Origin of the sequence: Rickettsia endosymbiont of Ixodes pacificus, assembly GCF_000965155.1 — a bacterium.
GTDB lineage: Bacteria > Pseudomonadota > Alphaproteobacteria > Rickettsiales > Rickettsiaceae > Rickettsia > Rickettsia tamurae.
This window is the reverse complement of sequence record NZ_LAOP01000001.1, coordinates 288,061-345,731: the sequence shown is the minus strand read 5'-3', so window position 1 is coordinate 345,731 and position 57,671 is coordinate 288,061. Positions and strand designations below refer to the sequence as shown.

Sequence of the window (57,671 nt, the reverse complement as noted above, 5' to 3'; positions counted from 1 at the left end):
TAAAGTTGACATCAAAAATTTTAACTCTTTAATAAATTCTTTATCTAATAAATTAATTACTGATTTTGAAAATAACTACTTAGATTCAGCTTTTCAAAAACTAGAAAATATCACTAATAATATTTTAAACGATTTAAACGAATTCGGTGCTGAAAAACTCGGTATAATATTTAAAAATGATAATGTTTTTTCTAATCCTTTATTTTTATATAATCGAATAGCTAATCTTAATAATAATGATTGTTTGGTACCTATAATAGATTTATCCGATGCACTAGGTAGAAGTATTTATACAATTAGCGGCGATAAAATGGTAGTTACGGATCATGAGAAAAATAATAAATTCGCTTCTTTACTATCTATAAAAGAATATCAAGAAACTCCTTCTAATACACTGGATAAATTTTTACAGTTACCGATTGAATTAATAATAACTGAAATATTTTACTTTGTTAGCAAAAAACAAGTAACATCCAAATTGCGTGGTCAAGATTATATTCTAAAAATTACTAACGACTCAATTTTACTTAATCACAAAGGGATTAATAAGCTTGATGCAGCTAATTTAGATTTTCAATTTTGTAATCAGCAAATTTCAATTGCCGTTATAGAAGAAGATGAAAATAAACTAGATGCAGCCGTAACTAAAGCATCAACCGAACTTTTTAAACTTGGTATTATTCATGTAAAAGAAGATCTTAATATTGAGCAAATATTTTGGTCGCAATTACCTGCTAACTTTGCCTTTATACGTAGAATGTCACCATTATCCGTAGAACATATTGCTTCTCTTACCGCTCTTCATAATACTACACTCGGTAATCAATATAATCCTTGGGGTAAGGCTATAACTTTACTACGAACCGAGAAAGGTACTCCATATTTCATGAATTTTCATGATAAAACGAATAAAGGTAATACTTGCATCTTTGGTACGGGGAAAACCGGCAAAACCGTATTATTGAACTTTTTAATATCAGAATCGACTAAATACGATCCAACAATAATTTATATCTCTAATAATAATGATTCTAAAATTTTTATCGAGGCAATAGAAGGCAAATGGTTAGAACCGGACAAACAAATTATCAATCCATTTTTAGTAGATGATACAGAAAAATCACAAGCCTTCATTTTAGAATTTTTAAAATTAATCAGTGGTCATTATATTTCACCTCTTAGTGAAATAGAGATATCCTTTCTAGAGAAATTAAAAAATAAAATTTTATCAATTGAAAAAGAAAAACGTATTTTTTCCAATATTTTAAAATTAGAAGATTTTAAGGAGGAAGGAGGAATACAAATACTTGATAAACTTAAAGTTTTTACCGAAGAACAATTATATTATGGATTATTTGATGGACCGTCTCTTAACATTGAAGAAGGGAAAGTTATAGGGTTTAATTTATATAAACTTTCTGATGAGCCGTTTTCTAAACAATTTTACCCGACGGAGAGAAAATTTTTAGAACAATTTAATAATAATTTAAAGAAGCACCAAAGTATTAGTGCAGCAGTAATTTATGCTTTTACTTATCATTTAAGCCTAGTTGGCAGAAAACCTAAAATATTTGCTGCCGATAATTTTGATAAACTTTACAGACCTGAGGTTTATTATGATAATATAAATTTAATCTATAATAATTTATCTCAAAATAACGGTATTTTCGTCAGTAATTTCAATTTTATTTATCTTAAGTCATATCCAAAATATACTATAAAACCTTGGCTTGATTTAATTAATACTAAAATTATTTTACCGTCTGACGTTAAAATAGAAGATTTAGATAAAATTTTAGGTTTAAGCGAGCCGGAAACACGAAAATTATCACAGCTAATACTTTCTGCAAGAATGTTCTTAATTAGTAAGGATAATGAATCGATAGCTTCTGAATTAAGTATTGCCGCTTTAATAGGAATTGTCCGTATTTTATCAAGCAGACAAGAGGAAATGGATATTTATAAAAAAATACTTGAACAACACCAAGGTCCTCCGGATAATTGGGTTAATTACCTATATAATGAGTTAAATACGAACTAATATTTCACTCTGTCATCCCGTGATTTATTCACGGGATCCAAAAAAACTAAAAAGGACTGGATCCCGCTACAAGCTCGCAGGATGACAATAATTTATTATGAACTATAAAAACAACGAGCATAAAGAATACTCAAAGTGTTAAAAAAATATTTACTATTTTTCTTATTTTCATTTTTCTCATTTAATGTATATGCATCTATTTGGGGTGATATAGTCGATTGTCTTAACGATCCATGTAATTGCGGTCAAAGTGAAAGAACGGAAATTTGGAATAAGGGCAGCAAAAATGAAGTAAAAAGAGGACCTTTTAAACCAGACACATTGTGTCCTCCTTGGAATAAAAGCGACGGTCGCGATAATGATACTTGTTTATTAAAATTTGATTACCCAGGTACATTTATCGGTTTTTTACTCAATAGATGTGCGGAAGAAGCCCCTGATAGTAGTTACTTTACTCCAAAAATTCGTATTAGAGTTCAAAGCTGTAATGCCGCAGCTTGTTGGCACCAAAACTCTACTTTAAATTGGGATGGAGAATGTGTATTATGGCCTACAGGTTACGGTCTACCTCTAACTAGAGTTTGTGCTAGAATTGCCGTACCGGATATGCCTCCGCCTCCCGGAATAAATACTACACCTTCCCCTGCAGATCCAGGTTATACCGATGGAGTACATCTCAATAAAGTCGGTTACACGCAAAGTGATAATAAGATAATCGGTGTAGACGGAAAAATAGTTACTTTAAAATCTCCTAAACTTTGTGCTTATAGCGATCCTGGACTTGTTAACCTTGTTTCAGATTCCGGTGTACATCTTGATCCGATGGACTGGAATCCTAATCGTCAACCTCTTCATCAAACTAATGAACTTAGCCCTATTGCAAAAGTATTAAAATTTTTAGTTGAAATGGTAAAAGGAGCAAGTTTACCAAGTTTATTAGGGCAGCTTCTTGGTATGATAGATCAAGATTCAGAATTTATAAAAGTACTTCAATCAATACTTAATGCAATAGGAAAGATTTTTAATTTTTTTCCAGATTTAATAATAAAAATTATTGAAGCACTTGGGTCATTAAACGGTTCTGTAGATAGCTATTCTTTTGGTTGTGTACAATTACCTTTAGGACCTTTTCCACCGCCATATTGTCCAAATTTAGATTATATTAGCATTAATGCTAGTGCTAATAATGTATGTAGCATAAAAGATGCAAGCGGCAAGTTTGACCAATCTTCTACTAGTCCGGCTTGTGTAGTGCCGTCTAATATTAATGTTAAAAACAATATTGTTAATAATACCATACGTGTTAGCTTTAGCAATCTTGTTCCACTTTGCACGAGTTCTCCCTCTAACCTCAAAACTTGTGTAGAACCACGTAATATAGATTTTTCTTCAGCAAAAATTACTCATACTAATACGGCTTTTAAAGATTTAATCAAATCGTGTAAGAATACTTCAGGCGGCACTCCATGTATTAATACAGAAATTCCTACGCCATGTAGTGTTACGGCTAACGGTTGTAATGAGGGATTTAGAATAGTATATTCGCAGAAAATTGGAAATGTAGAAACACCTAGCGATTACTACATAAGCGATATACCGGACTGTCCAAGTTCTAATTCAACTACCTGCCAAAAAGTATGGGGAGTTAATATCGGCGAATTTAAGGATGTAAGCGTAAAATTTCCTGAGGTACAAAAACAAGATACAACTAGCTTAATGCCTATAAAGACAGATGTCACCTTAAGAGACAATAACGGTAAAGATAGAAAGCTTTATGTCTCTATTAGTAATACTGAAGACGATAAGCAAAATCCTAATAATATTTGCTTATTTGAGTCCGGTAATTTAATAGATTGCGTACCGAGAGCAAATCATTCTTACAGCTTAGCTGCTTATGAATGTGCAAAACAATATGCCGGAATTACCTGTACTAATAATAGCAATCTCAACGATGCTTATTATAAACCGCAATTCATTGCTTCATTACAAGTAAGAGAAGGCAACAATATCATAGATGAAACAAGCACTCTTGTAACGCCGTTAGCATACGCCGGACCTCCACCTCCCAACCCCACTGACACAGAAAGCATAGTAATGCTTGCCGGTTATAAGTATAGTTCTTCCGTTGCGTTTATACCTAAAGATCCACCAAAAGATCCGAAGGAAGATAAATATATTGCTATGCCGTTTTCAGGAGAAAATGCTCTAAATCAGTTGACTATTCACGGTAAATATAAAGACGATAAAGAACCTTATGATAGTAATGGAAATCCTGACTCAAGTGCGGTATATTTAAAATATTTAGAATATATAAACGGTAAATATATCCAAGGTGGAACACATGCTTGCTTGATGCCGAAAAATTTCCAACATTGTAATCCTATGCCGCTTCCTACTTTACCTGATGGATCACCTATTCCCGGTTACAATAATGACTCGACAAATTGTGTACTTGCTAAACTAAACAACAACGATACTATAAATTGTAAGGATTTTAAAAATAAATATAGCGTTAAATATCCAAATCTTGGCTTATGTAAAAAAGATACAGATCTAACGAGCTGTACTCTAGAAGAAACAGTGTCAGGTCCAGGAAGAGGTATTACAATTTATACTTGCAATATAAATAAGATCCCGAGTAAATGCTATACCAATAACGATAAGGCTAATACTCCAATATGTGTTTTAAGTAGGGATTATACAGATAGAATTAAGCCGGAACCTAACATAGGACCAATATTAGTACCGGTAGATCCTTCAAAATATTATACAGTGACATATACAAAAGGAGATGAAAACACTCGTCCTGAGCCGACATATAAAGCTGAGACTGAGGATGTAAGAGATAAAACTTGGCAAGAGCTGAATCTTTGTGCTCCTATATTAGTACCTACTTGTGCTAAAATTCCTAGCACAGCGGGAGCTCCTTCCGGTAACAATCACGGTAATGCAGAATGGCCTGAAAGCGATATAGGAGAACTTGCAAAAGGAAAATGTCCAACGAATTGGATAGTTATTGATCCTAGTAAACCTTTAGAACGCCATTGTTTGTCATATTCTGATAGAAAGGTTGTCGAGTTTGAACCTTTAGGTCAAGATGTCGGCTGTAGAGAATCTACAGGATTACCTATAAAAGTTGGTTATAACGACTTTCCATCAAGCCAATTACCTGAGACCCCTTATAATCCGGTAACTAAAATAGGTGACTATATCTTAAACAAAAAACCGGTACCACAGGAGAGCATTATGGCATTTCCAAAGGATGGGGCATTTATAGATGCAACAAATGAACCGGGCAATACAATATTGCATACTGTAGAATTCAAAGTAACTTTAGATGCAATAATGGACGATATTGAGTATTTTGAAGTAAAAGATTTATGGTATGATGATTGCACATTAATATATGTCAACGGCACAAAGCTACTTAGCCTCCCTACTAACGTTGATTCTCTAGATGAGAAAAGGTACTGTAACAATGGAAATGACCAAGGTCAAGCATTACAAGCTAAGAATTTACCGATTGATATAAAGCGTTATTTAAAACAAGGAGAAAATACTATAAAATTCCAGCTAAGAGTTATGTTTGGCGGGGGGTTATATTTCCACATGCAATATAAAATGAAGAGATAAATAAATGAGTTGGATTATTTTTTATACGGTAATCGCTGCTTTACTGATTCTCGATTTGGGAATAATACACAAAAAAAATACCGTAATGAGCTTTAAAGAAAGCGTACTTTTTAGTCTTTTCTATTTTGTAATGGCTTGTTTATTCTGTATCTATGTTTACTATAATACGGGGGTAGATCATGCTCGTGAATATTATACTTGCTTTCTCATTGAGAAAGCTATGTCACTTGATAATATTTTTGTTATCTCTATTATTTTTCAATTTTTTAAAATTCCCGGGAAATATCAACATCGTGTTTTATTTTTCGGTATAATAGGCGTAATAATATTCAGAGCCATAATGATTTACGGCGGTATTATTCTTATAAATAAATTTGCCTGGTTATTATATATTTTTGCCGTAATACTTATTGCTACCGGTATAAAAACTTTTTATGTATCACATAAAACTTTTGATATACAGAATTCTTATATTTACAAGTCAATAGTAAAAAATCTAAATATTACTCCTAATCTTGAAGAGGATAAATTTGTTGTTAAACGTAATAACAAACTATATTTTACCCCCCTTTTTATATCTCTAGTACTGATAGAAGCAATAGATTTAGTCTTTGCTATAGATAGTATACCGGCAATATTCGCAATTACTAATGATGTTTATATAATTTATACTTCAAATATTTTTGCTATTTTAGGGCTTAGAGCGTTATTCTTTTGTTTAGCAGAAATTGTAGAACGTTTCAGTTATATAAAATATTCTTTGGCTTTAATTTTAATATTTATCGGCTTTAAAATATTTATTCATCATTATATAGCGATTCCGGCATATGTTTCGCTCACTGTAACTATTACTTTATTACTATTTGGTATAATTGCTTCCATAATTAGGAAAAATATGATTGACCATTAATAAAGGGGGTATATAATATTTTTTTATTTTTTAAGAAATTATAATGACTAAATTACTAAAATTATTTTTTATTACTATCATCATTTTTAATAACATTGCTTTTGCAAAAGAAACAGGGTTCTATATAGGAGCAGAAGGCGGAATAGTTGAACCGGTCGTTAGTAAATTCCGACATAAACACTCAAATACCGAAATAATTTTAAAAAAATCAAGTATGTATAGTGGGGAAATAGGCTATATAATATATCCACAGATAGCTATTGAATTCTCAGCAACTTATCAACCTAAATATCGTCTGCATTACGTATTACCTCAGCAAAATTTAAGTAATGGTCTCACTATTCCTAAAACTCCAGGTAATACTACCGTATTATCAAATATATATGCTAAATCTTATTTATGGTTTAGAAAAAATAAAAACTTTCACACCTTTTGTAATACTTGGAGGTGGAATAGCACAAATAAAAGTTACCTCTTCTAGGTGGAGTGTTATAAATAGCGATTTAAAGTAAGAAGAACCCATAAAAATTGTGTTGCTTGGCAAGCAGGTCTTGGGATTTCACAAGATGTAACTTCAAATTTAAGTATTGATGCAACTGCAAAATTACAAACGGCATATAAAGTAAGAATTAATTATGATACGCTTGATATGAAAACGGGGCAATTTGTGCCGGCAAATCCTATCAAAAAACTATAGCCATTGGAGAATTTGGCGTAGGATTTACTTATAGATTGCCATTAGATTGCCATTTTAATAATTCTGTGAAATATTTATATGAAAGCTGCAATGTCATCCCGCGGGATGACACGAATAATCCAACTATATAAGGAAAAAATATGTCCCCAAAAGCTACTAACTCTTCTTCTACCCCTAACGGTCATGATAAGACGGCAAAAAAATCACATTCCATACAATCAGTTCTTAACGGTGTGGTTTCAGATCATAACACTTATGATGAAGTACCATATGAGAGCTACCCGTATGCCACTACCCACCCCTATCACTTAAGTACACTTGCAACTCTTTTCAATGTAAATGCTCCTGAAGTCGAGAATGCAAAAATATTAGAGCTTGGTTGTGCAGCAGGCGGTAATTTAATACCACACGCAGTTCTTTATCCAAAAGCTCATTTTGTTGGGGTTGATTTGTCTAAGGTACAAATTGACGAAGCAAATAAAAATGTCAAAGAACTTGGACTGAAAAATATAGAATTTCATCATTGTTCGATAACCGATATTGATGATTCTTTCGGTAAGTTTGATTATATAATTTGCCATGGTGTAATTTCTTGGGTGCCAAAAACCGTTAGAGATAAAATTTTTGAAGTTTGTAATAAAAATCTTAGCCCAAACGGAATAGCATATATTAGCTATAATACGCTACCGGGTTGGAATATGGTCCGTACTATTAGAGATATGATGATGTATCATTCTAGCTCATTTGCAAATGTACGGGATAGAATAGCTCAATCTAGATTGTTACTAGAATTTGTTAAGGATAGCTTAGAGAATTCTAAAACTCCTTATGCAGAAGTATTAAAAACCGAGGCAGAGCTGCTTGCTAAACAAACCGATCATTATTTACGTCATGATCATCTAGAAGAAGAAAATGCTCAATTCTACTTCCATGAATTTATGAATGAAGCAAGAAAGCACAATTTACAATATTTAGCCGATTGTAATCTTTCGACTATGTATCTTGGTAATATGCCACCAAAAGTAGTAGAGCAGTTAAAAGCGGTGAACGATATAGTTAGAACTGAACAATATATGGATTTCATTACGAATCGTCGTTTTAGAACCACTTTGTTATGTCATAGTGATGTGAAAATTAATAGAAATATTAACAATGATGATATAACGAAATTTAATATGATCTTTAATATAGCGCCTGAAAAACCACTCAAAGAAGTAGATCTTAATAATGCTTCAGAATCCTTAAAATTCTTCTTAAACGGTAATAAAGACTCTAACTTAACAACTAGTTCGCCTTATATGAAAGCTATTTTATACACTTTCAGCGAGAATCTAAATAATCCGTTAAGCTTTGAGAAAATAACCGCTGAAGCTAATAAAAAGCTACATAATACTAAATTAAACGAAATTAAAGCTGAGCTTTTAAATAATGCAATGAAGCTAGTATTACAAGGTTATATTAGTATTACAAATCAGAAGCATCGAAATAACCCTGAGCTTGATAAGCCTAAAACAACAAAAATGGTAATACATCAAGCAACCCATACACCTTCTATGTGGGTTACAAATTTAAAACATGAACCGATCGGCGTTAATTTCTTTGAGAAGTTTGCACTTAGATATATGGACGGTAAACATGATAAAAAAGCAATCATTGAGGCTGTACTTGGTCATGTAGAAAAAGGCGAGCTAACTTTAAGTAAAGAAGGTCAAAAGGTAGAAAACAAAGAAGAAATACGCAAAGAACTAGAAAGCTTATTTACTCCGATGATCGAGAAATTTTCTTCTAATGCTTTGTTGGTTTGATGTTTGAATATAGGCATTTACTATGTCATTCCTGCGAAAGCAGGAATCCAGTAAAACCTATAAAAACAAGTTTTTATAGGTTTACTTTGTCAAATATGTTTATATTAAGGTTATTTTTCTGGATTCCCGCTTTCGCGGGGATGATATCGAAATCATGCAAAAAACATGTCGGAAGAGGCAAAAATGAATAATAAAAATACTAATCAAACCGAAAAAAGTATATTAATTGGAATGCAAGAGGCTGTTTTTATACGCTAAAGGAAAATTAAAAGCAAATAAACATGATATAAAATTATCTAATATAGACGTGCATGAAGCAAGAGATAAGTTAAAATTAACACAACAACAATTTGCTACAACATTTGGAGTTAGTGTTGCAACTTTAAGAAACTGGGAACAAGGCAGAAGATTACCTACCGGAGCTGCAAAATTACTTCTTAAGATTATTGAGAAAGAACCTAATGTTGTAAAACGAGTTTTACGAGGATAAAATAGAGATAAGACACAACCTATATAAACACCATGCCTATATTTTTTTATTTATTTGCAACATTAATAACTATCAGTGGCTTATGCGTTGTCTTAAGCAAAAATTCCGTATATTCGGTATTATGGTTAATTTTTGCATTTATCAACGGTGCAGGGCTTATGATTTTGCTTGGAGCAGAATTTTTAGCTATGATGCTGATAGTGATTTATGTTGGAGCTGTAGCAGTATTATTCTTATTTGTGATAATGATGCTAGATATGCATTTTAATAAGACAATAACACAGTTAAAAGAAAATCTTGCTTTAAGTATTTTTATAGCTCTAATAATGTTTGCTGATTTAGTAACAATTATTTTACTTGGCACCAAAAATATTAATTTCAGCTCCGATATATCATTTGCCATAACAAATAATATCTCAAATACTAAAGCAATAGGAGGCGTACTCTACACAGACTTTATGCTACCGTTTCAAATGGCGGGCCTTATCTTATTTGTCGCTATGATTGCATGTATTACGTTAACGCTAAAGAAGCGTGAGGGAGTAAAACGTCAAGATATATCAAAACAACTACGTCACAATAAAGAAAATACCGTATTAATGACAAAGCCTATTCTAAATAAAGGTGTTGAGAATATTAAATATGAATGAATATATTTCGCTTAATCATTATTTAATCTTAAGCAGCTTAGTTTTTACTATCGGAATGTTTGGATTATTTATGCATCGCAAAAATATTATCAATATATTAATGTCTATTGAGTTAATGCTGCTTGCAGTTAACATAAATTTTGTTGCATTTTCCGTATATATGCAAGAATTATCGGGACAAATTTTTAGTATTATAATCTTAACCGTAGCAGCTGCCGAAACCTCAATCGGGCTTGCAATATTACTAATATATTTCCGTAATAAAGGCTCAATTGAAATTACCGACATTAATCAGATGAGGGGATAATGATGTATCAAAATATTTCCATAATGATCATCATGTTACCGCTTGCCTCTGCAATAATAAACGAGTTATTCGTAAGGATAATAGACAAAAAATTAGCTCAAGTAATTGCAACCGGCTTTTTATCTTTATCTGCCTTATTCTCATTAATAATATTTTGTGATGCGGGCTTAGACGGAAATATAATCCATATTAAATTATTACCATGGATTGAGGTTGGAAATTTTAAAGTAAATTGGTCGATTTATATCGATCAGCTAACTAGCATAATGTTTATAGCCGTAACATGGGTATCTAGCGTCGTGCATATTTACTCGCTTGGCTATATGGCCGAAGATAAGGGGATTATACGCTTCTTGTCTTTTCTTTCTTTATTCACTTTTTTTATGTTAATGCTAGTATCTAGCGATAATTTCTTACAGTTATTTTTCGGTTGGGAGGGCGTCGGCGTTTGCTCATATTTACTAATTGGTTTTTGGTATTCAAAAGAATCCGCCAATAAAGCAGCGATTAAAGCTTTTATAACAAATAGAGCCAGCGATTTTGCTTTTATCTTAGGCGTAATAACGATTATTGTTTATTGTGATTCGGCAAATTACAAAGATGTATTTTCATCTGCAGAATTATTATCTAATACAAAAATATGGTTACAGTTTTCTATTCTAGATATTATTTGCTTCTTATTATTCATCGGCTGTATGGGTAAATCTGCACAGATTGGTTTACATGTATGGCTTCCTGATGCGATGGAAGGACCGACTCCGGTATCCGCACTTATTCACGCAGCAACCATGGTAACGGCAGGAGTATTCTTAGTAGCACGCTGCTCGTATTTGTTTGAATATAGCCCTTTAATTCTACAATTTATTACGATTATCGGCGGTGTTACTTGTCTTTTTGCTGCAAGCATTGCTATTATGCAAAGCGATATCAAGAAGATTATTGCTTACTCTACCTGTAGCCAGCTTGGTTATATGTTTATGGCTTGCGGGGTATCTGCCTATAATAGCGGGATATTTCACTTAGTAACTCATGCCTTTTTTAAAGCCTTATTATTCTTATCAGCCGGCAGCGTAATACATGCCGTTCACGAGCAGGATATTTTTAAAATGGGTGATTTAAGAAATAAAATGCCGGTAACTTACGGAAATTTCTTAATCGGCTCACTTGCACTAATAGGGATTTATCCTTTAGCAGGGTTTTACTCTAAAGACTCGATTTTAGAAGTGGCTTATAGTAGCGGCTCATTTATGTTCATTTTTGGGATAGCAGCAGCAATACTTACCGCTATTTATTCAATGAAGATTATTATGTTGGTATTTCATGGCAAAACTAAGCTAGAAAAAGATGTTTTTGAGCATGCTCACGAACCGGCTAAAGTAATGAATAATCCACTTATATTACTTGTCGCTGGGAGCTTTTTTAGCGGTATGATCGGCTATTATTTACTCTCTATGGACAAACCAAACGGTTATTTCCATGAAAGCCTATTTAATTTACATATTTATAAATTACTAATTAGCCACCCGCCTTTATATATAAAATTACTACCTATGGCAGTCGGTATAGTGGGAATTGTTATTGGGATTTACTTATATAAGTCAAGTACTGTCATTCCGTGGCTTGACCACGGAATCCAAAAAAAATGGATCCCGCAGTCAAGCTGCGGGATGACACCCCTTGGATTAATTTCCAACATTCTAAGAAATAAATATTACTTCGACGAGGTATATAATTTCTTAATTGTGAAGCCTATTAACTGTTTAGCTTCTTTATTTTATCTTGGCGATCAGAAAATAATCGATCGTTTTGGACCGAACGGTTTTTCACGAGTCGTTAATTGCTTTAGCGTTCTTACCGGCAAAACACAAACAGGATATGTTTTTAATTATGCTTTGTATATAGTATCATTTATTGTTGTAACAATTAGTTATTTTGTTTGGAAAGGTTTTTAGTGTCATACCATGGCTTGACCACGGTATCCCAGAAAAAAATTAAAAAAGGACTGGATCCCGCGATCAAGTCACGGGATGACAGCGGTGGAATTGATCCACGCAACAATGCCTCGTGGGAATGACATATACTAATAAAAAAACTCATAAAATCTTAAAAGAATGTTAGAATTACCTATTATATCTATCAATATTTTTCTGCCGCTAATAAGCGTGCTATATATTTTGCTGTTTATTAGTCAAAGTAAAAAGGTAGATAAACCGATATATGTAATGTATGTTGCAGTGCTTAGTTCTGTTTTAACATTCATCTCAACTATTTATATTTTAATAGAGTTTGACTCCTCAAACCCCGCTTATCAATTTGTTGAACGCTACGCTTGGCTTGATAAAATCGGGCTTGAATTTCATGTTGGCGTTGACGGTATATCAATATTTTTCGTAGCTCTAACTTCCTTTCTTACTCTTATTTGTATAATCGGAAGCTTATTTACCGTTAAAAAATATATTAAAGAATATTTAGTATGTTTTTTATTAATGGAATCTTTTTGTATAGGGGCATTTACCTCTGTAAATTTATTATTATTCTATCTCTTTTTTGAAGCAATATTAGTGCCGATGTATATCATTATAGGCGTTTGGGGTGGTGAGAATAGAATATATGCAGCTCTTAAATTCTTCTTATATACTTTCTTTGGTTCAGTATTTTTTCTACTTTCATTAATTTATATTTACAGCAAAATTCATAGTTTTGATTTAACCTATATTTCTGAACTTACCTATAACATCCCGTTATTTGCTCAGCAAATTTTATGGTGGGCTATCTTTATTGCTTTTGCCGTTAAAATTCCTATGATTCCGTTTCATACTTGGCTACCCGATGCACACGTACAAGCTCCAACTAGCGGCTCGATTATTCTTGCCGGTATTTTGCTAAAACTCGGTGGTTACGGTTTTTTAAGAGTATTACTACCGCTATTTCCGAGTGTATCACAAGAATTTGCAATTTACGTAATTTACCTTAGCGTTATTGCTATAATATATGCGTCCCTTGTTGCTTTTGCTCAAAAAGATATGAAAAAGATGATAGCCTATTCATCAATTGCACATATGGGATATGTTACGATAGGTATTTTTAGCTTTACTGAAGCCGGAGTTAGCGGAGCAATATTTCAGATGCTTAGCCATGGCGTGATTTCTTCATGCTTATTCTTAATAGTCGGTACTTTATATGAAAGATTGCATACTAAAGAAATAGCTAAATATGGTGGTGTAGCAAGTAAAATGCCTGTACTTGCCACATTTTTTATGATTGCTATGCTCGGCTCTGTTGGGCTACCCGGAACTAGCGGATTTATCGGTGAATTTTTAAGCCTACTTGGGATTTATAAGGTGAACGTAATAGCAACCTTTATAGCAGCTCTCGGCATAATACTTGGGGCGGTTTATATGCTGAAATTATATAAAGAAGTAATGCTCGGTGAGATTATCAATAAAGAAATTATGCATTTCAGAGATTTATATAAATATGAAATAATCTCAATAACTCCTTTAATACTACTAATTATTTACTTTGGTCTAATGCCGAGTTCTATTTTAAACGTATTTCGTTTATCGGTGGAGAATTTGCTAGTAAAATTTTAATTGCTTACAAAAAATATAAATGCTACTCTAATTATAGAACTTAAAAGTGAGGTCTATATGAAAAAAAGAATAGATAAAGAAGCTAAAAAAGTAAATCATGAATTAGACAACGCAACTAAAAAGCTAGGTCAAGAAGCTATAAGGTAACAGGCATAGATATAAGTCATGTGGTAAATCCTGATGCATCAGATCATAAAAAAGCTTTAAGAGGTGCTCGTGACAAACTTGGAATTGGTCATAATAATCAATAAGATAATACAGAATTAACTGGGACCACACCAGAAGAGCATCATGAAAATTAAATTTATTGAAAAGCAACAGATATCATACCGTGGTCCCGCCACGGTATCTAGTAAAATTATTAGTATTTTAAATTGCTTTTATGGATACCGTGGCGGGACCACGGTATGACAAGGGCATGCTATCACTTCATCAATTACAATTTAACTTGGCACAAAGAAATTTATTTGATCTAAATATTACTTTTCTTCCTTCTTCTATCACCTATATAAAAGGAGCTAACGGTTGCGGTAAAAGCTCACTGCTACGAATGATAGCGGGAATTATGCAACCTAGTAGCGGTAATATCTACTATAGAAACTGTAATATTAACAATATCGCTAAACCCTATTGTACTTATATCGGTCATAATTTAGGTCTAAAACTCGAAATGACTGTTTTTGAGAATCTAAAATTTTGGTCGGAAATTTATAATTCCGCTGAAACCCTATACGCTGCTATTCATTACTTCAAATTACACGATTTATTAGATGAAAAATGCTATAGTCTGTCTAGCGGGATGCAGAAAATCGTAGCTGTAGCAAGGCTTATTGCTTGCCAATCTGACTTATGGCTACTTGATGAAGTTGAAACTAATTTAAGCAAAGAAAATAGGGATTTACTAAATAATTTAATTGTTATGAAAGCAAATAGCGGTGGTATTGTTCTTCTATCCTCTCATCTAGAAAGCTCTATAAAATCTGCACAGACATTACAACTTGATTAATTATTATTGTTTTGCGTATTTTTATAAATCTTCCAATGTATAGCTAGACCATAGTAAATAGGTACAGTTAAATAAACTTTAGTACGTGTTCTACAGCCATACTGATATCTTGAATTGCCCCGTAACTTTTCTTATTTCGTTCTTAATCTTAAACCAATAATGTTCTATAGGATTTAAGTCTGGGCTATATGTAGGTAAGAATAAAATTCTGCACCCAACCGACTCGATTAATTCTCTTATTATATTATTCTTATGGAAGTTGATATTATCCATAATTACTGTTTGTCCAGGATGTAATTCTTTAGTTAATATAGTCTCTACATAGGTTGTAAATATTTCTTTAATTGTAAACCTTCAGATTTGATCTGACATATTAAGATTGAAATTAGACGAGTTTGTGGGTATGTAGATAACTAAGGAGTTATCTATCATATCCACGAACTAAATATAAAACTCAATTAATAGGAACAATATGTCAAATTATGATCAAAAAATAATCAAACCTAAATTAGGATTATTAGAACTTGCAAAACAACTAGGTAGTGTTAGTACTGCGTGTAAAGTAATGGGCTATTCAAGAGATAGCTTTTACCGTTTCAAGGAACTATATGAGATGGGCGGAGAAGCGGCTCTTGTGGATATGAGTCGTAAGAAACCTATAGTAAAGAATCGTGTATCAGAACATATAGAACAAGCAGTAATAAATCTTGCTATAGAGAATCCTGCTCTTGGTCAGCTTCGTGCGAGCCAAGCACTAATAAAGCAAGGTATTATAGTGTCATCCAGTGGTGTACGTTCTATCTGGCTACGCAACGATCTTGAAACTCTAAAGAAACGACTCAAAGCTTTAGAAGCTAAATCTGCACAGGACGGTATCTTACTGACAGAAGAGCAGATATCTGCTTTAAAAAAAGCAAAACAAATTAAAGAGGCTCATGGAGAAATTGATACTCAGCATCCCGGTTATCTTGGTGCACAAGACACCTATTATGTCGGTAATATGAAAGGAGTAGGTAGAATATACCAACAAACCTTTATTGACACTTATTCTAGAGTGGCTATTTGCAAACTCTATACTGATAAATCTGCAATAACATCCGCTGATATTTTAAATGATAAGGTAATACCTTTCTTTAATAATCATGATGTACCACTACTGAGAATCCTTACAGATAGAGGAACGGAATATTGTGGTAAGGTAGAACATCATGCTTTTGAGTTATATTTGGCTATAGAAAATATTGATCATACTAAAACTAAGGCACGTTCTCCTCAAACTAATGGAATATGCGAAAGATTACATAGAACTTTAAAAGATGAATTTTATGATATAGCTTTCCGTAAAAAGATTTATAGCTCATTAGAGGATTTACAGATTGACTTAGATCAATATTTAAACAAATATAACAATACTAGACCGCATTCTGGAAAGTTCTGTTATGGAAAAACTCCTATGCAAACTTTCAAGGATAGCATTAAAATTGCTCAAGATAAGTCTATTAATTCTTACTTATCTGACAGCACTTTTGCTGCTTAATCAATCTCTACCTGTCAGATCAAGTGTACGGGCTGTTGAAAAAATCAACAAGGTTGCAAATACTTTAATATTTTTTTATCTTTAATAGCAGTAGATAAAAAAACCAAAAAATAATTTTAAGTATCCGTTTAAAATTTTGTACTATCGCAATCATCAGTATTTGAATCTGTGTTTTCTGTACACTTCTAAATTTTGCTCCTCGTAAACCATGATTCTCCTTAGCTTCACCAAATAGACCTTCTATTTTCCACTTTCTCTCAATTAGTTTTTTCTTAAAATCAATTCTATTCTGTCTGACCTTTACCTCATCTATTTCATCCTGATAAGGATTACGATAAATAAATCGTCCTCTATTACTATAATTATCAGAAATACAACCTGATTTTAGAGAGCAATTTTTACAATGCCCTCCTGTAATACGATAACGTTTTATTTGTTTTTTATCTAATTTATCATACGGATAAAGATAATGTCCCTGTGGACACTTATATCTATCCTGTTCTCTATCATATTGAAATTCCCCCCTACTTATTTTTCCTTCACCAAGATTATCTACATGTAAAGGTATATAAGTTGTAATTCCAAGTAATTTAAAATATCCATAGGTTGGACCTCTACCATAACCTTTGTCTGCTATCCATTCTTTTACTCTAAAAGAAAAATTATTTAATATATTCCAAACTCTACTTGGAAGTACAATACACTCATGTTGTGATCCTGTACTTACATAACAATCTATTATAATACGTGAATCTGAATCAATTGAGTAGTGGGTCTTATAACATAGCTTTTTATAACCATTAGTTCTTGATACAAGACTACAATCAGGATCTGTCCTACTGACATGAGTTTGATTAGATATTTTCCTTACTTTTTTCCCTTCTCGGAAATCATGATAACGACGTTCATATTTTTTTAATTCTCTCTTTTGTGAATCACCTTGATCTTTTCTTAATATTAGGCTATTCATAGAGGCATTAGATTCAACTAAAGAGGCATCTGAAATAATTGTTTCTCCTTTTATAATATCTAGTTCATACCATTGCTTAATCAAGCTTATAAATATTTCTTGAAATAGTTCTACCCCAAATCTATCTCTTATCCTACTTAATGATGAATGATCCGGTACTTTATCCTCTAAACTTAAACCACAAAACCACCTATATGCTATATTTAACTGAATTTCTTTACATAATCGTCTATTTGACTTTATACCATATAAGTAACTTATTATTTGCATCCTAAAAAATAATACAGGATCAATTGATGGACGTCCGTAATTAGCACAATAACGATTCTTAGTTATTTCATAGATAAAAGAAAACTCTAATTCTTTAGCTTCATGAATCCTCACTAATAAATGATCATTAGGTATCATGTGCCTTAAGCTAAGGCTATTACATCTCACACTTTGATCAAGCTTATAACCCTGCATCTTTACACCTTCATTTAAGCATAAAAATACAGCTTATTCCTTAGATTAACTCTTTTCTACTTCTTTTTATAACTTTTTCAACAGCCCGTGTAGAGTTTTACAGTTTAATTGACTTTGTGGAAGTTCTATATAGAATCATAACCGAAATAGCGTTTTGCTATTTCGGTGTGTCGAAACCTCTGTCAAAAGTGAGAGTATTTTTCACAAAACCAATGCAATCCTTGGCTTCACGGTCTATATAGTGAATGCATTGAATTAGGTGACATTTCTATTTCATCTTTTAATTTTTAAATAACATATCTCATGGTTGGCATTAGCGATATTCGCTATATCCTTAAAAAAATAAAATATTTCTTATAAATATCATCTAATTCAATACATTTCACTATAACAAATTTTTTTACTTTGTAAGTTTATGTATTAAATAATTCTCTGTTGAGATTACTTTTTTATCGGTTTTATTTTCCAAGGCCGTTTTAGCGTTTTTAGCTATACTTCCTCCTATTTTACCTGCAACCTTATTTTCTTCCATGCCTGTTGCATTATTAGTTTCCGCTACCTGACGAGTAGATAATTCAGCAAGAGCAGTAAAAATTAATTCTGCTTCGTTCATGTGATCACTTAAATTTTGATTTGTTAAGCCCTTTATATTTTTGTGTTCTTTAACAGTTATACCAGCCCATTCTTGATGAATAATATTAGTTAATATAGCAAATTCATTCTCTTTTGTTACTTCATGATTTTTCCAGTAATCAGTTAATTTATTTCGTGTTTCCTGCCCCATCATACGTTGTTGAATCCATTTCTCGCTACGACCGTGCCGTTTCCAATTATCCCTTGCTCTATCAATTGACTTTTCCGGATCAGAAATTTCTTGAATCCTCTCATAACCGACTTTAGCAAGCCATTGTTAAACGGTTCTGCTTTTGGAGACGGAATCGAAGTAATGACTCTGTATTTGCACAATCTGTTAATCTCATTTTGCCGTCAGGAGCTTTCAATTTCAAACCGTGACAATTTGTCACGACTTCACTTTCTTCCTGATTTAATCTTTGCTTAAGTTTACACCAATAAGCACTAGAATCGGCACTATCAGTCAATGCTCCTACTACATCAACTACTGAAAACCACCATTCGTTATTATGCAAAACTCCTCTAATGGTTTTATCTTTAAAAATTACTAACTTATTTAAGTTCATCGCTATTATTCATAATGTTCCATATTATTTTTTATGAATTATAGATATTCTAAATAAATTTTACAACTTACATTAGAAATAAAAAAATCTTTTAGATAAATAAACTATTGGTTTAAAATAAAATAAGTTATAGATTGACTTTTAAAGGAAGTTAGGTATAAACTTTAACTGAAATAGTAAAACACTATTTCGGGGTGTAGCAACCTCTACCAAAAGTGAGAACATCTCTCACATAACTGATGTAATCCTCAACCTTATGGTCGGGGAGATAACAGAGTTACAGAAAGACCTTTGAAAAAGAGAGATATCAACGCAATAGAGAAACGCTTAGCAGAACTAGAAGCAATATTTGGTATTGCTAAAGTATAGATGAGCAGGCATTGCTTTCATTTATGTCATTCCTGCTTTCCTTTCACGGAAAAACATTGCCCACATGGATCGGTTTTAACGTCATTGCGAGGAATTTACGTAAGTAATTGACGAAGCAATCTTAGGAGAGTTTGTTATTATTTCATGAGATTGCCACGCAGCTTACCGTTGCTCGCAATGACTATATATCTTTAACAATCCCTTTTCAAATAAAACGAGTATACTAGTCAAATGGTTTCACTATAACCATAATCACTGCAACAATCATGCAGATAGCCGGAATCTCATTAACTATGCGGTAAAATTTTTCTGAATGGACATTCTTACCATTTGCAAAATCTTTTCGCCATCTTGCAAGTAAACCGTGAAATATCACTAAAATTAATACTGCAAACATTTTAACGTAAAACCAAGTATCAAGAGCAACAAACCCGTAAATATGAGCATTTATTAAACCAAAAATAAATGTGCTAATCATTGCCGGATTCATAATGAATCTGAGTAATTTTAGCTCCATTACTTGTAAAGTACTATCTAGCTCACTACCTATTTTAGCTTTGGTATGGTAAACATATATTCTAGGTAAGTAAAGAAGTACTGCCATCCAACATATAGCAGATATCAGATGGACTGACTTAAACCATAGATAGTAACTTGCCATTCTTTTCCTTATTAATTTGTTAATTTACATAAACATTTAGTAAATTCATTTGGACATATTCTTGTATTAGAGCTACTCGTAACTAAATTAGTATCAACCTTACTAATAAATCGTAGCAATATATTTGTCAAACTATTAATAAAAATTTTATTTGTTCCAAGTGTCGGAATTCGGGTATATTGAATTTTATATTTATCTGCGATTAATTTATATTCAATATCAAGTTCTACTAGTGTTTCAACATGCTCGGATACAAAGGATATAGGTACGATAATTATGTCTTTTTTTAACTTTCCTGCTAGCTCTATTTCGTCTTCCGTATTCGGTTTTAACCACTCCATAGGTCCTACTCTACTTTGATAAGTTATCTTATAATCTAGATCTTTTATATTTAATTCTTTAACTATTGCTTTTACTGTTTCTTTTATTTGAAAACTATAAGGATCACCTGCTTTTATTATTTTTTCAGGTAACCCGTGAGCAGAAAATAATATACGAAAATTTTTATCGTATAGTTTTTCCTTAATCAATAAAACATGGGTTTTTATAAAATCTTCTTCTAGAGGATAACAGCAAATTGTTTTAATTGGAATATCAACATCAAGGTTTTGTAAAAAATTTTTAACCGAAGATCCTGTCGTAGTACTTGAAAATTGAGGATATAGAGGCAATAATATTATTTCGCTTGGGTTATATTTTTTTATTTGACCTATTACTTCTTTAGCAAACGGTGCTGAATATCTCATATTTATAAAAATAGCGAAATCTTCTTTTATGAGTTGCTTTAGCTTTTCGGTTAGTGCTAATTTCTGCTCCTCTGTTTCCTGAAGTAAAGAAGATTTACCACCAATTAAAGAATAAATTTTTTGAGATTTTCTCTCTCTAATAATAGAAATTATTTTAGCGATAATATAACGCAAAGGATTTGGCAGATTAATTATAACTTTGTCATAGAATAGATTAAATAAAAAAGGTTTTACGGATTCAAGATCTTTTGGACCTCCTAAATTAAAAAGTACTATTGCTATTCTTTTCTTCATATAACCTAACATATTCTGTCAAAAATTCTATATTTTCCGGAGGTGTCTCAGGCAAAATACCATGTCCTAAATTAAAGATAAAATTCTTTCCTTTCATTACCTGAAGAATTTTATAAGCTTTTTCTTTAATAATTTCTTTATTAGTTAATAATACAACTGGATCTAAATTACCTTGTACTATTACTTTATCACTCCACTCTTTCATTTTTTCAAGAGGAATCATTTGATCTACGGCTAAAATATCTATCGGTACTTCTTTTATAAATTTTTCGTACAATAATCCCGCTCCTTTAGGAAAAGCAATTACAGGAGTTTTTGGAAAAACTTCTTTTACTTTTAGTATAATCTTTTTTGTCGGCTCTATTACAAATTCAGTAAACTCCTCTTCTGCAAGTACTCCTGACCATGAATCAAAAAGCTTTAAAACATCTGCTCCCGATCTTGCTTGATTCATAAGATGATCAGCTGTTTTTTCCGTAATAAAATTTAATAATTCTTTAGCAAGTATTTTATTTTCATATATAAATTTTTTGCTCGTTTTAAAATCTTGTTTCCCTTTTCCCTCTAGCATGTAACTCATCACTGTCCAAGGGCTACCTGCAAACCCTATTAAAGAAGTGGTGGAGGGCAATTCTTTTTTTACTTTTTTTATTATTTCATAAATCTTTTCTAATTTATTATTCGGATTGCTTTGCAGATATTTAAAATCTTCTTGTGATTTGAATTGCTTTAATATAGGTCCTACATTTTCTTTAAAATCTACTTCCCATCCAAGAGCATGAGGTAAAACTAATATGTCAGAAAAAATAATAGCTGCATCAAATCCATAACGTTTTATCGGTTGTAAGGTTACTTCCGTTGCTTTGTTAACATCATAACAAAAATCTAGAAAATTTTTTGTTGTTTCTCTTACTTTTTTATATTCCGGCAAATATCTACCTGCTTGACGCATAAACCAAATAGGTATTTTATTACTATTTCCTTTTAACGGATTTAAAATTTGCTTCATGCTATTACTAAAAATATTAAATTAATAGATATATTTATTGTTTGTTGTTTATGTAAACAGAATTATGTAGATTAAATGTTTTAAACAGAGTTATCAACAAAATTTTCATTAAAATATTCTTAAAAATATCGGTATTTTTAATTATAATTCACATAAGTTTGTAATGAATTTATACAAGTGGATAATTAAGCGTAAAATTCATTTATAGCTTAGAAAAGACTATTTTTTCAAAGAAAAATGATATTTATTCACAATTTTATCCACAAACTATTTATTTAAAAGAAAATACACTAGATTTACTTGATTTAATAAGGATTTGAGGAAATTTTTAATAGATTTTAATAGGAAAAATAACAAGTTATTAAAAAAATTATCCACAATTACATGTGTAAAGTATGACAAAGCTAATTATTCACTTGGTTTCAGACTCTTCCGTGCAAACTGCAAAATATGCAGCAAATTCTGCTCTTGCACAATTTACTTCCGTAAAACCAAAATTATATCATTGGCCAATGATTAGAAATTTGGAATTGCTAAATGAAGTATTAAGTAAAATAGAATCTAGACACGGGATAGTATTATACACGATTGCCGATCAAGAACTCCGAAAAGCTTTAACGAAATTTTGTTATGAATTAAAAATTCCATGTATTTCTGTAATAGGTAAAATTATTAAAGAAATGTCTGTTTTTTCAGGTATTGAAATAGAAAAAGAACAGAATTACAATTATAAATTCGATAAAACTTATTTTGATACACTTAATGCCATAGATTATGCCATAAGACATGATGACGGACAAATGCTTAATGAGTTGTCGGGGGCTGATATAATATTAATAGGTCCTTCTAGAACTTCTAAGACACCAACTTCCGTATTTTTAGCGTATAACGGTCTAAAAGCTGCCAATATTCCTTATGTTTATAATTGTCCCTTTCCTGATTTTATAGAAAAAGATATAGATCAATTAGTAGTAGGACTCGTCATTAATCCAAATAGATTAATTGAGATAAGGGAAGCTAGGTTAAATTTATTGCAAATTAACGAAAATAAAAGCTATACAGATTTTAATATAGTACAAAAAGAATGCTTAGAGGTTAGAAAAATTTGTGATCAAAGAAATTGGCCGGTAATTGACGTGTCGACTAGATCAATAGAGGAAACAGCAGCTTTAATAATGCGGATATATTATAATAGAAAAAATAAATATAATAAATAAAAAGATTTTCATTATTTACAAGTAGAAGCCTGTACTTTATAATTTTATTTTATACTCAGTGAATTTCAAAAATTGGCGTTGTCGTCTAGCAAGTTCTGCGGTACTCACTTATTAAGTATACGCTCCGTTCCTCGCCTTGCAGACCGATTACTCTTTTTAAAATTGACCTTCGTATAACCACTCTTCATTTACCGATAGTAATAACAAGGAGAAATTATGGCAAGTAATGTAACGGATAGCTCTTTTAAAAAGGAAGTATTAGAATCGGATTTACCGGTACTGGTTGATTTTTGGGCAGAATGGTGTGGACCATGCAAAATGTTAACACCGATAATAGATGAAATCAGTAAAGAATTAAAAGGCAAAGTAAAAGTACTTAAAATGAATATTGATGAAAATCCTAACACTCCTTCAGAATACGGTATTCGTAGTATTCCAACGATAATGTTATTTAAAAACGGTGAACAAAAAGATACTAAAATAGGTTTGCAACAAAAAAATTCTCTTTTAAATTGGATTAATAAATCTATTTAATATTTATTTTATGTCACTTAACCATTCAAAAGTATTTATAGAGATAACCGATGGTTATGTAGAAGGCATAGATACTCATAAAAGAGCTCAAGATTTAAAGCATTTCTTCTTGAAAAAAGGAGTCTCTCTTTCTCCAAATATACCTATATTAAATAATATTAATTTTTCTTGTTATGAGGGAGAAAAAATAGCTTTTATAGGAAGTAACGGTTCGGGAAAAAGTTCGCTTCTAAAGCTAATTGCCGGAATATATCCGTTAAAATCCGGTACCGTCAAAATTCATGGAGATATTGCGGCAATTATAGATATGGGAGTCGGTTTTGAACAGGAGCAGACAGGTCGTGAAAATATAAAAATGTTAATGCTATATAACAATATGTTAGATAAATATAGCAAAAAAATTGAGCAAGAAATCATAGATTTTTCAGAATTAGGTAGTAAAATCGACTTACCGATAAAAAATTATAGTTCAGGAATGTTATCACGCCTTGCTTTTTCCGTATCAATATTTCAAAATCCACAGATTCTATTACTTGATGAAGTTTTTGCGGCAGGCGATAGCTATTTTATAGAAAAATCTCTTAATTTAATGAAAAATAAATTTAAGAATACTCCTATTTCGATAATAGTAAGTCATCAAGAAGAAATTATAAAAGATAATTGCGATAGATGTGTTTTATTAAAAGACGGCAATATTATAGGTGATGGGATTCCATCAGAAATGTTTAAAATCTATAACCAACAACAAGGAAATTCATAAATGATAAAGTATTTTTTTTCTAAAAAATACTGGCGGGCAATAGCATTACTAGTTAAAGCTTCTATAATTAGGCAAAATAAAGATTCTTTTTTGGGTTCTTTATGGAGTTTAATTCAGCCTTTTATTCACATAATGGTAATTTCATATTTTTTCGGTTTTTTATTAAGACAGCCAAGAGAATTTATGGTAATGAACTTAGTCGGCGGTATTCCTTTATGGAGTTTTATAGTAAGCAGCCTAACGATTTGTTCGAGTTCTTTGGTAACACGTGATCAAATAATAAAAAAAGTTAGAATTTCTAAGACTTTTTTTCCTGTTGCGGACAGTTTAGGGCAATTATATACTTTAATTTGCTCATTTTCGGCAATGTATTTTGCTTTTATTTTATTATTTCCAGAAAAATTTTCTTGGCAAATAATATTTATGCCGATATTAATTTTGCCCTTAATAATATGTGTGATTAGCGGTTCTATCGCAGTAGCATTTTTAACGCCGTATATTCGAGATATTCCACAAATATTAAATGTTATTCTCGGAGTTATTTATTGGAGTATACCGATAGTTTATCCATATTCGCTAATTCCGGAGTCTAAAAAGATATATTTTGAATTTAATCCGTTCTTTTTAGTTATAAGACCCGTACAAGTGTTGGTGATTGACGGAACATTACCGGATATGATGCTGATAGTTAAGTCTATTATAGTTGCATTTATTACTGTTTGTATCAGTTATTTAATTTACAGACAATTTTCTAAAAGAGTTATTTATTACTTATGAAACTTGGTTTTAATCTAGATTTTAATGAATTAGATTTAACCGGACTTAAAAAATTAGATCAAATATTTTTAGATTATCTCTTTAAAGCCGATAAATTTCTGCATAAAGGTTTAATATTATTTAGATCAACTCCTTTCTCTATTATTCCACAAGATTATTCCGAATTTTTATTAAAAATCTCCCCTCATTTAGACGATTTTTTAGCAGAGTTATTTTGTATTTCAAAAGAAGTAACTATATCAAGATTAAAGCATAAAGATTTTGATATTATTTATGAATGTAAAAGAAAATTTGTTCAGCGTGTTGCCGTAAAAAAATATCCACCGGAAAAAATAAAAGATATTGATTTTGAAGAGGTGTATTTAAAGCTAACTAATTTAATAGGTACGAATTTTACCTCTAGAGAATTTGCCAAACAAATAATTATATGGCAACAGGCAGAAGAAAGTTTTGCCACAGAATTAGACATAGCAGCACAATATGTAGCGTGTAGAGTTTATGGTTATTGCCATTCAGTGTCATCTCGTGGCTTGACCACGGGATCCAGTAAATCGACAAATGTTGATGTTAAAAGTTGTTTTTTGGATCCCGTGGTCAAGCCACGAGATGACATCTTGTTTACAATCCCCCAAAAACTAGATAAAGAAAACCTAATAGACGATAAAAAAATATTAAAATATCAAAAAAATGAGAGAGTAGATTTTGACTATACAGATTCTTTTTTAAATCTAGATGAAGCTCTAAACCACTCTCATTATTGTATTTATTGCCATAAGCAGGATAAGGATTCCTGTTCTAGGGGGGTGAGTGTCATCCCGTGGCTTGATCGCGGGATCCAAAAAAAACAAATGGATCCCGCGATCAAGCCACGGGATGACACTCAAAACGGCTGCCCCTTAAAGCAGAAGATTTCCGAGATGAACTATGTTAAGGCACAAGGTTTTAACCTAAGTGCTCTTGCTATTATTGTTATTGATAATCCGATGGTTGCGGCAACGGGTCATAGGATTTGTAATGATTGCTCAAAAGCTTGTATTTACCAAAAGCAAGATCCCGTAAATATCCCGTTAATAGAATCAAATATTTTAGAAGAAACGCTTAAATTACCTTACGGTTTAGAGATATATCTACTTCTTACTCGTTGGAATCCGCTTAATATTTATGCACCTCTACCAAAAGAACCTACTAATTATAATATTTTAGTTACCGGTCTTGGTCCTGCAGGTTTTAGTCTTAGCTATTATTTATTACGGTCAGGTCACAATGTTACGGCTATTGACGGTTTAAAAATTACTCCTTTGCCTTTTGACGTTCATAAGCCTATAAAATTTTGGCATGAATATAAAAATTTGTTATCGGAAAGAATGCCAAGAGGATTTGGAGGGGTAGCAGAATACGGTATAACTGTTCGCTGGAATAAAAACAATCTTGATATATTACGGCTAATATTAGAGAGAAATAATAATTTTAAATATTATGACGGGGTAGCTTTAGATTTTAATATAACGAAAGAACAGGCTTTCGATTTGGGTTTTGACCATATGGCTTTTTGCATTGGAGCAGGTCAGCCGAAAGTTTTGGATATAGAAAATTTTGAAGCTAAAGGCGTAAAAACGGCTTCCGATTTCTTAATGACTTTACAAAGCGGAGGGGCATTTTTAAAAAATTCTAATACTAATATGGTAATTAGAATGCCGATTGCGGTAATAGGCGGCGGTCTTACTTCTTTAGATGCAGCAACGGAAAGTCTATATTACTATAAAAAGCAAGTAGAGAAATTTGCCGAAGATTATATAGAAAAAGATTTAACGGAGGAAGATAAAGAAATAGCTGAAGAATTTATTGCTCATGCAAAATTGTTTAAAGAAGCTAAAAATAATGAAGAATTAAGAAAGGTTTTTAATAAGCTTGGGGGTGCTACTGTATACTATCGTGGAAGATTGCAAGATTCGCCGGCGTATAAATTAAATCACGAGGAGCTAATATATGCATTAGCATTTGGTGTTGATTTTAAAGAAAATATGCAGCCTTTAAGGATTAACACCGATAAGTACGGTCATGTAGAATCTGTGGAATTCAGTGTCATCCCGTGGTTTGACCACGGAATCCAGAAAAAATATCAGAATAATGTTATAGATCCCGTGGTCAAGCCACGGGATGACACTATAGTAATCAAAGCCAAAACCGTAATTATGGCAATCGGTATAGAAAATAACACTCAATTTGATGAGGATAAATATAGTTATTTCGGTGATTGTAATCCTAAATATTCAGGAAGTGTAGTGAAAGCTCTTGCTAGTACCAAAGAAGGGTACGAGGCTATTAACAAAAGACTTATAAATAATGACCCTGGCTTTAAAGGTATTTATAAAGATTTTTGTACGCAGCTTGATTATTTATTAGTCAGCAGAATTCATAAAATAAATATCTTAGATGATAAAGCTTTTGAATTGGTAATTCATTCGCCGCTTGCTGCTAAAAATTTTAAGTTCGGACAGTTCTTTCGCTTACAAAATTATTCTGAATATGCTGCTAAGTTAATAGAGCCGGTAGCCTTAAGTCCTACAAATATCGATGTAGAAAAAGGTTTAATTAGCTTCATAGTTTTTGAAGTCGGTAAATCTACTAGCTTATGTAAAACATTATCCGAAAATGAGAAAGTGGTTTTAATGGGACCGACAGGCTTGCCGATGGAAATACCTAAAAATAAAAAAATAGTTATTGTTGATTCCGAAGCCGGTAATGTAGGTTTATTAAAAGTTCTAAAAGAAAATAATAATGAAGTTATATTTGTTACCTATCCTGATATAAAAAACCGTAAATTAACTTATGTGGATAGAGTAATAATTAATGCTTCTCCTGAAATAATAGAAGAATTGCAAAGTCTAAAAAATGAAATATTCGGTGAAAATACGGAGCTAATAGTTAGTGTTAATTCATCGATGCAATGTATGATGAAGGGGATTTGTGGACAATGTATCCAAAAAGTTAAAGGAAAGAAAAAATATATTTTTGCATGTAGCCAGCAAAATCAAAATGCAGAAATAGTTGATTTTAAGAGCTTGAAAACTCGTTTACGCCAAAATTCTTTACAAGAAAAAATACTCCGTCATTGCGAGTGACTGTAGGTGTTGTTGCATGGATAGAAAAACGAGTTCGATGTCATCCCTGCGTAGGCGGGGATCCAGCAAAATAACTTCAGTATTGATATAGAAGTTACATATTTGATAAAATAAACATATAAAAAAACTTGTTTTTTTATATGTTTTACTGGATCCCCGCCTACGCGGGAATGACATAAAACGATCCATGCAACAAGACCGTGAATTTAAGGAGCGTGGTAATCTAGAAAAAGTAATAGAAAAATTCTGATTTACAGAATTTTTTTCTTCCTTGCTTCGTCAATTACTTAAGTAATTTTCTCGCAGTGACGGAAACCCCAATCCACGCAACAATGCTTTCGCAGGAATGACAAGTAAGAACCTATCACATCACTTCTCAAAACGACAAAATGCTCTACTACTATCTTGATTAAGAAAATCGATAATTTGTATTACTATAGAATTATTGTTATATTTCTCGGCAACTTGTTTTATACGCTCAGCAAAATTACCTTCGCCTGAGAAGATTTCTTCGATAGCTTTTAAAGCACTTAAAGACTCTGCTTTATTGAACCCTTTTCTATTCATACCGATTAGGTTTAAGCCCTCAAGCACCGCACGTTTACTACTTACAAGTCCGAACGGTATTACGTCTGCTCCGACCGGTGATAGCCCGCCGATCATTGAATATTCACCGATTCTAGCATATTGATGTACGGCAGACAGTCCGCCGATTATTGCGTAATCACCTACCTCGATATGACCTGCTAGGCTTACATAATTAGCAAATACTACATTATTGTCGATTTTACAGTCATGACCGATATGAACGCCGACCATAAATAAATTATTATTTCCTACTCTTGTCACCATTCCGCCGCCTTGGCTTCCTGCTTGCACTGTAACATATTCTCTTATAGTATTGTTAGAGCCGATTATCGTGCTTGATCTCTCATTAGCATATTTTAAGATTTGCGGAGGTTGACCGATTGATGCAAAAGGATAGATTACTGTATTTTCGCCGATCTCGGTAATCCCCTCAATAACTACGTGGGATTTTAGATCGACATTGTCATGAAGCACTACTTCAGCACCTATAATACAGTATGGACCGATTTTTATGTTTTTACCGAGCTTTGCACCTTCGGCAATTATAGCTGTAGTATGGATATTAGAATTTGACACTATGTCCCTATTTATCTTTAATCATTGCGGTAAATTTACTTTCTGCGGCTATTTCGCCTTCGACCGTAACCGTACTTGAAAATTTCCATACGTTAGCTCTTTGCTGATCAATAACAGCGTGGATATGCATAATATCCCCTGGCTGAACAATTCTACGAAATTTTGCATTTTCGATAGCCATTAAAAACACTTCTTTATTCTTAGTAGAACCTAAAGATTTAGCAACTAATATAGCAGCTAATTGTGCCATAGCCTCAACCATTAGAACGCCGGGCATAACGGGTCTTGCCGGAAAATGTCCTGTAAATTGCGGCTCGTTAACGGTAACGTTTTTAATACCTGTTATTGATTTGTTAGGATCGATTTTAAGTACTCTATCTACTAATAAAAATGGATAGCGATGAGGTATCAAATCCATGATTTCGGTAATATCTATGATCATTTATTTAGGTCTCTTCTTTAATGTAAATTTTCCGTCGTTGCGAGGAAATTATGAAATAATTGACGAAGCAATCTAGTAAAAAGTGCTAAAATCGGCACTTTTTGCTAATTTTTCTGGATTGCTACGCAACAATACCTGCTCGCAATGACGACTCAGTATCCATGCAGGAATGACATTGTGATCCACACAACAAAGCCCTTTTCAATAGCAAACTACTTTTTTAATTTGCTATTATAGGTCTTTAGTAATTGTTTCATAATAATAGATTGTCTATGCCAGTCCATGATAGGAACTGCAGGGCTACCGCCGACGATTTTACCTGCCTCTATATTTTGTGTTACACCGCCTTGTGCTGCTACCTGTGTCCCGTCGCCTATATTTAGATGTCCGGCGATTCCTACTTGCCCTCCAAGAGCACAATATTTACCGATCGTGCTACTTCCTGCTATACCTGCTTGTGCTACGATAATAGAACCTTTACCTATTTTTACTCCATGTCCTATTTGTACTAAATTATCTATGCGGCATAAATCTTCTATAATAGTATCTTGAAGCGAACCTCTATCAATAGTAGTGTTGCTACCAATTTCAACATTATTGCCGATTTTAACTATTCCTATATGAAATATTTTATGATGTACGCCTTTTTCGGTAGAAAAGCCAAACCCGTCTTGTCCTATTTTTGCTCCTGCAAGTATTACGATGTCGTCACCTATAATTGCATAATTTATTGAAACATGTTGTTCTATTCTAGCGTTTCTGCCGATATTTACGCCTCTACCTATAAAACTTCCGGCTTCTATAATACTATTATCACCTATAATAACCTCGTCTTCAATAACTACATTGTGACCTATATAACAATTCTTTCCGATAGTCGCCGAATCTGCAACAATAGCGGATTTCATTATTTTAGCAGGGTATGATTTAATAGGAGCATAAAAAAAATCAATCAATTTGCCGTAAGCAAAATATGAATTCTCGGCATGTATTAAAAGAGTATTTGGATTTGCTTCTCCCGTAAAATTTTTCGGCACTATACAAGCAGCAGCTTTGGTAGTTTTTAAAAATTCGGAGTATTTAGGATTGCTTAAAAAGCTAATATCATTTGGTGATGCTTCCTGCAGAATTTTAATATCATGAATAGCTATATCTTCATGAATCTTAGGAGGTTCTATAATATTGTGTAAAAAATCTATAATTGCCGTTAGTTTTCGTGGTCCTAAATTTTTATAAAAATTACTACTTACCATATGAAACTTTAAGCAAATTAATCATTAGCGAAAGTATATAAGTGATAGTTTTATTATGCAACAAAATTTACAGGTAGTATAAAAGGTATTGCTAAGTAAAGAATGATATCGTCATTGTGAGCAGGCATTATTGTGTGGATCAATTCTATCACTGTCATCCCGCGACTTGATCACGGGATCCAGTTAAAAATACTAATAATATTAGTATTTTTAGTTGTTTTCTGGATACCGTGGTCAAGCCAAGGTATGACCTAGAACGCATTTTTCGATCTACGCAACAATGCTGAGCTAGAATGACAAACCAGTCATGCAATAATGAAAAAATTTCTGAAATCAATAATCATATTGACTTGTTTAGAGTTTTGCTTAGAATCATCTTGGAACAGCTAAGGTTGTTCTGGAGTATAGAAACCTCCATCAACAGGCGGTAAAACCACCGTTAAATTGGTTTATTCCTCGATATTTTACGGTCGGGGAGGTAGTAGTCATGTTCAGGGCTTAGAGTATAACTTTAAGCCTAAAAACTACTCAGCTGTTCTTGTTGACGGTGTTTCTAACTCCCTGATCACCAATCGGGCTTTAACTTAGCTTCTTGGTGATCAAACTTGAATCATTTAAGTTTAATCAGGAGAACTAAGCCGTTATGAACACTAAAACAGTAGAAGAAAAATAGCCATTATTGAGCCGTATCTAGATTTTATTATTAAAGACAAAGACTTATTACGTGAAATTTATCCAAATGGCATAAATAGGGAATTAAGAATAGAACTTATTTTAGCTGAAAAACCTTATACATCATATTCTTACTACAAATTAATCAGAAATTTATTCAAATTGCCATACCGAAAAATTATACTTATAATCGATAAACAACTTTTAAAAGCATCGCTTGGTTTATTTCGTTCAATTATTCTCGGCACTTTATTATATCTAAACTTAGTTAAAATTTTTATTTATGACAAGAATGATTTTGTATTGAATATACGAGCTTTAAAAAGTAACGAAAATTACTTTTTGTTATATAAAATTAATTACTTTAAAAAACTGATTAACTTAGAGTAATTAAATAAGCAGAAAGAAGAAGAATTGAAATAGTGGAGGCAAGTAGACTATTTGCTCCACTAAGCGACAGTATATTAAGTAATACTTTTTTGTGTAACAAAATTTACAGATAGCATAAAAATTTAAAGGGTTGGGACAAATTGTTCCCCTTCTATGTAAAATATAAAATATTATATTTAATTTAAGGGCTTTAGCAATAAACTTTGCTCCTTCATCACCTATGTTGCACCAAGAAATTTTAAATTTAGTAGTACCATCTCTTAAGCCGTTAGCTTTAGCTTGGTTTTTAAATCCTCTTTTTTCTAGAAATTCTATTAATTCTTTCATATCTATATCCTTATTAAATCTTATAAGTTTTAATATTTTGTTAAAAAAATAACTAAAATATGGATAAACTGTAATAAGTAGTTTTAAGAATGCAATAGAAATTTAATTAGAAGTGTAAATAAATGAATTGAGATTGATTTAAAGAAGAATCACTAGAAAGATTCAACATTATCTAACTTTTTTTGGACAGCAAAAAGTCCTTAATTTATAATGTGTTCGCTGTTTGAGGTGTATATAAATTGGAATAGAAATAAAGAATGGTGGCCACGGTTGGAATTGAACCAACGACACAAGGATTTTCAGTCCTTTGCTCTACCGACTGAGCTACATGGCCGTATATACTCGTTTAATTTGAAAAATTGGCTATGTCGTTCTACAAGTACTGCGGTACTCACGTATAAGCGCTGCGTTCCTCGTCTTGTGAACTCCTTGCTCTTTTCCAAATTAAACTTCGTCTACTTACTCCTCATTTATTCAGAGTATGCCTAAATCGTCATTGCGAGCGACTGAAAGGAGCGTGGCAATCCAGAAAAGATAATAAAAAAAATTCTATAAATTAGAATTTTTTAACTGGATTGCTTCGTCGAAATTTGCAGTTTCTCCTCGCAATGACTGGAAAACCAAATACAACAATAAGCTTATAATAGATTAATCGGCTTTTGTCTATTCTTAATTAGTAATATTAGACAAAAATACTTAATTATGATATTATGAGCGTTTATTTTTATAACGGTTTTTATGATCAAAATCGGCACTATTGAGCTTTCTTCAAATATTATACTAGCTCCAATGTCGGGTGTTACGGATTTGGAATTTAGAAGATTGGTGAAAAGATTCGGTGCAGGGCTTGTAGTTTCTGAAATGGTAGCAAGTAGAGCAATGATTGTGGAATCTAGGCAGTCACTACAAAAAAGTGCTATTATGCGTGATGATGCAACAAGTGCTTGTATACAGCTAGCGGGCTGTGAGCCGAATGTAATAGCTGAAGCTGCTAAAATGAACGAGGATATGGGGGCAAAAATTATCGATCTTAATTTTGGCTGTCCGGCAAAAAAAGTAGTAGGCGGTTATTCAGGCTCAGCTCTAATGAGGAATGAGCAGCTGGCATCTAAGATTTTTGAAGCTACCGTTAAAGCGGTTAAGCTGCCGGTAACCGTTAAAATGCGTATGGGCTGGGATGATAATACGAAAAATGCTCCGACTTTAGCCAAAATTGCTGAAAGCTCAGGTGTTCAGATGGTTACCGTTCACGGTAGAACTAGATGTCAGTTTTATTCCGGTAATGCCGATTGGGATTTTATACGATCAGTTAAAGAAGCGGTAAAAATTCCGGTTATTGCTAACGGTGATATTACTAATTTTGCCAAAGCAAAAGAAGCCCTGCAAAAATCCGGTGCGGACGGTATTATGGTCGGTAGAGGAGCATACGGCAAACCTTGGCTTATTTCACAAATTGATCATTACCTTAAAACAGGTGAAGAAAAATCTGCTCCCTCTATAGCAGAGCAGCTAGATATTGTAACAGAGCATTATGATGCAATACTTGATTATTACGGTGAATCCGTGGGCGTACCTATTGCACGTAAGCATATTGGTTGGTATAGTAGCGGTTTACCGAATTCGGCAGAGTTTAGAGGTGCCGTTAATTTGATGAACGATCCCGTAGCGGTAAAAGAGAAAATTGCGGAATTTTATAATAATGTTATGAAAGAGTAAGCGTTGTTGCATGTATCAATTCCACCTCTGTCATCCCGCGACTTGATTGCGGGATCTAGTTTAAAATACTAATATATTATTAGTATTTTAAGTTATTTTTCTGGATACCGTGGTCAAGCCATGACCTAGAACGCATTTTTTGATCCACGTAACAATGCTTGAATGGGTAGTAATGAGAAATATTTTAAGTTTTATTTTTATAATATTGTTTTTTAATTTAAGTTATGCGGATGAAAAAGCAGCGATTATAACTGATTATAAACCGGTATTTTTGCCTGTAATTGCTGAGAATAAAAAAATAAAAATCGCTATTCGTTCTTATTTAAATAATGAAAAATCATATTTCGTTTTAGTAGATCCGAATTCTTTTAAAACTGAAATAGCCCTACAAGAGCTGGTAATTTTACCTACGAATAAAATAGAAAAAGAAAATCTTCTAAAAAAATTAAATAAAACTCCGTATATTAAAGTTTTAAATAAATATAGCTTTATACAGCGTCATTCACAAAGCTTGACACAGGATGAATTTAAGAGTAAGTCTGCGGAGCAATAGTACGTGAGCAAAGACTTAACTCGAAAAATTCGCCTGTGTCAAGCTTTGTGAATGACGCTGTACAACAAAATTACGGTGCTACGAGTAGCATGTATAAAGTAAAAGGTCAATTTCTTACGATTGATATGTGTACTTCTTCCAAAAGCTTTGAAGAAGATTTTTTTAAAAAGCTCGTAGAATTATCGATCAAACTAAATAAACCTATTCCGATTGCTATATGTATTTCAGGATTATGGATTAATAAACATCAAGAGGAGTTTTTGTGGCTAATAAAGCAACAAGAAAACGGTTATTTACAAATAACATGGGTTAATCATTCGTTTAGTCATCCTTATTTTAAAGATAAACCTCTTGAAGATAATTTCCTTCTTTCCAATAAAGATGATTTTGAAAATGAAGTATTAGAAGCAGGGAAAATATTAGTAAGTTATAATATTGCTCCGTCGCCTTTCTTTCGTTTCCCTGGATTAGTTTCTGATCAAACATTAATAGAAAAACTAAAAGATTTGGGATTTATCCCGCTTGGCAGTAAGGCATGGCTTGCTAAAGGCGAAAAAGTTCAAAATGGTTCTTTTATATTGGTACACGGTAATAGTAACGAAAAAGCCGGAATAAATTTAATTATGCCGATGTTACCGGAATTAAAATTACTTCCTATTGAAAAGGCATTTTTATTACATGACAATTGATTAGTTAGATATTAATAATTAGTAGTTATCATATTGATAATAGCTATTATAGCTAATATAATAATTATACAAACTAAATAAAGTAACAATATGAAAAGTATTAGTAGTAAAGAAGCTCAAAATCATTTTGGGGAGTTGATGAATCAAGCAGTAAAATCACCGGTAATTATAAATAAATACGGTAAACCCACAGTTGTTCTTATATCACATGAAGAATATGAGAAATTTAATCAGCTTGAAGATATGTATTGGGCAATGCAAGCAAAAAATGTGAGTAAAAGCGGTTTTTTATCAGAGGAAGAGAGTAAGGATTTTTTAAATAAGATATTAAAGGAATAAATATGACTTTAATATTATCAAAAAGTTCACAAAAGTTTATTGAAAAGTTAGATACGAAGCAAGCACGGCAAATAGCAATTAAGATTAAAGAATTGTGTGAATTAATAAACCACCCTAATGATAGTAAGCTTTTAAAAGGTTTAACATATAGCTAGACCATAGTAAATAGGTACAGTTAAATAAACTTTAGTACGTGTTCTACAGCCATACTGATATCTTTGAATTGCCCCGTAACTTTTCTTATTTCGTTCTTAATCTTAAACCAATAATGTTCTATAGGATTTAAGTCTGGGCTATATGTAGGTAAGAATAAAATTCTGCACCCAACCGACTCGATTAATTCTCTTATTATATTATTCTTATGGAAGTTGATATTATCCATAATTACTGTTTGTCCAGGATGTAATTCTTTAGTTAATATAGTCTCTACATAGGTTGTAAATATTTCTTTATTACAATTTCCTTCAAATATTACTGGCGCTATAATTTGATTATTACGAAGCCCCGCTATCATACTGATCCTGGATTTATGTTGATACACTTTGTTTCCATAACATCTAGTACCTTTTATACTCCATCCATATTCTCTACAAGCATTATCTTCTATTCCTGACTCATCAATGAATACTAGAGTTTCTTTAGAAATTTGCTGTATCTTTTCTATAAATTCATTCCTTAAACCAATATCCCTTCTGGGATGAAGATGACTTTTTTTTATAAGTGTACCCTAGTAGTTTTCTATAGTAATTTATTCTAGTTCTTTGTAATCTATTACCTAGTATAATACTTAATTCTTTAGCTGTTTTATCATGATTATTGATAATTAATTCTTCAAATTCTTTGAGATTTATTTTTGCATTATAACCCTTTGCTGGACCATAAGGTTTTGCTTTTATATCTCCTGTTTCCCATTTAAGAGTTTTCCATCTATATATAGTGTTACGACCTATATTGAATATTTTACATGCTTTAACAATTGAGAGCCCATCATCTAGAGCTTTGAATAGTTTCATTCTTAAATCGTAACTGTAACTGCTTGCCATAATTTATTTATTATCATTTATAACATATATATTAGCATAGTATGTACCTATTTACTATGGTCTAGCTATACTATAGAGTTGATGTAGGAGAATTTAGAATAATTTATCAAAAAGATAAAATTAAAACATATATCTTTCTTATAGGAAAAAGAAATGATGGAGAAGTTTATAAATTATTTAAAATAAAAATTAAATAGTTCATAATTATAACTTAACTTTTCTAGTAGGACTTTTATCTCTTTGAATATCAAGTTTTGTACCGAATAGCGGAGAATTTTGTAAAAAATCAATAAGGGAAGATTCTTGTGAATTTGTTATAATGCTACACAAACGTTTGTTTTCGTCTAATACTTCTAGATTTACTTCGATTAAAGGCGGGGATAGTAGGTGCTTAATAATTTCATACCATTCTATTAAAATTAAATTACCGTTTAATGCTTCTTCAAATCCAAGTTCATAAATTTCTTCAGGTGATTTTAGACGATAAAGATCATAATGATAAATATAGTCAATTGATCCACGTTTACTGCTTCGTTGCTCGTCGTCTCGCCTATTAGTATATAGGCTTCGCTCCCCACGCCTGTCATCAAACGAGTCTGAATTGACTATGGTGAAATTAGGAACTTGATATGTTTGCAGTAAGTTAAAAGTCGGGCTTATAATGCTTGTATTTTCACCGCAAAAATATTTAATAATTTCACGACAAAAAAATGTTTTACCTGCTCCAAGGTCACCGTTAAATAAAACTATATCATTTGGTTTTAAGCTTTGTGCTAAAAGCTTTGCAAGTTTTTTTGTCTCTTCTTTGCTATTTAGTGTATGCATTTTTTAACTTGATCAATCATTTGTAAATATTGGTTCTGAAAAGTGCTTGAATTAATATTCTGAACATTCCAGTTTTCGCTATTTAATATTATTATTTTAGCGTTTAATTTATCGTATAATCGTGAATTTTGTTCGTTACTTAAAATAAGACATTTGTTATTAGACTCTTTAATTAAATCTTCTAGCTTGCTTATATATCGGAGGCTTTTTTGACTTTCGCTATATAATTTTGCAGTTTTAATATTAGTATTAATAAAAAAATACTCGCTACTGTCACTTAATAAAATTACGTCTTTTATCGTTGCAAGCTCGTTATTTTTAATTTCTTGTAGTTTGTTTAATTCTTTAAGTGCTGCAAAAAGGTTATTATTAATATCTTCTTGTAGCTCAGGAAAATTTTCGCTAAATATTCGTGCAAATTCTTGTAGTAAAATCGCGGCATTATTAAGATCAAGCCAAATATGCCAATTATCTTTTATAGTGGTTAAAGATTTAATATCACTGATTTTGATAATGTTTTTGCTATGATTATCAATTAATTTCTCGGCAAAACCGTCAAATTGTTCATTAATATAAATTGCTATATCGGCATTTTTAACTTTTACTAAATCACTAGGTTTTAAATTATAATGATGCGGGCAGTCACTACTAATAGCTAAGCTCTCAATATCCGCTTTATCTTTAACAAGCATCGAAACAATACTACTAATTGGCGTAATACTTACAACTATCTTAGGCTTAGCATAGCTAGTAAGGCTGAAGAATAGTAGATATAATATGATTAAAATTTTAACTTTTATGTCATTGCGAGGAGGCATTGTTGCGTGGACCGGTAAAACCCACTGTGTCACCCCGTGGCTTGACACAGTGGGTTTTACCGGTCCACGCAACAATGCCTCCTCGCAATGACGGTTTGACATACTAGCTCTCATAATTTCTCCAACAACTCCAATTTACTAGGTTTGAAATCCTGCTCTATCCAAAAATTTTTTAGATATTCTAGTTTTGCTCCTATCTCTTTTTTTTCTATATTCATATTTAACAAATCATTACCGTTTACTTGGAATTTAGGACGTAATAACGCATCATATTTAAGGATAAATTCTTTTGCTTGTGAATGATTTAATTTACCGATTATGCTAGCTGCTAATAAATATTCCTTATAATTCTTTTTTTCAAACCAAATTTTCTTTATGTTAAATTTAGCTTCATTCAGAAAGTTCGTTATTGATAATATTTGCATTGCTTCATGTCTTGAGAATTTCCAATCTAGAAAGACCTTTAAATTTAAATCTTTTTGACAATATAATAAGAGTGCATATCGAGTAGCTAATTCTAATTTAAAATCATTTGCCTGCTCAAAAAATTTTATTTCATAATTTTGGATAGAGAATATTAGTTCTAATATTCCTATTTCAAACATAGCTTTTAAAATTTGTGCTGCTCTTTTTGAAACAATAATTTTATCCATTTCGCTTTTTATTCGTTCTCGTGATAAAGTTTTTAAGCCGTCTTTTAAAGCTTTACATGCTTTAAAGCTGCCATCATCAAGCTGATTCGCATAATAGCTAGAAAACCGAAAAAAGCGTAGAATTCGCAAATAATCTTCTTTAATTCTATCTAGAGCTTCCCCTATAAATACAACCTTTTCCTGCTGCAAATCCTTAAACCCTTCAAAATAATCATATATCTCGTTCTTAAAGGGACAATAGCTTAAAGCATTAATAGTAAAATCTCGTCTTGCGGCATCTTCAGCAAAATCGTTGGTGAATACTACTTTGGCATGTCTACCGTTACATTCGATATCTTTTCTAAGAGTCGTGATCTCAAATTTTTCATTATTTAAAATAGCCGTAATCGTGCCAGATTTTAAACCGGTCGGAATAGTTTTTATTTTAGCTCCAGATAAAATATTTGTTACTTCACTAGGTATCAAATTAGTAGCTATATCTATATCATAGCTATCTTTCTCAAGTAGATCTCTTGGATAACTTGCTTCTAAAGGTAATTTGTACGTCGATCCAGTACTCGAATCCTCACGTACGTCTATGTACGCTGCGGTTCTGCGTTCCGTGTCTCCTTCAAATTCCTCTTTATTAGCTTCGTTATGCAAGAGATCTAGTAACGCATCACGTACGCAGCCGCCTATAAGTCTTGCTTGTCCTTTTTCATTTAAGAGACTCAAGATTTTTCTATATCCTTTTGAGGGGATTTTTAATGTTTTATGTATAACTTGCATTACTTGGTTTTACCTATAGTATCGGATAGTTTTTAAAAAGACTTTGATGTCATCCTAGCTAAAAGCTGGACCTTGTTGTATGGCTCGTTTATGTCATTCCCGCGGAAGCGGGAATGACATAGAACAAAAACAGTCCGGTACTAAGATTTTACCGTACATTCCTTTTTATTGCAAAAGATAAGTATAACAGGGCTTTTTTTAAAAAAATCTTTATTAATCGTTATTAAGCTCCCGCGGCATTTAGATTTATAATTGAGATTAATATGAATTTCGGCTTTCTCACAATGATTATTTTTGTTAATGACAATTTTCTGTCCGTGATTAGTTATGAAAATATTATCCTCTAAGGGTAACACCGCACTATCTTTCTGTCCAAACCAATTAGTCCAGTAAGTAAACTGTAAAAATACATTAGAATTTCTAGTAAAAGTTAATATTAGGCAAACACAAAAAATGAAAAAAATTGTTGTAAATGAAAGCTCAAAATCAAGCGAAAAATAAACAATAATACCGTAAATAAAACTAATAAAATACCAAATATTTAAATTATTATACTCTGCTTCCAAAGTTATTTTAAAATATTGTAGCATTTTCTATCAAAAGTTAAAAATGCATTATACGTCATATCTGTTATATTTTCAATAATTAGAACAAAATTCTCCTGTAATTATAGTTAAGATAAATTAACTTATATATTGCTTTTTATTAACTTATTCATTACAATGCCTAACGTTTATGTATATAAAATTTTAATTTAAATTGAGATATTTGTAATGAATAAGTTAACAGAACAAAATTTACTAAAAAAATCAAGATTTTTAAAATATTCTCTGCTTGCCTCTATTTCAGTAGGAGCAATAATTGCAATACCTTTTGAGAGTATGGCGATGAGTAAAGAAGCATTTCGTATCGACCTCGGTAATAAATTGTTGAATAACTTGTCACAATTAAACGGAAACAAAGATACGACAAATACCCCGCAGCAGATAGGAACAGTAATTGTACCGGAACCGAACACATATACTCCATCTGAAATAAGAGAAATGGAAATATTTAACAAACCTAAGGCATCTAATCCATTAAAAGATGTTCCTGTAGAGGATCATTATAAAAAGATAGCACGTAGTAAGTCTGATGTCGGAAAAGCAAGAAAAGTACGACCACCTAATAGAAGCAAAACATTTGTAGACAGTGAAAAAACAGAACGAAGTCAAAATACTTATACTTCTGAACCGACAGAGCAAACGCCTCAAAAACCAGAGATTATAATAACAGCATCTTCGCCTACTGTTAGTCCAGCTTCAAATAGCTTTGTCACTGCACCTAATATGCCAAGTACTACCCTGACATCACCGGAACATTATACTACGGCACCTAGTACTCCATCAACACCGGCGACTCCGTATCAGCCTACTCCAGATTCTAAACCAAATGATAGTGTAGGAGTTAATACACCACCAAGTACAAGCTCAAAGGTAGTACAAAAACTATCGTTTAGTAGCGAGCCGCAACAGATAGTACAACTTAGTAAACCAACGGTTCCTCCGAGACCGATAACACCTGTACCGTTGCCTATAAAAAAAAGCAGTACTGAAATTGCAGCAGGAATGGTAAGTAATATATCACGAGTTAATGAGACGATAGGAATCAAGTTAGCTGAAGTAACACAGGCTATTAAAGATACTACAGGTAAAAAAAATAAAAAACCATTGCAGAAGTTGCATACGCAGCTAACTTCATCACAAAAAACAGCAAAAAAACTAAAGTCAGAAGCTGAAAGGATAGGACAAAAAATAATAGCATTAGATGAAGCAAATACGAGTCTAAGCGATTGGAACAAAAAGAAAGGAGGAATAAAAAATAAACATGAATCTGATAAAGATACGATAAAAGTAGGAAAAAATAATAAAGAAATAGAAAAACTTAAAAAAGAGTTAGTAAGTAGAAACAGTGAAGCAGATACGTTATTTCAGAAAATAGAAAAAATAGATATTCCAGTAAATAAAGTTTCGATAAAATCGCAGAGAACAGTTCCGGTTACAACGGCGTCAACCAAAGTTAGCGCGTTTCAAGCACAGCAAGCAAGAATTAATGAGGCTCAGCAAGATGTATTAGGAAATCAACAACATATTGCTGCAGAAAAAACAAAAAAACAGCGGCAAGCAGAGGATAAGCAAAGAACAGAAAGAGAAAAGAAAAGAAAAGAAAAAGCAAGAGATATAGTAGAAATCAGGGAAGATATTGCAAAAAAAATGCAGTTAATGCAGTCAACAATGAGTGGTTATAGTGAAATACTGCCGAAAAAGTTGGAAGAATTGGAAACAAGAGTAGGAAATATAAAAGATAAAAAGAAAAAACAAGAAGCACAAAAGCAGTTATCAGAAATAAAGAAACAAGAAAAAGCTATAAAAACGGCAGCAGATAAAGCTAAAGAAGTAGCTGCTAGTGCGAAAAAAGAAACAAGTAGAACGGCATTACGAGCCATGCAAGATAAAATGAATGGTTATTCTGAACAATTAAATAAGATAGAGGAAAATCTAAAGTTATTAACTTCTGTTGTTTATAATAGTTCTACCGGTTCTACTTATAAGCAGCCGCCAAAAGCAAAGCCAACCATGCCATTAAGTCGTGGGGTTCAGAGAATTTTAGGTGAACAACTGGAGGATGAAGATGGATACTTAGTGTCAACAAAAGTTCAGCAGCAACCTTATACAGTAATGTTGTCGAGTCAAGAAATAGAGGACCCTAAAAGTATGGATTCAGGCTTGGGGAGCTTATCAAACGGCACTTTAGGTAAAGAAACAGATGAAGATGCCGGATTTTATTCAGGTTGGGGAAATGAGCATCATAAGGAGTCTAGTTTAAGTGTAGATAGTGGATTAACAAAAAAGGCAGCTCAGCTTATAAGCCTTTTAGATGCAAAGAGAACCGAAATACTGCAAACAACCAGTCCTTCACAACAAAAATCACTTAATTTAGCTTTACAGGAAATAGAAAATGATAAAGATTATGTAGATACCTATATAAGAGTATTAAGCAATAAAATACAAAAAATAGAAGAATTGCCTGGCTCAAGTTCTAGAAGTGAGGAACTTAATCATATTAAAGAAGCAATGGCTTATATAAGTGATCGTATACAGGATGTAGAGGAATTAGATGAAAACATGCTTTTAGCAATAAATGCACTATTACAAGAGCATGATGAAAAAATTTCTTCGTTACTTCTAGAGAAGTATACAAGCGAAGAAGCTGAAGACATTCTTGCTCAGTCATTGTTACAAGAAATGTTAGTGTCGGATGGTAAATCAGAATCTACCTTACCTACAGGAGATGAAGAACAAGAAGACACAGAAGTAACAGACGTAAGTGGAAAATTATCTTTATTACCTGTATCAAGTAATGAGTATGCATTAGCATTAAGTGACGGTAGCGAAGATGAAGAAGATGAGGAAAGTTATGATTCAGGATTTGAAGAGGAAGAAGAAACAATAGAGCAATTATCCGATTCCGATGGGGGTAACCTTAAAATAACGGAAGTTGATACGGCTGTTCCTCTTGAACAGAAAGCAAAAAAAGAAATGCAAACGCAAATTTCAGAAAACGCTCCTACTTTAAATCAAGCGAAAGTTGTTAATACTATTGTAAATAATATGATTCGTAACAGATTAGATGCATCTATGAATATGTCTAATAATATGGTAGCAGTAGGAGCCGGTGATGAAGAAGAGTCTCGTATAAAAAGAGGTTTGTGGATGCGTGGTATGTACGGCACTAATAATCATGGACGCGTTGACAATATGACCGGTTATAGAGGTACTAACAAAGGTGCTACTATTGGGTTTGACGTTGAAATCGACAATAATATTCTAGGTATAGCTTATAGTAATGTTCATTCAGTATTTAAATTTAAAAATAGTAAAAATAATGATAAAGAACTTATTAATAGCCATGTAGTTTCTATTTACGGACAAAAAGAATTACCGAGGAATTTTGCACTACAAGCTTTAGTATCTGCTTCTAAAAACTTTATTAAAGATAAGACAACTTATTCATATGGTGATACTAAAATTAGAAGTAATGTAAAACATCGCAATCATAGTTATAATGCAGAAGCATTACTGAATTATAATTATCTTTTGCAGAACAAGCTCGTTATTACTCCAAATATCGGCTTAAGATACGGGAAGTCACGAGACGGGGTATATAATGAAACCGGTATTAACGTACAAGAAATAGCTCTTACAATGAAAGAGAATAATATATTGTCCGGAATTGTCGGTACTAAAGTCAAAGTACCTTTAAAAGATGCTCTAAAATTTAATAATTTAGGTCTAACATTCCAAGGAGCGGTAGAACATAATTTTAAAGAGAAAACCCAAAGAATAAATAGAGTTGTTAAAATATTTGATAATACATTCAAACAGGATTATCTAATACCGAAGCAACCGAAAACATCCTATAATTTAGGAACGGGTATTATAGGCAGTATCAAGAATACTACTATTTCTTTGGATTATAATTATTATCTAAATAAACATTATAGAAGTCATCAAGGTAGTGTTAAGTTTAAGGTAAACCTATAATTTTTATACTTGCAATATTTGCAAAGTTGTTGTATAAAACTTCTAACTTACTGTCATACCGTGGTCATATGACTAATATATCTATTTGCCTACTTTAAGAAGGCCCCTTCGTCTAGCGGTTAGGACATCACCCTTTCACGGTGGGAACACGGGTTCGAGTCCCGTAGGGGTCACCATTCTATATTTTCCTATAAATTCATTATCTCAAATAATCTAATTTTAAATTCAGAATAAAAATAATAGTTGAAAATAATAACTTTTAATTTATAATGCTTCAAAAAGTTTGGTTGAAAACGCAAAGTTCAGTTCAATTAGAGCTATATAATACAACCAATAAAATTTTATGAAGTATATTTATGAAAGCAGATGTGTTTTCTTCAAAAAATCCAGTTAATACAAGTGATTATCAAACAATTATAGCGTGTCTAGAAAAGAATACCCCTTCATTTGTTCATCTAGATTTTAGCAATCTACATTTAACGCTTCCGCAGTTAGAGGAAATAGCCGCTAAAATCCAAAATAATAATTTTATCGGTAATATAGCTAGACCATAGTAAATAGGTACATACTATGCTAATATATATGTTATAAATGATAATAAATAAATTATGGCAAGCAGTTACAGTTACGATTTAAGAATGAAACTATTCAAAGCTCTAGATGATGGGCTCTCAATTGTTAAAGCATGTAAAATATTCAATATAGGTCGTAACACTATATATAGATGGAAAACTCTTAAATGGGAAACAGGAGATATAAAAGCAAAACCTTATGGTCCAGCAAAGGGTTATAATGCAAAAATAAATCTCAAAGAATTTGAAGAATTAATTATCAATAATCATGATAAAACAGCTAAAGAATTAAGTATTATACTAGGTAATAGATTACAAAGAACTAGAATAAATTACTATAGAAAACTACTAGGGTACACTTATAAAAAAAAGTCATCTTCATCCCAGAAGGGATATTGGTTTAAGGAATGAATTTATAGAAAAGATACAGCAAATTTCTAAAGAAACTCTAGTATTCATTGATGAGTCAGGAATAGAAGATAATGCTTGTAGAGAATATGGATGGAGTATAAAAGGTACTAGATGTTATGGAAACAAAGTGTATCAACATAAATCCAGGATCAGTATGATAGCGGGGCTTCGTAATAATCAAATTATAGCGCCAGTAATATTTGAAGGAAATTGTAATAAAGAAATATTTACAACCTATGTAGAGACTATATTAACTAAAGAATTACATCCTGGACAAACAGTAATTATGGATAATATCAACTTCCATAAGAATAATATAATAAGAGAATTAATCGAGTCGGTTGGGTGCAGAATTTTATTCTTACCTACATATAGCCCAGACTTAAATCCTATAGAACATTATTGGTTTAAGATTAAGAACGAAATAAGAAAAGTTACGGGGCAATTCAAGATATCAGTATGGCTGTAGAACACGTACTAAAGTTTATTTAACTGTACCTATTTACTATGGTCTAGCTATACTTTATCTATACTTAAATTGTAAACCTTCAGATTTGATCTGACATATTAAGATTGAAATTAGACGAGTTTGTGGGTATGTAGATAACTAAGGAGTTATCTATCATATCCACGAACTAAATATAAAACTCAATTAATAGGAACAATATGTCAAATTATGATCAAAAAATAATCAAACCTAAATTAGGATTATTAGAACTTGCAAAACAACTAGGTAGTGTTAGTACTGCGTGTAAAGTAATGGGCTATTCAAGAGATAGCTTTTACCGTTTCAAGGAACTATATGAGATGGGCGGAGAAGCGGCTCTTGTGGATATGAGTCGTAAGAAACCTATAGTAAAGAATCGTGTATCAGAACATATAGAACAAGCAGTAATAAATCTTGCTATAGAGAATCCTGCTCTTGGTCAGCTTCGTGCGAGCCAAGCACTAATAAAGCAAGGTATTATAGTGTCATCCAGTGGTGTACGTTCTATCTGGCTACGCAACGATCTTGAAACTCTAAAGAAACGACTCAAAGCTTTAGAAGCTAAATCTGCACAGGACGGTATCTTACTGACAGAAGAGCAGATATCTGCTTTAAAAAAAGCAAAACAAATTAAAGAGGCTCATGGAGAAATTGATACTCAGCATCCCGGTTATCTTGGTGCACAAGACACCTATTATGTCGGTAATATGAAAGGAGTAGGTAGAATATACCAACAAACCTTTATTGACACTTATTCTAGAGTGGCTATTTGCAAACTCTATACTGATAAATCTGCAATAACATCCGCTGATATTTTAAATGATAAGGTAATACCTTTCTTTAATAATCATGATGTACCACTACTGAGAATCCTTACAGATAGAGGAACGGAATATTGTGGTAAGGTAGAACATCATGCTTTTGAGTTATATTTGGCTATAGAAAATATTGATCATACTAAAACTAAGGCACGTTCTCCTCAAACTAATGGAATATGCGAAAGATTACATAGAACTTTAAAAGATGAATTTTATGATATAGCTTTCCGTAAAAAGATTTATAGCTCATTAGAGGATTTACAGATTGACTTAGATCAATATTTAAACAAATATAACAATACTAGACCGCATTCTGGAAAGTTCTGTTATGGAAAAACTCCTATGCAAACTTTCAAGGATAGCATTAAAATTGCTCAAGATAAGTCTATTAATTCTTACTTATCTGACAGCACTTTTGCTGCTTAATCAATCTCTACCTGTCAGATCAAGTGTACGGGCTGTTGAAAAAGTTATAAAAAGAAGTAGAAAAGAGTTAATCTAAGGAATAAGCTGTATTTTTATGCTTAAATGAAGGTGTAAAGATGCAGGGTTATAAGCTTGATCAAAGTGTGAGATGTAATAGCCTTAGCTTAAGGCACATGATACCTAATGATCATTTATTAGTGAGGATTCATGAAGCTAAAGAATTAGAGTTTTCTTTTATCTATGAAATAACTAAGAATCGTTATTGTGCTAATTACGGACGTCCATCAATTGATCCTGTATTATTTTTTAGGATGCAAATAATAAGTTACTTATATGGTATAAAGTCAAATAGACGATTATGTAAAGAAATTCAGTTAAATATAGCATATAGGTGGTTTTGTGGTTTAAGTTTAGAGGATAAAGTACCGGATCATTCATCATTAAGTAGGATAAGAGATAGATTTGGGGTAGAACTATTTCAAGAAATATTTATAAGCTTGATTAAGCAATGGTATGAACTAGATATTATAAAAGGAGAAACAATTATTTCAGATGCCTCTTTAGTTGAATCTAATGCCTCTATGAATAGCCTAATATTAAGAAAAGATCAAGGTGATTCACAAAAGAGAGAATTAAAAAAATATGAACGTCGTTATCATGATTTCCGAGAAGGGAAAAAAGTAAGGAAAATATCTAATCAAACTCATGTCAGTAGGACAGATCCTGATTGTAGTCTTGTATCAAGAACTAATGGTTATAAAAAGCTATGTTATAAGACCCACTACTCAATTGATTCAGATTCACGTATTATAATAGATTGTTATGTAAGTACAGGATCACAACATGAGTGTATTGTACTTCCAAGTAGAGTTTGGAATATATTAAATAATTTTTCTTTTAGAGTAAAAGAATGGATAGCAGACAAAGGTTATGGTAGAGGTCCAACCTATGGATATTTTAAATTACTTGGAATTACAACTTATATACCTTTACATGTAGATAATCTTGGTGAAGGAAAAATAAGTAGGGGGAATTTCAATATGATAGAGAACAGGATAGATATAAGTGTCCACAGGGACATTATCTTTATCCGTATGATAAATTAGATAAAAAACAAATAAAACGTTATCGTATTACAGGAGGGCATTGTAAAAATTGCTCTCTAAAATCAGGTTGTATTTCTGATAATTATAGTAATAGAGGACGATTTATTTATCGTAATCCTTATCAGGATGAAATAGATGAGGTAAAGGTCAGACAGAATAGAATTGATTTTAAGAAAAAACTAATTGAGAGAAAGTGGAAAATAGAAGGTCTATTTGGTGAAGCTAAGGAGAATCATGGTTTACGAGGAGCAAAATTTAGAAGTGTACAGAAAACACAGATTCAAATACTGATGATTGCGATAGTACAAAATTTTAAACGGATACTTAAAATTATTTTTTGGTTTTTTTATCTACTGCTATTAAAGATAAAAAAATATTAAAGTATTTGCAACCTTGTTGATTTTTTCAACAGCCCGTACACGGGCTGTTGAAAAAGTTATAAAAAGAAGTAGAAAAGAGTTAATCTAAGGAATAAGCTGTATTTTTATGCTTAAATGAAGGTGTAAAGATGCAGGGTTATAAGCTTGATCAAAGTGTGAGATGTAATAGCCTTAGCTTAAGGCACATGATACCTAATGATCATTTATTAGTGAGGATTCATGAAGCTAAAGAATTAGAGTTTTCTTTTATCTATGAAATAACTAAGAATCGTTATTGTGCTAATTACGGACGTCCATCAATTGATCCTGTATTATTTTTTAGGATGCAAATAATAAGTTACTTATATGGTATAAAGTCAAATAGACGATTATGTAAAGAAATTCAGTTAAATATAGCATATAGGTGGTTTTGTGGTTTAAGTTTAGAGGATAAAGTACCGGATCATTCATCATTAAGTAGGATAAGAGATAGATTTGGGGTAGAACTATTTCAAGAAATATTTATAAGCTTGATTAAGCAATGGTATGAACTAGATATTATAAAAGGAGAAACAATTATTTCAGATGCCTCTTTAGTTGAATCTAATGCCTCTATGAATAGCCTAATATTAAGAAAAGATCAAGGTGATTCACAAAAGAGAGAATTAAAAAAATATGAACGTCGTTATCATGATTTCCGAGAAGGGAAAAAAGTAAGGAAAATATCTAATCAAACTCATGTCAGTAGGACAGATCCTGATTGTAGTCTTGTATCAAGAACTAATGGTTATAAAAAGCTATGTTATAAGACCCACTACTCAATTGATTCAGATTCACGTATTATAATAGATTGTTATGTAAGTACAGGATCACAACATGAGTGTATTGTACTTCCAAGTAGAGTTTGGAATATATTAAATAATTTTTCTTTTAGAGTAAAAGAATGGATAGCAGACAAAGGTTATGGTAGAGGTCCAACCTATGGATATTTTAAATTACTTGGAATTACAACTTATATACCTTTACATGTAGATAATCTTGGTGAAGGAAAAATAAGTAGGGGGGAATTTCAATATGATAGAGAACAGGATAGATATAAGTGTCCACAGGGACATTATCTTTATCCGTATGATAAATTAGATAAAAAACAAATAAAACGTTATCGTATTACAGGAGGGCATTGTAAAAATTGCTCTCTAAAATCAGGTTGTATTTCTGATAATTATAGTAATAGAGGACGATTTATTTATCGTAATCCTTATCAGGATGAAATAGATGAGGTAAAGGTCAGACAGAATAGAATTGATTTTAAGAAAAAACTAATTGAGAGAAAGTGGAAAATAGAAGGTCTATTTGGTGAAGCTAAGGAGAATCATGGTTTACGAGGAGCAAAATTTAGAAGTGTACAGAAAACACAGATTCAAATACTGATGATTGCGATAGTACAAAATTTTAAACGGATACTTAAAATTATTTTTTGGTTTTTTTATCTACTGCTATTAAAGATAAAAAAATATTAAAGTATTTGCAACCTTGTTGATTTTTTCAACAGCCCGGTACACTTGATCTGACAGGTAGAGATTGATTAAGCAGCAAAAGTGCTGTCAGATAAGTAAGAATTAATAGACTTATCTTGAGCAATTTTAATGCTATCCTTGAAAGTTTGCATAGGAGTTTTTCCATAACAGAACTTTCCAGAATGCGGTCTAGTATTGTTATATTTGTTTAAATATTGATCTAAGTCAATCTGTAAATCCTCTAATGAGCTATAAATCTTTTTACGGAAAGCTATATCATAAAATTCATCTTTTAAAGTTCTATGTAATCTTTCGCATATTCCATTAGTTTGAGGAGAACGTGCCTTAGTTTTAGTATGATCAATATTTTCTATAGCCAAATATAACTCAAAAGCATGATGTTCTACCTTACCACAATATTCCGTTCCTCTATCTGTAAGGATTCTCAGTAGTGGTACATCATGATTATTAAAGAAAGGTATTACCTTATCATTTAAAATATCAGCGGATGTTATTGCAGATTTATCAGTATAGAGTTTGCAAATAGCCACTCTAGAATAAGTGTCAATAAAGGTTTGTTGGTATATTCTACCTACTCCTTTCATATTACCGACATAATAGGTGTCTTGTGCACCAAGATAACCGGGATGCTGAGTATCAATTTCTCCATGAGCCTCTTTAATTTGTTTTGCTTTTTTTAAAGCAGATATCTGCTCTTCTGTCAGTAAGATACCGTCCTGTGCAGATTTAGCTTCTAAAGCTTTGAGTCGTTTCTTTAGAGTTTCAAGATCGTTGCGTAGCCAGATAGAACGTACACCACTGGATGACACTATAATACCTTGCTTTATTAGTGCTTGGCTCGCACGAAGCTGACCAAGAGCAGGATTCTCTATAGCAAGATTTATTACTGCTTGTTCTATATGTTCTGATACACGATTCTTTACTATAGGTTTCTTACGACTCATATCCACAAGAGCCGCTTCTCCGCCCATCTCATATAGTTCCTTGAAACGGTAAAAGCTATCTCTTGAATAGCCCATTACTTTACACGCAGTACTAACACTACCTAGTTGTTTTGCAAGTTCTAATAATCCTAATTTAGGTTTGATTATTTTTTGATCATAATTTGACATATTGTTCCTATTAATTGAGTTTTATATTTAGTTCGTGGATATGATAGATAACTCCTTAGTTATCTACATACCCACAAACTCGTCTAATTTCAATCTTAATATGTCAGATCAAATCTGAAGGTTTACAATTTAAGTATAGATAAAGTATAGCTAGACCATAGTAAATAGGTACAGTTAAATAAACTTTAGTACGTGTTCTACAGCCATACTGATATCTTGAATTGCCCCGTAACTTTTCTTATTTCGTTCTTAATCTTAAACCAATAATGTTCTATAGGATTTAAGTCTGGGCTATATGTAGGTAAGAATAAAATTCTGCACCCAACCGACTCGATTAATTCTCTTATTATATTATTCTTATGGAAGTTGATATTATCCATAATTACTGTTTGTCCAGGATGTAATTCTTTAGTTAATATAGTCTCTACATAGGTTGTAAATATTTCTTTATTACAATTTCCTTCAAATATTACTGGCGCTATAATTTGATTATTACGAAGCCCCGCTATCATACTGATCCTGGATTTATGTTGATACACTTTGTTTCCATAACATCTAGTACCTTTTATACTCCATCCATATTCTCTACAAGCATTATCTTCTATTCCTGACTCATCAATGAATACTAGAGTTTCTTTAGAAATTTGCTGTATCTTTTCTATAAATTCATTCCTTAAACCAATATCCCTTCTGGGATGAAGATGACTTTTTTTTATAAGTGTACCCTAGTAGTTTTCTATAGTAATTTATTCTAGTTCTTTGTAATCTATTACCTAGTATAATACTTAATTCTTTAGCTGTTTTATCATGATTATTGATAATTAATTCTTCAAATTCTTTGAGATTTATTTTTGCATTATAACCCTTTGCTGGACCATAAGGTTTTGCTTTTATATCTCCTGTTTCCCATTTAAGAGTTTTCCATCTATATATAGTGTTACGACCTATATTGAATATTTTACATGCTTTAACAATTGAGAGCCCATCATCTAGAGCTTTGAATAGTTTCATTCTTAAATCGTAACTGTAACTGCTTGCCATAATTTATTTATTATCATTTATAACATATATATTAGCATAGTATGTACCTATTTACTATGGTCTAGCTATACATTAGAAATTAAACAAAAAATACAAAAGAACGTTTTAAATAAAATATATATTAGTGCTAAGATAAATGGAATAGTAAGTTCTCAATTTTAGGAAATTGGGGGGTGAAAGGCTATTTAGGCGATAGATATTTAGCAAAACAACTAGGAGTTTTATCTGAAAATATAGAAATAGCTAAAATGTTATGTTTTGAAGTGATTTGCTTAGGAGCGATTAACAGCCTTAGCAAAAACTTCCTTTGTGTAAAAGAATTTGTTAGAGCCTATCCTGAATTAACAAACAAGATAACAAATGAACATCCTGAATATTTTATTGACGGCTCAATATTACGATTATGTGTTAATGATGAAGCAATTTTAAATAAATTGCTAGCTAGTGGTTAATGTGGCTATGTAGCTTTATCCTTATCATGAGGAAAATCAGATTTATCCATTAAATTTTTAGCAATGTTGCTTTCTGAAAGCTTAGCTGATTGAAAATATTCGGAAACAAGCTTTATCACTTTATCACAAAATTCATCTTGTAATTCCTTACTTGCGGTTAATTTTTGGTTTTGAATTAACTGTATAGCATCAAATTTTTTATGCTCTAAAAATTCTTCAATTTCTTTAGTTTTTTCTTGAATGATTTTTTTTGTAACTTCATTGCTTTCTTCTATCATTTGAGAGCGTAAAGTTTCTAATTTCTTTATCTGTACATTGGTTTGTTCAAAGAGCAAAGCAGCATCTTCTTTTAACTTTTCAGCTTTTAGAACTTTTTCTTGGACTTCTAAAATCTTAGCATCTAAAGAATTTAAAATGGCTTTTTTTGCCGGTCTATAAATTAAATATACAAAAATTACAAAACTAACGGCAAGCCAAAAGCTCTCATCTAGGAAATTCATTATTTTACTTTTATATTTTGTAGTAAATTCATATCTACTTTAGTTCCGGCTATTTTTTCAATAATATTAACGGCAAGTTTTATGATTGCTTCACTTTTATTAGTTCTAAATTGCTTAGCAGCTAAATTTATATCTTCAATATTTTGATTTATAGAGTTTTTTAAATCTTGCTCTAGATTCTTTTTTTTAATTAAAAATTCTGATTCTAAAGAGTCTATTTTTTCTTTTTTTAGCCTATCTATTTCAGTATTTGTTTTGTCTATTTCCTCGTTATAATATTTATTTAGCTTTTCTACTTCTATGGTCAATGTATCGGCTTGCGTAATATTATCTTGAATATTTGTCTGTCTATTATTAAAAATTTCTTCGGCTTTTGGAGTTATAAATTTATAAACAAAGATATACAATAAGCCGAAAGTAACGATAAGCCAAAAAATTTGTGAATAATAGGTAGCAGTATCAAATTGAGGCATCTTATTTAAAAATGAATTTTAAGAAAAAATAAGTAACATAGCAATTACAAAGGAAAAAAGCCCCATTGCTTCAGCAAGACCTGCACCGATCAGAGCCATTCTTTGTAAGTTTTCTGCAGCTGAAGGGTTTCGTGCTATTGAACTAAGTAGAGAGCTAAATATATTACTAACGCCTAGAGCTGCACCGTACATGCCGATAGCCATAAGCCCTATACCAATAAATTTTAAAGAAACCATGTCCATAAAAAACCTAACTTTTAATTAATCAAAATAACAATTAGTGTAAATTAATAACATCATTAAGATACATACAAGATAAAATAGTAAAAATATAAGCTTGAAGTATTGCAACAAAAATTTCAAACCCAATTAGTATCACCATAAGAGGGATTGGCAGAAATTTCAAGTAAATCATTAATGAAACGGTAAAACCGGCTATTACTTTTAATAAAACATGTCCCGCCATCATATTAGCGGCAAGTCGCAATGATAAACTAACCGGTCTTGCTAAATATGTAAATAGTTCAATTACTATTATCAACGGTGCTAACCATAAAGGAGTACCGTGCGGTGAAAAAAGAGTTAAAAAACGTAAGCCGTGTTTTACAAAACCGACTATAGTTACCGTTAAAAATACTAGAATTGCCAAGGTAAAAGTAACGATAATATGACTAGTAGCAGTAAAGCTATAAGGTGTCATACCAAGTAAATTACAGAATAAAATAAAAATAAATAAACTAAAAACTAACGGAATAAATTTACGTCCTTTTACTCCTATATTCTGATTTAACATATCAGCTACAAGATTATAAACTATTTCAGCACTCACTTGTAATCTAGAAGGTACTAATTTCCGGTTATAAAAAGCTAAGTAAAAATAAGTTAGAGCTAGGATGCTAGCAAGTAACATATAGATACTCGAATTAGTAAAGCTGACGTCAAAACCGAACATTTTGATGTCTATTAATTTTTTGATATTAAATTGTGCTAAAGGGCTATGAGTCATTTCCTTACTTTTTATTATTTACTTTTTGCCTTATAATGTTAAAGCCGGCAATCATTCCTATTATTGTAAATATAATAAGAAATAAAGGTTTAGAATTAAAAAACTTATCTGTAAATATTCCAATTACGACACCTACCATTGTACCTGAAACTAAATCTACAGCGATAGTGAACGGGCTAATTTCTTGCCGAATTTTAGGATTAGAAAACTTAGGAGTTTTTAAGTCTTTAATTCTTGCTTTGATATCTTTTAGTTTTTCCGTATTCATTAGTTTATCTCCGTCATTGCGAGAAGACGCCATAGGCGTCGACGAAGCAATCTCAGGATATTTGACGAGATTGCCGTGCAGTCTACGACTGCTCGCAATGACGCAATGACGATCTAAATTACAAGCTCATTTCATTTTTTGCTTTTTCTTTCTGCTCCTCTAAAGCTTTATCAACTGCTGTGGAAATATTATCTATACTATAATTTCCGGTTTGTACTCCGTTAACAAAGAAAGAAGGGGTACCTATAAATTTTGGTGCTTTTGCTACAAAATTAGTATTAGCAATTAGTGTTTCAGTAATTTTATCACTATTTAAACATTGCTTATATTCTTCCGGAGAAACACCTCCGAGCTGACCTATATCGGTTAATAATTCTCTGTATTTATTGCTATAAGCCCATTTATCTTGTTTTTTTAATATGATATTATGAAATTGTACAAAGCTATCTATATCGCCCTTGCAGCGGGCTAAGATTGCAGCATCTAAATCTTGCTTAGTAGCAATAAATTCACGAGTCACATATGCAATTTTGTTAGTATCGATATATTTTTTCTTAAGTTCCGGAAAAATTGTTTGATGATAATAAGCACAATGCGGACAGGTAGGAGAAAAATACTCGACTACTATAACATTTGATTTTTTGTTACCGAGAACCATATCATTATTATCAACTTTAAAAGTGACTTTAACAGGTTTTATTTCAGGATTTTTTTGTTCTTGTGAAGCCGGCGTTGATACTTCATCAGTCTGATTATTATCATTAGCAGGAACTATCGATTCAGCCGTATTTTCAGAATTTACGGCTTCCTGATTCGTTTCTTTAGAAGTTTCGTTATTTTGCAGAGTTTCTTGCTCTATTATTTGTTTTTCCTCATGGTTCTTATCTTGTGCTTTTTCTTCTGAACAGCTACTCAAAAATAATAAAAATATTAGTACAATAAAAATACTTCGCATATTTATTCCTTTAACTATTAATATTATCTACAATATAGATCGTATCAATTTTATTTCAATAAAAATATCTACTTTATAATAGAAGCAAAATGTGCTATGCTATAGAAAATAATAGTCTAACATTAAGTTCTTAGGCACTAAAACCACTACGGAGGAATTAATAATGGCAAATACAACACAATCCGAACATAAAACCGAACAAAAATCTGAGTTTAAAATAGGGCAGAGAATTGTCTATCCTGCACATGGAGTTGGTGAAATAACAAATATTGAATATCATACTATTGCAGGTACTGAAATTAAAGTATATGTAATTTCCTTTTCGCAGGATAAAATGACATTAAAAGTGCCTGTTAGTAGAGCTGCGGTTGTTGGGCTTAGAGCGGTTGCAAGCAGAAAAGATTTAGATGTCATATATTCAACTCTTCAAGGTAAACCAAAGCAAGGAAATAGAATGTGGAGTAGAAGAGCACAAGAATATGAAGGCAAAATTAACTCAGGTAATATTGTAGCCATAGCCGAAGTATTACGGGACTTACATAAAAATGTTGATAATGATCGTTCTTACAGTGAAAGAACACTCTACGAATCAGCTTTAAATAGACTTGCAGGTGAGCTTGCTATCCTTGAAAACATCCACCCAACCGAAGCAATTAATAAGTTAGTTGAAGTATTGCGTGAAAAATTAGTAGCGTAAGTTTTGACATTATCTAAAGTGTTGTTGCGTGGCTAAGCTTTCTGTTGTCATCCCGCGAGTTGATCGCGGGATCCAGCTAAAAGTACTAAAATTATTAATACTTTAAGTGGTTTTTGGATCCCGTGGTCAAGCCACGGGATGACGCCGAGTGCGTTTTTCGACCTGTGCAACAATACCTATTTGCAATCCCTACAAAGCCATACTAACTTACCCTACTAACAGATAGTTCATCCGGAATTTCTCAAGGGATGCAGTCACTACATAGTCAACAAATTCTTTTAACAATTTTGGATCTGTTACTTCCTGTCCTTTATCATCACGAGCAGTTAAAAGTTTTGAATTAATTTTTTCAAGAATGCCTTTCTTAATATCATCAATATTATGTGTACCGTCTAACATTTCTAAAATATATTTTTCATGTAT

Annotated in this window: 52 protein-coding genes, 2 tRNA genes and 6 pseudogenes (2 of these 60 only partly in view); 33 read left to right on the top strand and 27 right to left on the bottom strand. The window is 31.9% G+C overall.

Annotated features, from left to right (window positions below):
- The 12 genes and pseudogenes from REIP_RS01950 to ccmA all read left to right on the top strand — a co-directional run.
- Positions 1–2,041: the 3' portion of a VirB4 family type IV secretion/conjugal transfer ATPase gene (locus REIP_RS01950; protein ID WP_045803680.1), read on the top strand. It extends 392 nt beyond the left edge of the window; 2,041 of the gene's 2,433 nt are visible here — the last part of the coding sequence; its start codon lies off the left edge, out of view; its stop codon occupies positions 2,039–2,041.
- Between the two features lie 135 nt (positions 2,042–2,176).
- Positions 2,177–5,674 (top strand): hypothetical protein, encoded by a 3,498-nt coding sequence (locus REIP_RS01945; RefSeq protein WP_045803679.1) that lies wholly within the window; start codon positions 2,177–2,179, stop codon positions 5,672–5,674.
- A gap of 4 nt (positions 5,675–5,678) precedes the next feature.
- On the top strand, positions 5,679–6,584 hold the full coding sequence (locus REIP_RS01940) for a TerC/Alx family metal homeostasis membrane protein (protein WP_045803678.1): 906 nt from the start codon (positions 5,679–5,681) through the stop codon (positions 6,582–6,584).
- Positions 6,585–6,627: 43 nt separating this feature from the next.
- Positions 6,628–7,412 (top strand): annotated as a pseudogene (locus REIP_RS12145) (outer membrane protein).
- A 9-nt stretch (positions 7,413–7,421) separates the two neighbouring features.
- On the top strand, positions 7,422–9,086 hold the full coding sequence (locus tag REIP_RS01930; RefSeq protein ID WP_045803677.1) for a methyltransferase regulatory domain-containing protein: 1,665 nt from the start codon (positions 7,422–7,424) through the stop codon (positions 9,084–9,086).
- Positions 9,087–9,251: 165 nt separating this feature from the next.
- Positions 9,252–9,576, top strand: a pseudogene (locus REIP_RS01925) (helix-turn-helix domain-containing protein); the annotation flags it as partial.
- A 32-nt stretch (positions 9,577–9,608) separates the two neighbouring features.
- Entirely contained in the window at positions 9,609–10,226 is a 618-nt protein-coding gene (locus REIP_RS01920; RefSeq protein ID WP_023507205.1) for an NADH-quinone oxidoreductase subunit J, read from the top strand.
- Positions 10,219–10,533: an NADH-quinone oxidoreductase subunit NuoK gene (gene nuoK / locus REIP_RS01915; RefSeq protein ID WP_010421133.1), complete on the top strand. Its 315-nt coding sequence runs from the start codon at positions 10,219–10,221 to the stop codon at positions 10,531–10,533. The genes REIP_RS01920 and nuoK overlap by 8 nt, the downstream gene beginning before the upstream one ends.
- Positions 10,533–12,485 carry an NADH-quinone oxidoreductase subunit L gene (nuoL, locus tag REIP_RS01910; RefSeq protein ID WP_045803676.1) on the top strand — a complete coding sequence of 651 codons (1,953 nt, stop codon included), beginning with the start codon at positions 10,533–10,535 and terminating at the stop codon, positions 12,483–12,485. Before nuoK ends, nuoL begins: the two co-directional genes overlap by 1 nt.
- Positions 12,470–12,607 (top strand): palindromic element RPE4 domain-containing protein, encoded by a 138-nt coding sequence (locus REIP_RS12140; protein WP_231569166.1) that lies wholly within the window; start codon positions 12,470–12,472, stop codon positions 12,605–12,607. Before nuoL ends, REIP_RS12140 begins: the two co-directional genes overlap by 16 nt.
- Positions 12,608–12,644: 37 nt before the next feature.
- Positions 12,645–14,126, top strand: coding sequence for an NADH-quinone oxidoreductase subunit M (locus tag REIP_RS01905; protein ID WP_045803675.1), 1,482 nt, complete (start codon positions 12,645–12,647; stop codon positions 14,124–14,126).
- Positions 14,127–14,544: 418 nt separating this feature from the next.
- Complete coding sequence (ccmA, locus tag REIP_RS01900) at positions 14,545–15,132, top strand: heme ABC exporter ATP-binding protein CcmA (protein ID WP_032139087.1); 588 nt, start codon at positions 14,545–14,547, stop codon at positions 15,130–15,132.
- Between the two features lie 67 nt (positions 15,133–15,199).
- Here ccmA and REIP_RS09020 read toward each other — a convergent pair.
- Positions 15,200–15,474: pseudogene (locus REIP_RS09020) on the bottom strand (transposase); the annotation flags it as partial.
- Between the two features lie 130 nt (positions 15,475–15,604).
- Here REIP_RS09020 and REIP_RS01895 point away from each other — a divergent pair.
- On the top strand, positions 15,605–16,669 hold the full coding sequence (locus REIP_RS01895) for an IS481 family transposase (protein ID WP_045803566.1): 1,065 nt from the start codon (positions 15,605–15,607) through the stop codon (positions 16,667–16,669).
- A 64-nt stretch (positions 16,670–16,733) separates the two neighbouring features.
- On the opposite strand, the gene REIP_RS01890 is transcribed toward REIP_RS01895, so the two are convergent.
- From REIP_RS01890 to hemE, 6 genes are all read right to left on the bottom strand, one after another.
- Entirely contained in the window at positions 16,734–18,047 is a 1,314-nt protein-coding gene (locus REIP_RS01890; protein WP_172686766.1) for a transposase, read from the bottom strand.
- Positions 18,048–18,504: 457 nt separating this feature from the next.
- Entirely contained in the window at positions 18,505–18,891 is a 387-nt protein-coding gene (locus REIP_RS12135) for a hypothetical protein (protein WP_231569165.1), read from the bottom strand.
- A gap of 109 nt (positions 18,892–19,000) precedes the next feature.
- Positions 19,001–19,303, bottom strand: coding sequence for a hypothetical protein (locus tag REIP_RS11500; RefSeq protein WP_231569164.1), 303 nt, complete (start codon positions 19,301–19,303; stop codon positions 19,001–19,003).
- A gap of 592 nt (positions 19,304–19,895) precedes the next feature.
- Positions 19,896–20,333 (bottom strand): protoporphyrinogen oxidase HemJ, encoded by a 438-nt coding sequence (hemJ, locus tag REIP_RS01875; protein ID WP_023507388.1) that lies wholly within the window; start codon positions 20,331–20,333, stop codon positions 19,896–19,898.
- Positions 20,334–20,344: 11 nt separating this feature from the next.
- Positions 20,345–21,385 carry a ferrochelatase gene (hemH, locus tag REIP_RS01870; RefSeq protein WP_045803673.1) on the bottom strand — a complete coding sequence of 347 codons (1,041 nt, stop codon included), beginning with the start codon at positions 21,383–21,385 and terminating at the stop codon, positions 20,345–20,347.
- A complete protein-coding gene (gene hemE, locus REIP_RS01865; RefSeq protein WP_045803672.1) occupies positions 21,342–22,382 on the bottom strand; it encodes a uroporphyrinogen decarboxylase in 1,041 nt (346 codons plus the stop codon). Before hemE ends, hemH begins: the two co-directional genes overlap by 44 nt.
- Positions 22,383–22,777: 395 nt before the next feature.
- Here hemE and REIP_RS01860 point away from each other — a divergent pair, with 395 nt between their 5' ends.
- From REIP_RS01860 to REIP_RS01840, 5 genes are all read left to right on the top strand, one after another.
- Entirely contained in the window at positions 22,778–23,599 is an 822-nt protein-coding gene (locus REIP_RS01860; RefSeq protein WP_008579203.1) for a pyruvate, water dikinase regulatory protein, read from the top strand.
- 216 nt (positions 23,600–23,815) lie between these two features.
- A complete protein-coding gene (gene trxA / locus REIP_RS01855) occupies positions 23,816–24,133 on the top strand; it encodes a thioredoxin (protein ID WP_045803671.1) in 318 nt (105 codons plus the stop codon).
- Between the two features lie 10 nt (positions 24,134–24,143).
- A complete protein-coding gene (locus REIP_RS01850; protein ID WP_023507392.1) occupies positions 24,144–24,893 on the top strand; it encodes an ABC transporter ATP-binding protein in 750 nt (249 codons plus the stop codon).
- Complete coding sequence (locus REIP_RS01845; RefSeq protein WP_045803670.1) at positions 24,894–25,670, top strand: ABC transporter permease; 777 nt, start codon at positions 24,894–24,896, stop codon at positions 25,668–25,670.
- A complete protein-coding gene (locus REIP_RS01840; protein ID WP_045803669.1) occupies positions 25,667–28,792 on the top strand; it encodes a palindromic element RPE4 domain-containing protein in 3,126 nt (1,041 codons plus the stop codon). The genes REIP_RS01845 and REIP_RS01840 overlap by 4 nt, the downstream gene beginning before the upstream one ends.
- Before the next feature lie 369 nt (positions 28,793–29,161).
- On the opposite strand, the gene lpxA is transcribed toward REIP_RS01840, so the two are convergent.
- The 3 genes from lpxA to lpxD all read right to left on the bottom strand — a co-directional run bounded on the left by lpxA (position 29,162) and on the right by lpxD (position 31,651).
- Positions 29,162–29,956: an acyl-ACP--UDP-N-acetylglucosamine O-acyltransferase gene (gene lpxA, locus REIP_RS01835; RefSeq protein WP_045803668.1), complete on the bottom strand. Its 795-nt coding sequence runs from the start codon at positions 29,954–29,956 to the stop codon at positions 29,162–29,164.
- 7 nt (positions 29,957–29,963) lie between these two features.
- A complete protein-coding gene (fabZ, locus tag REIP_RS01830; RefSeq protein WP_023507396.1) occupies positions 29,964–30,398 on the bottom strand; it encodes a 3-hydroxyacyl-ACP dehydratase FabZ in 435 nt (144 codons plus the stop codon).
- Positions 30,399–30,610: 212 nt separating this feature from the next.
- Entirely contained in the window at positions 30,611–31,651 is a 1,041-nt protein-coding gene (gene lpxD, locus REIP_RS01825) for a UDP-3-O-(3-hydroxymyristoyl)glucosamine N-acyltransferase (protein WP_023507397.1), read from the bottom strand.
- Between the two features lie 132 nt (positions 31,652–31,783).
- Here lpxD and REIP_RS13305 point away from each other — a divergent pair, with 132 nt between their 5' ends.
- Positions 31,784–31,906 carry a hypothetical protein gene (locus REIP_RS13305; RefSeq protein ID WP_331385724.1) on the top strand — a complete coding sequence of 41 codons (123 nt, stop codon included), beginning with the start codon at positions 31,784–31,786 and terminating at the stop codon, positions 31,904–31,906.
- Positions 31,907–32,713: 807 nt separating this feature from the next.
- Here the strand turns inward: REIP_RS13305 and REIP_RS01820 are convergent.
- Both REIP_RS01820 and REIP_RS01815 read right to left on the bottom strand, forming a co-directional pair.
- Positions 32,714–33,040: a hypothetical protein gene (locus REIP_RS01820; protein ID WP_045803667.1), complete on the bottom strand. Its 327-nt coding sequence runs from the start codon at positions 33,038–33,040 to the stop codon at positions 32,714–32,716.
- Positions 33,041–33,298: 258 nt separating this feature from the next.
- Positions 33,299–33,374, bottom strand: a tRNA-Phe gene (locus REIP_RS01815).
- Positions 33,375–33,778: 404 nt separating this feature from the next.
- Here REIP_RS01815 and dusB point away from each other — a divergent pair.
- The 4 genes and pseudogenes from dusB (at position 33,779) to REIP_RS01790 (ending at position 36,492) form a co-directional block, all read left to right on the top strand.
- Complete coding sequence (gene dusB, locus REIP_RS01810; RefSeq protein ID WP_045803666.1) at positions 33,779–34,756, top strand: tRNA dihydrouridine synthase DusB; 978 nt, start codon at positions 33,779–33,781, stop codon at positions 34,754–34,756.
- A gap of 172 nt (positions 34,757–34,928) precedes the next feature.
- A pseudogene (locus tag REIP_RS08380) lies at positions 34,929–35,998 on the top strand (palindromic element RPE3 domain-containing protein).
- Between the two features lie 90 nt (positions 35,999–36,088).
- A complete protein-coding gene (locus REIP_RS01795) occupies positions 36,089–36,337 on the top strand; it encodes a type II toxin-antitoxin system Phd/YefM family antitoxin (RefSeq protein ID WP_082068201.1) in 249 nt (82 codons plus the stop codon).
- A 2-nt stretch (positions 36,338–36,339) separates the two neighbouring features.
- On the top strand, positions 36,340–36,492 hold the full coding sequence (locus tag REIP_RS01790) for a type II toxin-antitoxin system RelE family toxin (protein WP_231569163.1): 153 nt from the start codon (positions 36,340–36,342) through the stop codon (positions 36,490–36,492).
- Between the two features lie 20 nt (positions 36,493–36,512).
- Here REIP_RS01790 and REIP_RS09005 read toward each other — a convergent pair.
- The 5 genes from REIP_RS09005 to REIP_RS12125 all read right to left on the bottom strand — a co-directional run bounded on the left by REIP_RS09005 (position 36,513) and on the right by REIP_RS12125 (position 41,034).
- A protein-coding gene (locus REIP_RS09005; RefSeq protein WP_156147374.1) for an IS630 family transposase occupies positions 36,513–37,380 on the bottom strand; the annotation gives its coding sequence in 2 pieces (ribosomal slippage) (positions 36,513–37,052 and positions 37,054–37,380; 867 coding nt in all).
- 204 nt (positions 37,381–37,584) lie between these two features.
- The gene (gene tsaE / locus REIP_RS01775; protein ID WP_045803665.1) at positions 37,585–38,205 is read right to left on the bottom strand and encodes a tRNA (adenosine(37)-N6)-threonylcarbamoyltransferase complex ATPase subunit type 1 TsaE; all 621 of its coding nucleotides are present in this window, start codon (positions 38,203–38,205) and stop codon (positions 37,585–37,587) included.
- Positions 38,193–39,023 (bottom strand): metal ABC transporter solute-binding protein, Zn/Mn family, encoded by an 831-nt coding sequence (locus tag REIP_RS01770; protein WP_410525697.1) that lies wholly within the window; start codon positions 39,021–39,023, stop codon positions 38,193–38,195. The genes tsaE and REIP_RS01770 overlap by 13 nt, the downstream gene beginning before the upstream one ends.
- Before the next feature lie 110 nt (positions 39,024–39,133).
- Entirely contained in the window at positions 39,134–40,444 is a 1,311-nt protein-coding gene (locus REIP_RS01765) for a palindromic element RPE1 domain-containing protein (protein ID WP_045803663.1), read from the bottom strand.
- Between the two features lie 140 nt (positions 40,445–40,584).
- Positions 40,585–41,034, bottom strand: coding sequence for a hypothetical protein (locus tag REIP_RS12125; RefSeq protein WP_045803662.1), 450 nt, complete (start codon positions 41,032–41,034; stop codon positions 40,585–40,587).
- A gap of 183 nt (positions 41,035–41,217) precedes the next feature.
- On the opposite strand from REIP_RS12125, the gene REIP_RS01755 reads away from it, so the two are divergent.
- The 8 genes and pseudogenes from REIP_RS01755 (at position 41,218) to REIP_RS01720 (ending at position 50,726) form a co-directional block, all read left to right on the top strand.
- Positions 41,218–45,027, top strand: coding sequence for an autotransporter domain-containing protein (locus tag REIP_RS01755; RefSeq protein WP_045803661.1), 3,810 nt, complete (start codon positions 41,218–41,220; stop codon positions 45,025–45,027).
- Between the two features lie 101 nt (positions 45,028–45,128).
- A tRNA-Glu gene (locus REIP_RS01750) sits at positions 45,129–45,203 on the top strand.
- A gap of 180 nt (positions 45,204–45,383) precedes the next feature.
- Positions 45,384–45,581: a hypothetical protein gene (locus tag REIP_RS01745; RefSeq protein WP_045803660.1), complete on the top strand. Its 198-nt coding sequence runs from the start codon at positions 45,384–45,386 to the stop codon at positions 45,579–45,581.
- Between the two features lie 54 nt (positions 45,582–45,635).
- Positions 45,636–46,502: pseudogene (locus REIP_RS08990) on the top strand (IS630 family transposase).
- Between the two features lie 174 nt (positions 46,503–46,676).
- Positions 46,677–47,741 (top strand): IS481 family transposase, encoded by a 1,065-nt coding sequence (locus REIP_RS01730; protein ID WP_045803566.1) that lies wholly within the window; start codon positions 46,677–46,679, stop codon positions 47,739–47,741.
- 173 nt (positions 47,742–47,914) lie between these two features.
- Positions 47,915–48,847, top strand: coding sequence for a transposase (locus tag REIP_RS01725; protein ID WP_197069182.1), 933 nt, complete (start codon positions 47,915–47,917; stop codon positions 48,845–48,847).
- Positions 48,848–48,858: 11 nt separating this feature from the next.
- Positions 48,859–49,227, top strand: coding sequence for a transposase (locus REIP_RS13560; RefSeq protein WP_410525696.1), 369 nt, complete (start codon positions 48,859–48,861; stop codon positions 49,225–49,227).
- Positions 49,228–49,412: 185 nt separating this feature from the next.
- A complete protein-coding gene (locus REIP_RS01720) occupies positions 49,413–50,726 on the top strand; it encodes a transposase (RefSeq protein WP_172686766.1) in 1,314 nt (437 codons plus the stop codon).
- Between the two features lie 65 nt (positions 50,727–50,791).
- Here the strand turns inward: REIP_RS01720 and REIP_RS01715 are convergent, their stop codons facing one another.
- Positions 50,792–51,856: an IS481 family transposase gene (locus tag REIP_RS01715; protein ID WP_045803566.1), complete on the bottom strand. Its 1,065-nt coding sequence runs from the start codon at positions 51,854–51,856 to the stop codon at positions 50,792–50,794.
- 174 nt (positions 51,857–52,030) lie between these two features.
- Positions 52,031–52,897 (bottom strand): annotated as a pseudogene (locus REIP_RS08980) (IS630 family transposase).
- A 173-nt stretch (positions 52,898–53,070) separates the two neighbouring features.
- On the opposite strand from REIP_RS08980, the gene REIP_RS01700 reads away from it, so the two are divergent.
- Positions 53,071–53,349: a hypothetical protein gene (locus tag REIP_RS01700; RefSeq protein WP_231569162.1), complete on the top strand. Its 279-nt coding sequence runs from the start codon at positions 53,071–53,073 to the stop codon at positions 53,347–53,349.
- 5 nt (positions 53,350–53,354) lie between these two features.
- On the opposite strand, the gene REIP_RS01695 is transcribed toward REIP_RS01700, so the two are convergent.
- The 6 genes from REIP_RS01695 to REIP_RS01670 all read right to left on the bottom strand — a co-directional run bounded on the left by REIP_RS01695 (position 53,355) and on the right by REIP_RS01670 (position 56,551).
- Positions 53,355–53,849, bottom strand: a complete 495-nt coding sequence (locus REIP_RS01695) for a F0F1 ATP synthase subunit B (RefSeq protein WP_045803658.1) — start codon at positions 53,847–53,849, stop codon at positions 53,355–53,357.
- A complete protein-coding gene (locus REIP_RS01690) occupies positions 53,849–54,322 on the bottom strand; it encodes an ATP F0F1 synthase subunit B' (RefSeq protein WP_045803657.1) in 474 nt (157 codons plus the stop codon). The genes REIP_RS01695 and REIP_RS01690 overlap by 1 nt, the downstream gene beginning before the upstream one ends.
- 18 nt (positions 54,323–54,340) lie before the next feature.
- Complete coding sequence (locus tag REIP_RS01685; RefSeq protein ID WP_010420727.1) at positions 54,341–54,565, bottom strand: F0F1 ATP synthase subunit C; 225 nt, start codon at positions 54,563–54,565, stop codon at positions 54,341–54,343.
- 34 nt (positions 54,566–54,599) lie between these two features.
- Positions 54,600–55,328, bottom strand: coding sequence for a F0F1 ATP synthase subunit A (locus REIP_RS01680; RefSeq protein WP_045803656.1), 729 nt, complete (start codon positions 55,326–55,328; stop codon positions 54,600–54,602).
- 4 nt (positions 55,329–55,332) lie between these two features.
- Positions 55,333–55,596: an AtpZ/AtpI family protein gene (locus REIP_RS01675; protein ID WP_014365153.1), complete on the bottom strand. Its 264-nt coding sequence runs from the start codon at positions 55,594–55,596 to the stop codon at positions 55,333–55,335.
- A 118-nt stretch (positions 55,597–55,714) separates the two neighbouring features.
- A complete protein-coding gene (locus REIP_RS01670) occupies positions 55,715–56,551 on the bottom strand; it encodes a DsbA family protein (RefSeq protein ID WP_045803655.1) in 837 nt (278 codons plus the stop codon).
- A gap of 163 nt (positions 56,552–56,714) precedes the next feature.
- On the opposite strand from REIP_RS01670, the gene REIP_RS01665 reads away from it, so the two are divergent.
- Entirely contained in the window at positions 56,715–57,248 is a 534-nt protein-coding gene (locus REIP_RS01665; RefSeq protein ID WP_008581156.1) for a CarD family transcriptional regulator, read from the top strand.
- Between the two features lie 47 nt (positions 57,249–57,295).
- Here the strand turns inward: REIP_RS01665 and REIP_RS13115 are convergent, their stop codons facing one another.
- Positions 57,296–57,418, bottom strand: coding sequence for a hypothetical protein (locus REIP_RS13115; protein ID WP_269429002.1), 123 nt, complete (start codon positions 57,416–57,418; stop codon positions 57,296–57,298).
- Positions 57,419–57,455: 37 nt separating this feature from the next.
- Positions 57,456–57,671, bottom strand: partial view of a methyltransferase regulatory domain-containing protein gene (locus REIP_RS01660; RefSeq protein WP_045803654.1) — the 3' portion only. It continues 1,389 nt past the right edge of the window; the window shows 216 of its 1,605 coding nt (coding positions 1,390–1,605); its start codon lies beyond the right edge, outside the window; the stop codon is at positions 57,456–57,458.

Coding starts and splice junctions, on each gene's coding strand:
- REIP_RS01940 (WP_045803678.1), top strand. CDS start 5,679: ATGAGTTGGATTATTTTTTATACGGTAATCGCTGCTTTACTGATTCTC.
- REIP_RS01930 (WP_045803677.1), top strand. CDS start 7,422: ATGTCCCCAAAAGCTACTAACTCTTCTTCTACCCCTAACGGTCATGAT.
- REIP_RS01920 (WP_023507205.1), top strand. CDS start 9,609: ATGCCTATATTTTTTTATTTATTTGCAACATTAATAACTATCAGTGGC.
- nuoK (WP_010421133.1), top strand. CDS start 10,219: ATGAATGAATATATTTCGCTTAATCATTATTTAATCTTAAGCAGCTTA.
- nuoL (WP_045803676.1), top strand. CDS start 10,533: ATGATGTATCAAAATATTTCCATAATGATCATCATGTTACCGCTTGCC.
- REIP_RS01905 (WP_045803675.1), top strand. CDS start 12,645: ATGTTAGAATTACCTATTATATCTATCAATATTTTTCTGCCGCTAATA.
- ccmA (WP_032139087.1), top strand. CDS start 14,545: ATGCTATCACTTCATCAATTACAATTTAACTTGGCACAAAGAAATTTA.
- REIP_RS01895 (WP_045803566.1), top strand. CDS start 15,605: ATGTCAAATTATGATCAAAAAATAATCAAACCTAAATTAGGATTATTA.
- REIP_RS01890 (WP_172686766.1), bottom strand. CDS start 18,047: ATGATACCTAATGATCATTTATTAGTGAGGATTCATGAAGCTAAAGAA.
- REIP_RS12135 (WP_231569165.1), bottom strand. CDS start 18,891: ATGATGGGGCAGGAAACACGAAATAAATTAACTGATTACTGGAAAAAT.
- REIP_RS11500 (WP_231569164.1), bottom strand. CDS start 19,303: ATGAACTTAAATAAGTTAGTAATTTTTAAAGATAAAACCATTAGAGGA.
- hemJ (WP_023507388.1), bottom strand. CDS start 20,333: ATGGCAAGTTACTATCTATGGTTTAAGTCAGTCCATCTGATATCTGCT.
- hemH (WP_045803673.1), bottom strand. CDS start 21,385: ATGTTAGGTTATATGAAGAAAAGAATAGCAATAGTACTTTTTAATTTA.
- hemE (WP_045803672.1), bottom strand. CDS start 22,382: ATGAAGCAAATTTTAAATCCGTTAAAAGGAAATAGTAATAAAATACCT.
- REIP_RS01860 (WP_008579203.1), top strand. CDS start 22,778: ATGACAAAGCTAATTATTCACTTGGTTTCAGACTCTTCCGTGCAAACT.
- trxA (WP_045803671.1), top strand. CDS start 23,816: ATGGCAAGTAATGTAACGGATAGCTCTTTTAAAAAGGAAGTATTAGAA.
- REIP_RS01850 (WP_023507392.1), top strand. CDS start 24,144: ATGTCACTTAACCATTCAAAAGTATTTATAGAGATAACCGATGGTTAT.
- REIP_RS01845 (WP_045803670.1), top strand. CDS start 24,894: ATGATAAAGTATTTTTTTTCTAAAAAATACTGGCGGGCAATAGCATTA.
- REIP_RS01840 (WP_045803669.1), top strand. CDS start 25,667: ATGAAACTTGGTTTTAATCTAGATTTTAATGAATTAGATTTAACCGGA.
- fabZ (WP_023507396.1), bottom strand. CDS start 30,398: ATGATCATAGATATTACCGAAATCATGGATTTGATACCTCATCGCTAT.
- lpxD (WP_023507397.1), bottom strand. CDS start 31,651: ATGGTAAGTAGTAATTTTTATAAAAATTTAGGACCACGAAAACTAACG.
- REIP_RS01820 (WP_045803667.1), bottom strand. CDS start 33,040: ATGAAAGAATTAATAGAATTTCTAGAAAAAAGAGGATTTAAAAACCAA.
- dusB (WP_045803666.1), top strand. CDS start 33,779: ATGATCAAAATCGGCACTATTGAGCTTTCTTCAAATATTATACTAGCT.
- REIP_RS01795 (WP_082068201.1), top strand. CDS start 36,089: ATGAAAAGTATTAGTAGTAAAGAAGCTCAAAATCATTTTGGGGAGTTG.
- REIP_RS01790 (WP_231569163.1), top strand. CDS start 36,340: ATGACTTTAATATTATCAAAAAGTTCACAAAAGTTTATTGAAAAGTTA.
- tsaE (WP_045803665.1), bottom strand. CDS start 38,205: ATGCATACACTAAATAGCAAAGAAGAGACAAAAAAACTTGCAAAGCTT.
- REIP_RS01770 (WP_410525697.1), bottom strand. CDS start 39,023: ATGCCTCCTCGCAATGACATAAAAGTTAAAATTTTAATCATATTATAT.
- REIP_RS01765 (WP_045803663.1), bottom strand. CDS start 40,444: ATGCAAGTTATACATAAAACATTAAAAATCCCCTCAAAAGGATATAGA.
- REIP_RS12125 (WP_045803662.1), bottom strand. CDS start 41,034: ATGCTACAATATTTTAAAATAACTTTGGAAGCAGAGTATAATAATTTA.
- REIP_RS01755 (WP_045803661.1), top strand. CDS start 41,218: ATGAATAAGTTAACAGAACAAAATTTACTAAAAAAATCAAGATTTTTA.
- REIP_RS01745 (WP_045803660.1), top strand. CDS start 45,384: ATGAAAGCAGATGTGTTTTCTTCAAAAAATCCAGTTAATACAAGTGAT.
- REIP_RS01730 (WP_045803566.1), top strand. CDS start 46,677: ATGTCAAATTATGATCAAAAAATAATCAAACCTAAATTAGGATTATTA.
- REIP_RS01725 (WP_197069182.1), top strand. CDS start 47,915: ATGATACCTAATGATCATTTATTAGTGAGGATTCATGAAGCTAAAGAA.
- REIP_RS01720 (WP_172686766.1), top strand. CDS start 49,413: ATGATACCTAATGATCATTTATTAGTGAGGATTCATGAAGCTAAAGAA.
- REIP_RS01715 (WP_045803566.1), bottom strand. CDS start 51,856: ATGTCAAATTATGATCAAAAAATAATCAAACCTAAATTAGGATTATTA.
- REIP_RS01695 (WP_045803658.1), bottom strand. CDS start 53,849: ATGAATTTCCTAGATGAGAGCTTTTGGCTTGCCGTTAGTTTTGTAATT.
- REIP_RS01690 (WP_045803657.1), bottom strand. CDS start 54,322: ATGCCTCAATTTGATACTGCTACCTATTATTCACAAATTTTTTGGCTT.
- REIP_RS01685 (WP_010420727.1), bottom strand. CDS start 54,565: ATGGACATGGTTTCTTTAAAATTTATTGGTATAGGGCTTATGGCTATC.
- REIP_RS01680 (WP_045803656.1), bottom strand. CDS start 55,328: ATGACTCATAGCCCTTTAGCACAATTTAATATCAAAAAATTAATAGAC.
- REIP_RS01675 (WP_014365153.1), bottom strand. CDS start 55,596: ATGAATACGGAAAAACTAAAAGATATCAAAGCAAGAATTAAAGACTTA.
- REIP_RS01670 (WP_045803655.1), bottom strand. CDS start 56,551: ATGCGAAGTATTTTTATTGTACTAATATTTTTATTATTTTTGAGTAGC.
- REIP_RS01665 (WP_008581156.1), top strand. CDS start 56,715: ATGGCAAATACAACACAATCCGAACATAAAACCGAACAAAAATCTGAG.